Source organism: Helicobacter sp. 13S00401-1 (assembly GCF_002272925.1).
GTDB lineage: Bacteria > Campylobacterota > Campylobacteria > Campylobacterales > Helicobacteraceae > Helicobacter_I.
This window is the reverse complement of sequence record NZ_MLAR01000001.1, coordinates 230686-274365: the sequence shown is the minus strand read 5'-3', so window position 1 is coordinate 274365 and position 43680 is coordinate 230686. Positions and strand designations below refer to the sequence as shown.

At 34.8% G+C, this 43680-nt stretch carries 42 protein-coding genes and 2 pseudogenes (1 of these 44 only partly in view); 22 read left to right on the top strand and 22 right to left on the bottom strand.

Annotated features, from left to right (window positions below; translation table 11 throughout):
- Positions 1-292: 292 nt before the first annotated feature.
- The 3 genes from BKH43_RS01345 to BKH43_RS01335 are packed head-to-tail and all read right to left on the bottom strand — an operon-like array spanning position 293 to position 4149.
- Complete coding sequence (locus BKH43_RS01345) at positions 293-1033, bottom strand: ABC transporter ATP-binding protein (protein ID WP_253248016.1); 741 nt, start codon at positions 1031-1033, stop codon at positions 293-295.
- Positions 1034-1035: 2 nt separating this feature from the next.
- Complete coding sequence (locus BKH43_RS01340) at positions 1036-2010, bottom strand: iron ABC transporter permease (RefSeq protein ID WP_095227718.1); 975 nt, start codon at positions 2008-2010, stop codon at positions 1036-1038.
- 9 nt (positions 2011-2019) lie between these two features.
- Positions 2020-4149 (bottom strand): TonB-dependent receptor, encoded by a 2130-nt coding sequence (locus BKH43_RS01335; protein ID WP_095227716.1) that lies wholly within the window; start codon positions 4147-4149, stop codon positions 2020-2022.
- Positions 4150-4263: 114 nt separating this feature from the next.
- Here BKH43_RS01335 and BKH43_RS01330 point away from each other — a divergent pair, with 114 nt between their 5' ends.
- Genes BKH43_RS01330 through BKH43_RS01320 form a run of 3 tightly spaced genes read left to right on the top strand, consistent with a single transcriptional unit; the run spans position 4264 to position 6613 of the window.
- Entirely contained in the window at positions 4264-4935 is a 672-nt protein-coding gene (locus BKH43_RS01330) for an aspartate/tyrosine/aromatic aminotransferase (RefSeq protein ID WP_095227714.1), read from the top strand.
- The gene (locus BKH43_RS01325; protein ID WP_095227712.1) at positions 4932-5585 is read left to right on the top strand and encodes a hypothetical protein; all 654 of its coding nucleotides are present in this window, start codon (positions 4932-4934) and stop codon (positions 5583-5585) included. Before BKH43_RS01330 ends, BKH43_RS01325 begins: the two co-directional genes overlap by 4 nt.
- Positions 5582-6613 carry an ABC transporter substrate-binding protein gene (locus BKH43_RS01320; RefSeq protein ID WP_095227710.1) on the top strand — a complete coding sequence of 344 codons (1032 nt, stop codon included), beginning with the start codon at positions 5582-5584 and terminating at the stop codon, positions 6611-6613. Before BKH43_RS01325 ends, BKH43_RS01320 begins: the two co-directional genes overlap by 4 nt.
- Positions 6614-6641: 28 nt before the next feature.
- On the opposite strand, the pseudogene BKH43_RS08625 reads toward BKH43_RS01320, so the two are convergent.
- A pseudogene (locus tag BKH43_RS08625) lies at positions 6642-6785 on the bottom strand (site-specific DNA-methyltransferase); the annotation flags it as partial.
- 464 nt (positions 6786-7249) lie between these two features.
- Here BKH43_RS08625 and BKH43_RS01310 point away from each other — a divergent pair.
- Positions 7250-8293, top strand: a complete 1044-nt coding sequence (locus BKH43_RS01310) for an ABC transporter substrate-binding protein (RefSeq protein WP_095227706.1) — start codon at positions 7250-7252, stop codon at positions 8291-8293.
- Between the two features lie 135 nt (positions 8294-8428).
- Here BKH43_RS01310 and BKH43_RS01305 read toward each other — a convergent pair whose 3' ends face one another.
- Both BKH43_RS01305 and BKH43_RS01300 read right to left on the bottom strand, forming a co-directional pair.
- On the bottom strand, positions 8429-9160 hold the full coding sequence (locus tag BKH43_RS01305) for an outer membrane beta-barrel protein (RefSeq protein WP_095227704.1): 732 nt from the start codon (positions 9158-9160) through the stop codon (positions 8429-8431).
- A gap of 137 nt (positions 9161-9297) precedes the next feature.
- The gene (locus tag BKH43_RS01300) at positions 9298-9825 is read right to left on the bottom strand and encodes an RDD family protein (protein WP_095227702.1); all 528 of its coding nucleotides are present in this window, start codon (positions 9823-9825) and stop codon (positions 9298-9300) included.
- Positions 9826-9897: 72 nt separating this feature from the next.
- Here BKH43_RS01300 and BKH43_RS01295 point away from each other — a divergent pair, with 72 nt between their 5' ends.
- The 7 genes from BKH43_RS01295 (at position 9898) to BKH43_RS01265 (ending at position 15309) form a co-directional block, all read left to right on the top strand.
- On the top strand, positions 9898-11118 hold the full coding sequence (locus tag BKH43_RS01295) for an ABC transporter permease (RefSeq protein ID WP_095227700.1): 1221 nt from the start codon (positions 9898-9900) through the stop codon (positions 11116-11118).
- Positions 11119-11124: 6 nt separating this feature from the next.
- Positions 11125-12066, top strand: a complete 942-nt coding sequence (locus BKH43_RS01290) for a hypothetical protein (RefSeq protein WP_095227698.1) — start codon at positions 11125-11127, stop codon at positions 12064-12066.
- A gap of 37 nt (positions 12067-12103) precedes the next feature.
- A complete protein-coding gene (locus BKH43_RS01285) occupies positions 12104-12592 on the top strand; it encodes a histidine phosphatase family protein (RefSeq protein ID WP_095227696.1) in 489 nt (162 codons plus the stop codon).
- A gap of 111 nt (positions 12593-12703) precedes the next feature.
- On the top strand, positions 12704-13147 hold the full coding sequence (locus BKH43_RS01280) for a DNA starvation/stationary phase protection protein (RefSeq protein ID WP_095227694.1): 444 nt from the start codon (positions 12704-12706) through the stop codon (positions 13145-13147).
- 86 nt (positions 13148-13233) lie between these two features.
- Positions 13234-13551, top strand: a complete 318-nt coding sequence (locus tag BKH43_RS01275) for a hypothetical protein (RefSeq protein ID WP_095227692.1) — start codon at positions 13234-13236, stop codon at positions 13549-13551.
- An 11-nt stretch (positions 13552-13562) separates the two neighbouring features.
- Positions 13563-14537 carry an NAD(P)H-dependent glycerol-3-phosphate dehydrogenase gene (locus BKH43_RS01270; protein ID WP_095227745.1) on the top strand — a complete coding sequence of 325 codons (975 nt, stop codon included), beginning with the start codon at positions 13563-13565 and terminating at the stop codon, positions 14535-14537.
- 4 nt (positions 14538-14541) lie between these two features.
- Positions 14542-15309: an RluA family pseudouridine synthase gene (locus BKH43_RS01265; protein WP_095227690.1), complete on the top strand. Its 768-nt coding sequence runs from the start codon at positions 14542-14544 to the stop codon at positions 15307-15309.
- Between the two features lie 525 nt (positions 15310-15834).
- On the opposite strand, the gene hisG is transcribed toward BKH43_RS01265, so the two are convergent.
- The 6 genes from hisG to greA are packed head-to-tail and all read right to left on the bottom strand — an operon-like array spanning position 15835 to position 20019.
- On the bottom strand, positions 15835-16449 hold the full coding sequence (hisG, locus tag BKH43_RS01260) for an ATP phosphoribosyltransferase (protein ID WP_095227689.1): 615 nt from the start codon (positions 16447-16449) through the stop codon (positions 15835-15837).
- A 21-nt stretch (positions 16450-16470) separates the two neighbouring features.
- On the bottom strand, positions 16471-17121 hold the full coding sequence (locus BKH43_RS01255; protein ID WP_095227687.1) for a type III pantothenate kinase: 651 nt from the start codon (positions 17119-17121) through the stop codon (positions 16471-16473).
- Complete coding sequence (locus tag BKH43_RS01250; RefSeq protein WP_095227685.1) at positions 17118-18293, bottom strand: hypothetical protein; 1176 nt, start codon at positions 18291-18293, stop codon at positions 17118-17120. Before BKH43_RS01250 ends, BKH43_RS01255 begins: the two co-directional genes overlap by 4 nt.
- A complete protein-coding gene (locus BKH43_RS01245) occupies positions 18290-19072 on the bottom strand; it encodes a hypothetical protein (protein ID WP_095227683.1) in 783 nt (260 codons plus the stop codon). Before BKH43_RS01245 ends, BKH43_RS01250 begins: the two co-directional genes overlap by 4 nt.
- 1 nt (position 19073) lies before the next feature.
- On the bottom strand, positions 19074-19520 hold the full coding sequence (dut, locus tag BKH43_RS01240; protein ID WP_095227681.1) for a dUTP diphosphatase: 447 nt from the start codon (positions 19518-19520) through the stop codon (positions 19074-19076).
- 10 nt (positions 19521-19530) lie between these two features.
- Positions 19531-20019 carry a transcription elongation factor GreA gene (gene greA / locus BKH43_RS01235; protein ID WP_095227679.1) on the bottom strand — a complete coding sequence of 163 codons (489 nt, stop codon included), beginning with the start codon at positions 20017-20019 and terminating at the stop codon, positions 19531-19533.
- Positions 20020-20123: 104 nt separating this feature from the next.
- Here greA and BKH43_RS01230 point away from each other — a divergent pair, with 104 nt between their 5' ends.
- From BKH43_RS01230 to murF, 3 genes are read left to right on the top strand one after another with little or no spacing between them, the layout of a single operon-like run.
- The gene (locus BKH43_RS01230) at positions 20124-20840 is read left to right on the top strand and encodes an alpha/beta hydrolase (protein WP_095227677.1); all 717 of its coding nucleotides are present in this window, start codon (positions 20124-20126) and stop codon (positions 20838-20840) included.
- Between the two features lie 31 nt (positions 20841-20871).
- On the top strand, positions 20872-21138 hold the full coding sequence (locus BKH43_RS01225; RefSeq protein WP_095227675.1) for an acylphosphatase: 267 nt from the start codon (positions 20872-20874) through the stop codon (positions 21136-21138).
- Positions 21139-21148: 10 nt separating this feature from the next.
- Positions 21149-22645 carry a UDP-N-acetylmuramoyl-tripeptide--D-alanyl-D-alanine ligase gene (gene murF / locus BKH43_RS01220; RefSeq protein ID WP_095227673.1) on the top strand — a complete coding sequence of 499 codons (1497 nt, stop codon included), beginning with the start codon at positions 21149-21151 and terminating at the stop codon, positions 22643-22645.
- Between the two features lie 22 nt (positions 22646-22667).
- On the opposite strand, the gene BKH43_RS01215 is transcribed toward murF, so the two are convergent.
- Complete coding sequence (locus tag BKH43_RS01215) at positions 22668-23360, bottom strand: class I SAM-dependent methyltransferase (protein ID WP_095227671.1); 693 nt, start codon at positions 23358-23360, stop codon at positions 22668-22670.
- A 105-nt stretch (positions 23361-23465) separates the two neighbouring features.
- On the opposite strand from BKH43_RS01215, the pseudogene secG reads away from it, so the two are divergent.
- The 3 genes and pseudogenes from secG to pyrE all read left to right on the top strand — a co-directional run.
- Positions 23466-23837 (top strand): annotated as a pseudogene (secG, locus tag BKH43_RS01210) (preprotein translocase subunit SecG); the annotation flags it as partial.
- A 27-nt stretch (positions 23838-23864) separates the two neighbouring features.
- Positions 23865-24422, top strand: a complete 558-nt coding sequence (frr, locus tag BKH43_RS01205; protein WP_095227667.1) for a ribosome recycling factor — start codon at positions 23865-23867, stop codon at positions 24420-24422.
- A 15-nt stretch (positions 24423-24437) separates the two neighbouring features.
- Positions 24438-25043, top strand: coding sequence for an orotate phosphoribosyltransferase (pyrE, locus tag BKH43_RS01200; protein WP_095227743.1), 606 nt, complete (start codon positions 24438-24440; stop codon positions 25041-25043).
- Between the two features lie 49 nt (positions 25044-25092).
- On the opposite strand, the gene BKH43_RS01195 is transcribed toward pyrE, so the two are convergent.
- Positions 25093-28317 (bottom strand): autotransporter outer membrane beta-barrel domain-containing protein, encoded by a 3225-nt coding sequence (locus BKH43_RS01195; protein WP_095227665.1) that lies wholly within the window; start codon positions 28315-28317, stop codon positions 25093-25095.
- Between the two features lie 256 nt (positions 28318-28573).
- On the opposite strand from BKH43_RS01195, the gene BKH43_RS01190 reads away from it, so the two are divergent.
- The 4 genes from BKH43_RS01190 to BKH43_RS01175 all read left to right on the top strand — a co-directional run bounded on the left by BKH43_RS01190 (position 28574) and on the right by BKH43_RS01175 (position 32396).
- A complete protein-coding gene (locus BKH43_RS01190; protein WP_095227663.1) occupies positions 28574-29206 on the top strand; it encodes a riboflavin synthase in 633 nt (210 codons plus the stop codon).
- Positions 29207-29278: 72 nt separating this feature from the next.
- Positions 29279-31078: a translational GTPase TypA gene (gene typA / locus BKH43_RS01185; protein WP_095227661.1), complete on the top strand. Its 1800-nt coding sequence runs from the start codon at positions 29279-29281 to the stop codon at positions 31076-31078.
- A gap of 45 nt (positions 31079-31123) precedes the next feature.
- Positions 31124-31417 (top strand): hypothetical protein, encoded by a 294-nt coding sequence (locus BKH43_RS01180; protein WP_095227659.1) that lies wholly within the window; start codon positions 31124-31126, stop codon positions 31415-31417.
- Positions 31350-32396 (top strand): glycosyltransferase, encoded by a 1047-nt coding sequence (locus tag BKH43_RS01175; protein ID WP_095227657.1) that lies wholly within the window; start codon positions 31350-31352, stop codon positions 32394-32396. The genes BKH43_RS01180 and BKH43_RS01175 overlap by 68 nt, the downstream gene beginning before the upstream one ends.
- Before the next feature lie 7 nt (positions 32397-32403).
- Here the strand turns inward: BKH43_RS01175 and BKH43_RS01170 are convergent, their stop codons facing one another.
- The 8 genes from BKH43_RS01170 to BKH43_RS01135 all read right to left on the bottom strand — a co-directional run bounded on the left by BKH43_RS01170 (position 32404) and on the right by BKH43_RS01135 (position 42989).
- A complete protein-coding gene (locus tag BKH43_RS01170; RefSeq protein ID WP_172402279.1) occupies positions 32404-33381 on the bottom strand; it encodes a hypothetical protein in 978 nt (325 codons plus the stop codon).
- Between the two features lie 37 nt (positions 33382-33418).
- A complete protein-coding gene (locus BKH43_RS01165) occupies positions 33419-34285 on the bottom strand; it encodes a beta-1,4-N-acetylgalactosamyltransferase (RefSeq protein WP_172402278.1) in 867 nt (288 codons plus the stop codon).
- Positions 34286-34591: 306 nt separating this feature from the next.
- Positions 34592-36535, bottom strand: coding sequence for an RNA polymerase sigma factor RpoD (gene rpoD, locus BKH43_RS01160; RefSeq protein ID WP_095227651.1), 1944 nt, complete (start codon positions 36533-36535; stop codon positions 34592-34594).
- Positions 36536-36618: 83 nt separating this feature from the next.
- Complete coding sequence (locus BKH43_RS01155) at positions 36619-37797, bottom strand: type II secretion system F family protein (RefSeq protein ID WP_095227649.1); 1179 nt, start codon at positions 37795-37797, stop codon at positions 36619-36621.
- A 25-nt stretch (positions 37798-37822) separates the two neighbouring features.
- Positions 37823-38566, bottom strand: coding sequence for a 3-oxoacyl-ACP reductase FabG (gene fabG / locus BKH43_RS01150; RefSeq protein ID WP_095227647.1), 744 nt, complete (start codon positions 38564-38566; stop codon positions 37823-37825).
- Between the two features lie 39 nt (positions 38567-38605).
- The gene (ppk1, locus tag BKH43_RS01145; RefSeq protein ID WP_095227645.1) at positions 38606-40726 is read right to left on the bottom strand and encodes a polyphosphate kinase 1; all 2121 of its coding nucleotides are present in this window, start codon (positions 40724-40726) and stop codon (positions 38606-38608) included.
- Positions 40727-40768: 42 nt separating this feature from the next.
- Positions 40769-42316 (bottom strand): glutamine-hydrolyzing GMP synthase, encoded by a 1548-nt coding sequence (guaA, locus tag BKH43_RS01140; protein ID WP_095227643.1) that lies wholly within the window; start codon positions 42314-42316, stop codon positions 40769-40771.
- 82 nt (positions 42317-42398) lie between these two features.
- On the bottom strand, positions 42399-42989 hold the full coding sequence (locus tag BKH43_RS01135) for a PepSY domain-containing protein (protein ID WP_095227641.1): 591 nt from the start codon (positions 42987-42989) through the stop codon (positions 42399-42401).
- A gap of 160 nt (positions 42990-43149) precedes the next feature.
- Between BKH43_RS01135 and BKH43_RS01130 the strand changes: the two genes are divergently transcribed.
- On the top strand, positions 43150-43680 hold the 5' portion of the coding sequence (locus BKH43_RS01130; protein WP_095227639.1) for a YceI family protein. Its footprint extends 33 nt past the window's final position; only the first 531 of its 564 coding nucleotides appear in the window; its start codon is at positions 43150-43152; its stop codon lies off the right edge, out of view.

Genomic DNA, 43680 nt, shown 5'->3' with positions numbered 1-43680 from the left:
TTATTAAAAAAACTTTAAAAAACTTAAAAAATTAAACTAATCAAAACAAGAAAAGTAAGCCTTAATCGCTTGAGAAATGAAACTATAGTGAAGTGAAGCTTAAGGTTAGCTTAGAGGAAGGGGGGAAATTTAATACTTAGATATTTTTTCACATAAAACTTTATAAAAAAGTAAAAAGCGCTTAATATTTGGCTCTATTTTAGGAGTTTTAAGCAAGCAAAATAGATTTTGCAATCTAGACGTAAAATCTATGGAATCTAACTTACTAACCCTAAAGCTACTAGCCCTACTCTTAAAACCCTATATAGTCTAAGTCCAAAACTTTGCAACGCTTCAAGCTAACTTCATAAATAAAACTAAGATTACTTTCATTTAAGACCTCATCACTAAGACCATAAATATAGCTAGTATCTTTTTTTAGCATTAATGTCTTTCCTTTTAAGATTAAAGCGTGCATTGGAAAGTGGGTATTTAAGATAATACTTACGCCACTATCTTGCAAACGTTTTAGTAGATGCAAGATGATGGAGATATTTTTAAAGTCAAGATTAGATTCTGGCTCATCAAGTATTATTATTTGAGGCTTACAGATAATAGCCCTTGCTAGTAAAACCATCTGAAGTTCTCCACCACTTAAGGCATTACACTTTTTATCTTTTAAGTTTGCTATCTCTAGGCTTTCTAGCGTTTCTAAAGCTAGGGTCTTATGGGCATTACTTGGAGAAAAAGTAGTGTTTAATCCTAACAAAACCATATCTAAGACACTTAAGCCTATGGCGCTATTTTTAGACTGAGGGACATAAGAGATAAGTTTAAAAAGCTCTTTTTGTGAGTAGTGTTTTAAATCTTTGCCCATATAAGTAATGCTTCCTTTAGCTTTTAAAAAGCCCATCAAACATCTTAAAAGCGTAGTTTTTCCAACTCCATTTTGCCCTAGCACACTTAAGATTTCTCCTTTTTCTAAAGTAAAATTAAGACTTTTAAAAAGCTCTCTTTTATCCCTTTTAAAACTTAAGTCACTAACTTCTAGCACCTTCAAAGCCTAGCTCCTTTTAGTTTATAAAGTATGTAGATAAAAAATGGCGCGCCAACTACGCTAGTTACTATAGAGATTGGAATCTCTTCTTCTATGAGACTCCTTGATATATCATCAACTAAAAGCATAAATATCGCTCCTATTATCAAACTTATAGGCACTACTTTTGAGTTATCACTTCCAAAAAGTAGTCTAGATATATGTGGCACTAAGAGGCCAACCCAGCCTACTATCCCGCAAACTGAAACAACTGCAGCACTTATTAATGTACTAGCTACTATAAATATCACTCTATAAAACCTTACATTAACCCCTAAGCTTTTAGCTTCATCATCTTCTAGACTTAAGGCGTTTAGTTTATAGCTTAACAGCAAGATGATGCTTGATCCTACAAACATAACTATCATGCCTGTGATACTTAGAGGGTTAAAGTTAGTATTAAGTGAGCCTAAAAGATAAAAAGTGATGCTTGGGAGTATGTCTTGTGGGTCTGCTACGTATTTGATTAAGGATATAAAGCTTTGCATTAAAGCCCCTATGACTATACCGCTTAAAACTATCATTATAGTTCCATAAAGATTGCTACCTCTTGCTACAAATAAAGTTAAAAGCAAAGTAGCAAAGCCTAAGATAAACCCTAAAAGTCCAACATAAACAAAGCTTAGACCAAAAAGTAGTCCTAGCACACCACCAAATGCGGCCCCACTAGTAACACCTAAAATGTCTGGACTTGCAAGAGCGTTTTTAAAGATAGTTTGAAAGCTAGCCCCTGCTACGCTTAAAGAAGCACCTACAAAAATGGCAAGTAAGATCCTAGGAAGTCTTACTTCAAATAGCACTTTTTTAGCTATCTCATTATCACTATGAGTAAAGATTAGAGCCATCATCTCATCTACACTAATATAATAACGCCCTAGATGCAGGCTAAAGATAGCAACTACAACTAAAAGCATGAGTAATAAAACGTACTTCATAACTTGCTTTTAATACTTACTTGCAAACTTAACACTAAAGCTGCGTCCAGGCTCAACTAGAGGGTTAGTTAAGCTTTCATTAAAGGCTATAGCCTCTACTGTAACTGGGTTTCTACCAACTGCATTAAAGATATTTTCTACACCAAAGATAAGCATGGAATCTTTATCTATAAAAGGAAGATTTATCCCTATATAAATATCACTCATCGCATAAGACTTAGTAGGCCTTTCTTGAGTTATATCTATCCTAGTCTTACCTAAAAATGCCCTTTCAACTAGCTTTATAAAGCCAAACTTATCTTTATAGCCTAGCTCTACTCGACCAAAAAGTGGCGCTATGTAGCTTAAAGGCCTTTTGTTAGTTAAATCTTGCCCATAGGTATAGGTTAGATTGTAGTTAATAGTAAATCTATCATCAAAGAAAAAGAAGCCACCTTCTAGTTCTGCGCCGGCTATAAAGGCTTTGCCTATGTTCGTATACTGATTATTAGGTGTGCCATTGTTTGGTTGAAAAGTCTTTAAAGCTATCATATCTTCATACAAGGTACCATAACCAGCGATATTTAAAAATGCCCAATCTGTGTTAAATCTAAAACCAGATTCTAAAGTTTGAGAGTACTCGGGCTTTAAGTTTGGATTAGCTATAGTTGCTAAAGAGGCATTGCCCGCAGGTGTAGTTTGCATCCTGGTTCCTGGTCCACTAACCCTAAAGTTATGAGAGATATTAAAAAAGTGGCTTATATTATTAGTTATAAAAGTTACTCCTCCTAAGGCGCCAGTTATAGCACCATTATTTAGTACACCATTTTCATCTAGCAATTTGGAGTCTTGCGCACTTTCTGCTGCATACCTTTTTTTACCTATAGTTGTAAGGATGTAGTCTCCCCTTAAAGAAGGCTGCAAGATAAACCTTCCTTCTCCAATCTTCCAGTCATCTTTGATAAAAGCCCCAAAGTCAGTTTGACTACTAGGTCTGTTAGTAAAAGCATTACTTGAAGTTCCATCACTCATAGTGATAGTTCTTAAAACTCTAGTTGGTGAAATACTGGAGTAAAAATCTAGACCATAAATAAGATCGTGGGCTTTAAGATTAGTTTCAAAACTTAGCCTACCTCCTACTATGTAGCTATCATATACCCTTTGATGCACTAAAGTTTTTGGATTAGTAGTAGCATTTCTCCTATCTACATAAATATCTGTATCATACTTTCTAACATAAAGATAAGCATCCATACTTTTTGCAAAGCTTAAATTGTACTTAGTAAAGCCTATCCTTAGATACTTTTCTATTATAGGGTCTTCATACTGAAGCAGTCCATAACTTGAACCTGGACTTGCTCCAAGACCACCTGCACGTTTAGATTCCACATGCTGATATCTAGCTTGCACATAAAATCTTGTGTCAGTGCTATTTGTATAACCTGCGTTTAAATCAAATCCATATGAGTTAAAGCCTGAGTTTAAAACCTTGCCTAGTGGGCTTTGATAGTCACTTCCCCTCCTAGCACTAGCCCCTATTAATACATCAAAGCCATTGCCTCCACCAAGGGCTTCTATCCTTCCTGCTACACCGTTATTAACACTAGTGTACTCTAGAGCTCTAAGCCTTACTTGCATACTAAAGGGCTTTGAGATATCCCCCTTAAAGCGTCTAGTTTTTATATTTATAACGCCATTCATAGCGTCACTTCCCCAGATAGATGATGCTGGTCCTCTTAAAACTTCTATAGAATCTATAGAGTTAGGATCTAGCATATTAAGCTCTAAAGTATTACGCCCACTTAGTCTAACACCATCTATCAAAACTATAGATCTTGAAAGATTGGAGTTCATACCTCTTATGCTTATTTGCCCATTTATACCACCACTTCTTGAGTAAACTACGCCTGGCACGCTTTCTAAAAGGCCCTGCACACCACCTGATCCACTAAAAGATAGCGTATCCTCTTTGTCTATAAGGCTTATAGACTTGCTTTGATTCTCTATGATTAAAGGGGTACTACTAGCTTGCACATTTAGCGCGTCTAGAACTGTTGTTTTTGGGTTGCTTGAGTGCTTGACTTCATTTGCCAATACAAAGCTTAGTAAAAGTGGACTCACCAAACCAAGATAAGGCAGGGAGTGTTTTTTGAATTTCATAGTCAACCTTGAGAATTAATTTAAAAGCTAGCAGAAAACAAAAAGCCAGTGCTATTTATAAAATAAAATATTATAATAATTATTATCATTTTTATATAAAACTTAAGGAAAAATATGAGTTACTACCCCATAGATGAAAAATTTAAATGGGCAACTATCCAATCACAAGGATATATAGCTTATCTAGACTCTTTTGATTTTGATGCTAGCGGACTTTATAATCACTTCTTATACAAACATGGCTTTAAGCGATTAAGCCTATATGAAGACTTGAAACATATAAGGGACTTTAAAGTAGTGCTTGTGCCAAACTCAGTAGATGAAGTATTTTTAGATAGAAACAAAACATATGTGCAAGACTTTTTGCAAGACACCAATAATAAAAGGCTTTTTATTAGCTTTGCTTCTAACTTCTTGCCTTGGCTTCCAGGAAATAGCCTTTATACCCAAAGCAAACAAGCCATAAAGGATAGAAGCATAAAACAAAGCAAACATAGAATCTTTGAAGGGATTAGGGAGTATGACCTAAACTATAGGCGTGGAGTTAAAGGCTTTTTTAATAGAGGCTTTTTTGAGCCGCCACTTGATGCAGAAGTGATATTAAAAGATAATGAAAATAAATGCGTAGCATATATAGATTCTAAAACCACTAATGGCACCATACTTTGCACAGCAGGTGCTGACTTACTAGGCTATGGAATCTTTGATAACAACACGGCAAGAAGACTAGGACTAAATCTCCTAAGCTATATCTCTAACTTTCTAGTTAAGGATATACAGCTATGAAAAATGCAATAATCACAGGTGGACAAAGTTATCATCAAAACTTTTTTACAAACCAAAATGGCAAATATAAAAACTTTTTTAATAAAAGAATCTATATCCTAGACTTAGAAGATGTGGAGTTAAAAGACTTTGACTACTTGGTGCTAAGTAGTAGATTAAACCTAAGCTACCTTTTTAAAAATAAGCATAAATTAGAATCCTATCTTGATAATGGTGGGAATATAGTGAGTTTTGGAGAGATAAAAAAGCCTCTATTTCGCAATATCCACTGGCAAGACTATCCGACTAACTTTTGGTGGTGGGTATTAGAAGGAAGTGACTTACCACTATACGCCAAAGACATGAAACATCAACTTTTTAAATTTTTAGATGTGGATGAGTGTAAGTGGCACTATCATGGAGCCTTTTATCCGCCTACAGGAAGTGAAGAGATACTAGTAAATGAGATAGGAGAAAGTATAATATATAAAGATACGATTAGTTATAAAGGTAGTCTTTATGTAACAAGCCTAGATCCAGACTATCACATAGGGCAAGGCTTTATGCCAAAGACTGTACCTTTTTTTGACAAGTTTATGGCGTGGGTGGAATCTGATATCACTAAAAAATCTCTAGCTAAAAATGAGAAGTCTTTAAAAGAAACTCTATGAAAGCCCTTTTATTGCTACTAAGCCTCTTTAGTTTTATATATGCTTTTCCAGTTACGATAACAGATTCTAAAGGCTACAAAATCACGCTAATTAAAAAACCTGAAAGGATAGTTGTAGCCGGTGGTATGTGGCCTTTCCCTGCCTTGCTTATAGCCTTAGGAAAAGATACTAATAATTTAGTTTATGTGCCAAAGGCTAGCATTAGCGCGCTTAAAAATTCAATATTAGAAAAGTTTTATCCAAACTTAAAAAATATAAAAAGTTCAGACAGTGATAATATAGAAACGCTGCTCAACTTTAACCCAGATCTTTTTATCTGTCATAGTGCAAATGATAAACTATGCACTCTTATGAAACAAACTTCTATACCAACTATTATGCTAGATTCTAATCCTTACCCGCACAATTATGATTCTTTAAATTCTCTCTCGCAATGGCTAGACATAGCAGGCAAGATCTTAGATAAGCAAGCCTTAGCAAGCAAGATATTAAAAGATGCTATGCAAACTAGAGATTTTATAGCCAAAAGATTAGTTGGTATAAAGCCTAAGAAGGCTTTAATAATACATAGATTTAGCAAAAAAAGCGTGGTGGTTGGAGGTCTTTTTGCTAATTACTGGTTAGAAAAAAGTGGTGCTATAAATGTATACAAAAATATAAAAGGAGCCAAAAACATAAATCTTGAAGGCTTATACTCTAAAAATATAGATGTGATATTTATCACTAACTTTAACACCCTAACACCAAAAGAGCTAATGGCTAATAAAGACTTTGCCTTTATAAAAGCCATAAAAACTAAGCAAGTTTATAAGTTCCCTCTTTTTACTTATAGAACTTTTGCGCCAAGTCTTGATTACTCACTTTTACTTTATTTCTTAGCTAAAACTTTGCATCCTGAAGTGTTTAAAGATATAGATTTAAACGCAAAGATAAAAGAACACTTTGAAAAGTTTTATGGTCTAAAAGCTAGTGATAAAGATATAGATTCTATGCTTAGTCCTAGCCCAAAGGCTGGAATCACTAAGTAAAAACTAGAAAGATTGAGAATCTAAAAGACTAAATAGTTTTTAATAAAACTAGATCTTTTATCTTAGATTCTATCTTTGCTTTATTGGCATCTAGCTCTAACTTGCGTTTGATTAATATATCTATAAAACTAGCATCTTTTTCTATGCCTATAAATTTTCGCCCTAACATATTCTGCACCCCGCCAGTGCCGCTATCTTCTAAGATAGATTCCTTATTTATAACACTTATAGATTTGCTTTGTTTTTCTATATCTAATGGAGACATATTAGCTTGCACATTTAGTGCATCTAGTCTAGTGGCAACTGGCTTATGCTCTTCTTTTGTGTCTTTTAGGTCACTAGCAAGAAGCGGTATATTCACAAAACCTAGGCATATTAAAAATATATTTTTTACTTTCACCTATCTCTCCTATGTTTTTAATTTACATAAAATAATTACTTCCCTAATCCTCCTTATTCTTAGAAAAAGAACTATAATAATAATTATTGTAATATAAGATACAAAAAAGTGAAATAAAGTTAACAATTTGTAGTGAATATGAATAAATCTTAGTTTCTATTTAAAACAAAGACTATCTTTTAAGATATTTAAGAGCACATACGTTTATGTAAAAAACCATATCAAAGAGTTTTATTATGAAAATTATCTTTTTATTAGCTAGCTTACTAGGCTTTATCTTTGCTAGTTCTTCTAGCTATCCAGTCACCATAACAGATATCAAAGGCTATAAAGTTACTTTAGATAAAAGACCAGAAAAGATAGTTATAGCCGGAAACATGTGGCCCCTGCCTGCCATGCTTATAGCACTAACTAAAAACTATAAAGATCTACTTTTTATACCTACAGCTAGTTATAACGCCTTGCAAGATTCCATCCTTGAAAAATTTTATCCGGGCATAAAAAACATAAAACATACTAATAGTGAAAACATAGAATTACTATTAAGTTATAAACCTGATTTATTTATCTGCCACACTGCAAATGATAAACTATGCATGCTTATGAAAGCCTCTAAGATTCCAACCATAATGTTAACTACAAATCCACCGCCAGGTAAATATGACCCACTTAACTCGCTAACAAGTTGGTTAAATATACTAGGTCCAGTTTTAGATAAAAAAGACCTAAGTGAGCAACTTTTACAAGATGCAAAACAAACTCAAAAATTTGTAAAAGAAAGACTTATAAATACCAATCCTAAAAGAGTACTTATAATACATAGATTTAGTAAAAATGAACTAGCCGTAGGAGGCCTTTTTGCTAATCACTGGATGGAAAAAGCTAGCGGCATAAATGTTTATCAGAATCTAAAAGGCATAAAAAACATAAATCTTGAAGACTTATACTCTAAAAATATAGATGTGATATTTATCACTAACTTTAACACCCTAACACCAAAAGAGCTAATGGCTAATAAAGACTTTGCCTTTATAAAAGCCATAAAAACTAAGCAAGTTTATAAGTTCCCACTTTTTACTTATAGAAGCTTTGCTACTAGTGCTGATTACTCCTTAACGCTTTACTTTTTAGCTAAGACTTTGCACCCTGAAGTGTTTAAAGATGTAGATTTAAACGCAAAGATAAAAGAGCACTTTGAAAAGTTTTATGGTCTAAAAGTTAGCGATAAAGATATAGATTCTATGCTTAGTCCTAGTCCAAAGGCTGGAAATACTAAGTAAATAGTCTGCATAACCATAAAGCCCACATGTAATTTAAAGATTAAAGATTAAAAAAAGAGTAAAAAACTCTGCTAGCTTTAGTTACAAACTAGCAGTTAGGTTTTATTAAAAAGGATGAAGGTTTTTAAGGTCTAACTAGAAAGTATAGCTATAGCCAAGTTGTACTATATAGTTTCTTAAAGACGCGCGTTGGATGTTGTTTGGTCCACCTTTGACATCTGTTGCAACTATTGGTATCTTAGTGCCTAGGTTTATCCTTTGGCTATCTCCTAGATCAAGACTTACTCCTAGGTTTATAGGTACTGCAAAGCCATCACCACTTATATTTCTTATATCTGCTGGTGCTGCGTGCCCACCTACTGTTAAGTTAGTAGTGTTATTAATGCTATAGGCTGTGTAACCAAGTCCTGCTCCTACATATCCACTAAACATCTTAGTAAAGTTTATAAAGTAGTCTACGTTTAATGCTACTAGGTGGTTAAAATTAACAGCGCTTATCTTGCCACTTGCACCGCCATTAGTTCCTGCTGAAGCAGTGCCATTAGCCATGCCACCATTAGCCTGGGCTAACATACCTACTTGTGCTGCACTTAGATTCTTACTAGCAAAGCTTTGAGAGAAGTTATAGCTTAGGTAGTATCTAAAGCCTACTTTATCATTTATTTGTTGTTGATATCCAACATCAGCTCCTAGCATATAACCTACACCAGTGCTTGGCGCTAAGGCTGCTTGTACATCTGTGCTATAGGTAGGATCAGTTATAGGAAGACCTACATTACCACTTACAAAAACTCCACTTTTTGCATAACTTGCACCGCTAAGTGCGACAACTAGCCCTAGCACTCCTATTAAAGTCTTTTTCCTCATAGTTTATAGTCCTTAGATAATTTTAAGATCTAGCATCCTGTCTTAAAAACAAGCTCAAAATGATAGTATCAAGCCAAGATTGTACTTAAGAAAAAATACTAATTATTTAAGATTTAGTAAATTGTAAAGTTTGTCAACTACTTTTGTGGCTTTTGGGAAAGATTAGGACTTGAAACTACTGTAAGACCAGAAAGTACTTCTCTAAGAAATCTTTTGTCTTTTCTTAGTTTTATGTAAAAAAGTGGGAAGATTAAAGTCATCTCTATCATATAAACTATTTCAAAGATAACTAGCTGGAGTATCTTTGGTTTTTTATACTTTCCTGTCTCATCCTTACTATCTTTGAAAGGAACTAACTTTATACCTGTGTACTTATAGCCTGGTGTTTGTCCAGCAAGTCTAAAAAAGATGATTTCTACAATCAAAAAAAGCAAGGTGCAGATGATATGGGCTAGTGTGCTTGCTTGAAAAGCATCTTTACCATCTAAAACCACATAAGTTGCGATATATAATATAGGCATGGCTATCAAAAACATATCAGTGATAAAAGCCTTTATGCGTAAAAATGCATAAGCACTAAGCTTTTGTCCTGGTAAGCTTTCAGACTGTTTTTGGGTCTTGTTTTGCTGTAATGTCTTTTGCAGCCTTGAAGTTCTAGCTTTCATACCTAGTCGCCTTAAAAATTAGAAAATGTAATAGAAGTTTGATTCTAGCTAGAATCTAAAAAAGGAAAAATAATGAAGCTCACCTTATTCATACTAAAAAAGTATCTACGTTTTGATAAAACACAACCCTTTATATCTATAACTAGCATACTTGCCTTCATAGGTGTATGTGTAGGAGTGATGGTCTTACTTGTAAGCATGGGGATAATGAATGGCATGTCAGAAGAGTTTAAGAAAAAAATCTTCACCATGAACTATCCTCTAACTATCTATAGTCCACAAACTGGCGATATAAACGCTAGCTTAGAATCTAAACTAGCTAAAAAGTTTCCTAACCTTTATTTTAGTCCCTACATCCAAACTCAAGCTGTTATAAAAGTAGGCAGGGATGTTAAGACTGTGCTTATGTATGGTATAGATCCAAAAAAAGAAGTCCATGTTAATGAAGTAGTAAAAGAAGCCGTAAAAGATTCTACTTTTAATAATCCTTTTGAGCTTATAACTGGAGCTACGCTTGCTCAAAACTTACTGCTTAAAAAAGGAGAAAGACTAACTTTAATCTTTATGGACTTAAACCCAACAGGCCTTGCTTTAATCCCCCGCATAAAAGGCTTTGGCTTTTTTGGCACTTTTGATAGTGGGATAAGGGCCTATGATGATAGTTTTTCTTATACAAGTCTAAAAGCCCTAGAGATATTAAAAAACTATCCACAAGGTGTCTATGATGGAATCCACATCTACTCTAATAACGCCATGCATGATATAACTCCTATAAAAGCCTTGCTTGATGAGTACAACCTAACTCATGGCACTAGCCTTTTTGTAGAAGGCTGGTGGCAGCAAAATGGCCACTTTTTCTCAGCCATGGAGTTAGAAAAAAAAGCCCTTTTTGTAGTTTTAATGCTTATCATCCTAATGGCCGCTCTTAATATCATAAGCTCGCTTTTAATGGTAGTTATGAATAGGCGCAAAGAAATAGCCCTTTTAATAAGCCTAGGCACAACCAAAAAAGAAGTAAGAAATATCTTTTTGTCCCTTGGTCTTGTTATAGGCTGTTCTGGCATAGTGTGCGGGGCAATCTTAGGGCTTTTTATAAACTGGCTTTTAAAAACCTTTCCTATCATACATATACCAGCTGATGTTTATGGCATAAGCACTCTTCCTATAAACTTACTAACTAGTGACTTTTTAGCAACTATTATAGGAGCTTTTATCATAGTCTTTTTATCATCTTTATACCCAGCTTATAAAGCTTCTAAAATCAACATCCTAGAAGTTTTAAGAAATGAATAAACAAGCATGGAATCTTTTTCAAAGACTGAGTTAGAAGAGCTTTATAAAGTCTTTTTACTAACTTATGCTGGTAATATCAAGCTAAAAGACTTTAAAGCTAGGATGGATTTAAAAGAAATCTTGGCGCGTGATTATAGAAAAGATACTTTAAGCAAGCTAGATTCTAAGATACCAGTTAGTGGAATGTTTATAGGGATTAAAGATGAAAGCAGAAAATATAAGCTTGATAAAGACTTAAAACCCATAAATCTTTTAAGCCCTCATATAGAATCTTTTTGTGAGCGCTATGAGATTTTAGAGCATATAAATGAGCACAAAAAAACTTATGGTTTTAGGGCAAGTCTCTTTTTTGATAAGCAGACTAAAGAGTACTTTTTAACTATAGCTGGCACTGATATGTGTGAACATGCTTTTTTCAAAGAGCTAGATTTATGGGATATATATGCTGACTTTTGCATATTTAGCTTTTGTCTACCTTACTTGCAGTTTAGCAATATGCTTAAGTTTTATAAAGACTTAAAGCAAAAGTATGTTTTAGATGAAACAAACTTTTATGTACTTGGCCACTCACTTGGAGGCTACTTAGCACAGATACTAAGCCTAGCTTTCTTTGATAAGATAAAAAAAGGCTACTTTTTTCAAAGTCCAGGTGCTAGAGACTTTTATCTTGGGCTTTTTGCTAGATCTAAACTAACTAGCTTTGAAAAAGAAGTACTAAAAAATTATAAAGCTAATAAAAAACGTAAAGACTTAGAATCTAAGTTAGTTGATATCACTACTTTTAAAAATGCAGATTCTAAACACTACTTACAAAAAAACTTCATACAACTTTTTGGGAAAAAGGTAGCTTGCAAACGATATGAACTATACTTGGGTAGATTTGACACACACCATCCAGGATGTGCTTTGCTTCCTGTATATGATTATCTCAAGCTAAGTCACAATTAAACCTCTAAACTTTAAAAACAAATATAAGGTTATAAAAATGGCAGACTTAATATTATGGCGACATGCTAATGCAAGCTATGAAGCACAAAGCGATATGGAAAGAGAGCTTTCTTCAAAAGGTAAAAAAGAAGCCAAAAAGATGGCTGAGTTTTTAGAAAAAAATCTTTCAAAGCAAGGATTTAAAAACTACAAGATTCTAACTAGTGAAGCTACTAGAACTAAGCAAACTGCAAGCATGCTAGATGAAAACTACACCCCATGCAAAGAGCTAAATGTAGGCAGTGAAGCTAGTGATATACTAGAGTTTATAAGATGGAAAGAGCCTTTGAAAGATGGTGCTAGCAAGGTTTTAATCTTAGTTGGGCATGAGCCTTTTTTAAGCGAGATAGTAACCTTAGAGCTTTTAGGGCAAAAAGAGATTCTAAATCAAGCTTTTTCTTTTCACACAGCAGGAGTTTTTTGGCTAAGAAGTGATGAAACAGATGAAGTAAGCTTGCAGCTAGCTTTGATGCCTAACATGTTATAAAGTAACTCTTTGTAGCAAAGAAGTTTACATGGCTACAAGTTATGTCAATGTTTATAAAATGTAACGCTACTTAGTTACAATAACCCATACTAAAATTTTAAGGAGTTCAAGATGACACCAATAGTTAAACAACTAAAAGATTTACAAGCGGACTGTCTTGCATTATTTATGAAAATCCACAACTTTCACTGGAATGTGAAAGGTCACGACTTCCTTCCAACTCATATGGAAACTCAAGCGATGTATGAGCTATTTGCTGATATTTTTGATGACTTAGCAGAAAGAGTAGTTCAACTTGGAGAGATTCCTCTAACAAGTCTAGATGAGATAGCTAAACACACAACAGTTAAAACAGAAACTAGAACTAAGTTCGTATCAAAAGATGTACATACTGCTATGCTAGAAGAGTACAAAAACTTCAGAGCAAAACTAAAACAACTTGCTGATACAGCTGGTGAAGCTGATGACAGAGGCACTCAAAACTACTGCGATGACAAAATAACACATTTTGACAAAGCTATATGGCAACTTAACGCTAGAATAGTAGCTCCATAAGTAACATAGGCTTTATACAAAGCTAGCTTTAAACTAAAATATTCCATAATAAGTAAGGCAACAACTGCCTTACTTGGAATCACAATATGCAAACAAATAAAAATAGAACAACTACTAATGAAAAGTCAGAACTTTTAGACTTTGAAACCAAAGCAAAGACAAAGACTGTAAGGTTTGGCTTAGGCAAAGACATGTTAATAATCGGTCTAGCCATACTAATAATCACACTAATACTTTTTGCACCAAAAGTCTATCTTGCTAACAACATCTACTACGTAAGTAGAGATATCTCAAGACTGCAAGCACAACAACAACTACTAGCTGAAGCAAAACATAAATTACAACTTGAACTTGAACAATTAAAAATAAAACATTTAAATGAAACTTTAGGAGAGACATATTGACAAAGATTTTTATGCTAGGTGGGGGAGCTTGGGGACTAGCACTAGCTCACAGTTTTGCTAAAGGAAGTAATGGCGCAAATGAAGTCTATGTGCTTTCAAGACGAAAGCTTGACTTAAGCACAAACCTGACTGTATCTAGCAGCCTTGAAAGCAAAGATATCAGCACAAAAACCATACCTAGCAAGAATCTTTTTCAGATAACAAAAGAAGAGTTTTTGGAGCGTCTTGATTCTAAGTCTTTATGCGTTATAAGCATAGCTAGTGCTTTTATGAGAGACTACCTTGAAAAAGCAAAGTTTCCAAGAGACTTAAAAGTGCTATGTGTAAGTAAGGGGATAGAACAAGGAAGTGGAGCATTAATGAGTGATATCTTAGAGTGCTACTTTGAAAAAGACAACCTCTGTTTTCTAGCTGGTCCAACCTTTGCAAAAGAAGTATTACAAGGTTTACCTTGCGCAGTCTCCATAAACTCTCATAATAAAGCCCTAGCTGAACGCTATGCTAGATGCCTACCAGACTTTATAAAGCCTTACATAAAACATGACATCATAGGAGCAGAAGTAGCAGGAGCTTATAAAAATGTCATAGCTATAGCCGGTGGTATAAGTGATGGTCTAAGGCTAGGAAGCAACGCAAAAGCTAGCCTTTTAGCACGTGGACTAGTTGAGATGGCACGTTTTGGCAAGGCTTTAGGCGGGAAAAATGAGACCTTTTTAGGGCTTGCAGGAAGTGGAGACTTATTTCTAACATCTAGTTCTACTCTATCAAGAAACTACCGTGTTGGCCTAGCACTAGCAAGAGGAGAAAGTCTAGATTCTATCCTTAAAGACTTAGGTGAGGTAGCAGAAGGCGTTTATAGCACAAAGTCTATATGCGAGATAGCAGCCAAACATAAGCTACATGTGCCTATAGCAACAGAGGTTAATCATATATTAGAAGGAAGAGATGTGCTCTCAAGCCTTAAAAATCTACTAAAAAGAGGCTAAAACCATAGAAAAAGCATACAAGCTCCTGGCTTTAAAGCTAGGCATATCAAACAACAAGGCAAAAGAACTAATAGATAGTGGCTTAGTAAGTGTAGGCGGCAAAAGACTAGAAGTCGCAAGACGTGACTTGCCACTAAACACAGAGTTTAAAGTCATAGAAGATAAAGTAGAAGTACTTTTCAAAGACGATAAAATCCTAGCCATAAACAAGCCTGTTGGCGTAGAATCTTACTCTTTACAAGATAGATTTGAAGGCTATAAGCTACTTCATAGGCTTGATAAGGATACAAGTGGTGTCTTACTTTTAAGTAATGATGAAGCTTTTATGAAGCTTGCTAAGCAAGAGTTTAAAGAAGAAAGAGTTACTAAAAACTATCTTGCCTTAGTTGATGGCAATCTAAAAGAAGCTATAGAAGTTACTAAGCCCATAGGCACTAAAAAGGGCTTTAAGGCACAAAGCTTTATAAAGTCTCATATGAGCCCAAAAGATCTAGAGTATAAAAATGCTATATCAAAATTTAGACCCTTGCAGTTTTTAGATTCTGAGACCTTAGTGCTAGCTGATATCCTAACAGGCAGAACTCACCAGATAAGAGTCCACCTTGCCTCCATCAAACATCCTATAGTTGGGGATATAATCTATGGCAAAACTAAGTCTAATAGGCTAAAGCTTCACGCTTTTAGTATAAAACTACTAGATTATGAGTTTAAAGCACCCATCAACCTACAAGCAGAGTTTCATAAAGATGCCATGAGTAGCTTAAAAATATAAGTGCTTTTTAAAAAGCATGATAAGCTAGTATCTAAAGGCTTTTTTATAGAATCTAGATTCTAGCTTTAGGCCTTATGTGCTAGGCTTGCTTTTCTCTTTTCTTTTAACATAAAATTGGCCATGCTATGCTTTACTTAAAAGTAGCAGTTTTTATTACTATAGTTTTGTTGATATGCATAGCAAAAAGATCTTTTTTAACGAGCAGCTATCTATATACAATAGAGATTTTCAATAATTATAATTTCTTGAGCCAAAATCATTCTCGCTTTGTTTCGTGGTGCAAAAATCACGAAAAAAGTGAGTAGTAGTGCGAATGCGTGATTTTTTGAGGAGACTTACGTTTTCGAGGAAGCTTACGTTTTCGAGGAAACTGGCATTTTCAAAGAAGCTTACGCTTTGGTTAAAAAAATCCATAAACAACAAGCAATATGAAAAAGAAAGTATTAGAATAAAGATTTAGTGAATAGTGTAAAAAGAACGGAGTTGCTTATATAAAAAGATCTAAAAGAGCAAGTTTTAAACACCCTATAAAGCAAGGGCCTTTGCACACTTCTCTCTTAAAGCTAGTATCTCATCTTTATACTCAAAAAAACTATTTTTATTAGCCACTAAGTAAGCACTAGAATCCATTATCACTTCATAAACTTCAAGGTTGTTTTGTTTCATAGTAGTTCCAGTTTCTACTATATCAACTATGGCATCACTTAGCCCTACAAGTGGGGCTAACTCGATAGAACCATAAAGTTTTATAACATCAATTGCTATAGCTTTTTTTGCAAAGTGATGTTTGGTGATGTTAGCTAGTTTTGTAGCTATCTTTAGTCGTGGTTTTTGAAGATCTAAAGGTTTTAAGCACTCAGTGCCAACTACAACCTTGCACTTACCAAAGCCAAGATTAAGCAGCCTTACTACAGGGGCCTTTCCTTCTTCTAATATATCAAGGCCTACTACACCAAGATTTGCAGCGCCATATTGCACATAAGTTGGTACATCTTGATTCCTTACAAGTAAGAATCTAAATCCACCATGTTCAAGTATAAGCTTTCTATCATTGAAGCTAAAGTTTGTATTGAAGATCTTAGAAAAAAGTATAAGCGTATCCTCGCCTATACGTCCTTTTGGCAAAGCTATAGTTAGCAAGTGATTCCTTTTTGTATTATTTTAAGAACTAGCAGGCTTGGAGCGAAGCTGTTTGACTGCAAGCCACATACCCTTGAAAACTAAAGTGTCATCATAGATGCTATTGCTAAAAAGTCTTGAAAAAAACTTCCCATCTCCACCAGTAAAATAGATCATCTTTCCATTAGCACTTTGCTTTATGGTTAGAAATATACTATCTAGTGCACCAAAGCTAAGTGCATCTTTAGTATTTTGTGGCAAGCTTTCTAAATCTACACCCATATTAAAGTACTGTAAGTCTAAAACCTTAGATATGCTGGCATAAAAGATTCTATAACTTTCAAGTCCAGGCAAGATAAAACCTCCAAGATGAACTCCAGCTTCCATAACATCTACTGTTATAGCACTTCCTGCATCCACTATCACTCCAGTTCTTACGCCCATGCAAGCAGCTTTTCTATCTACTCCTAAGCCCTTATACTCACTTTTTAAATCTAGATAAGGCCCTAGGTTAATGCAGTTTTTATGTGAAGATAAAAGACTTTTTTCACCCTCTTCATTCACACTTATATAAAGTATAGTGCTATTTTTATCTTTTTTAGAGATTTTATCTAAAGGCTCTTTCCACATGCTTCCTTTTTTATAAAAGTGAAAGAAAGTATTGCCTATGTCACATAAGATTACTTCACTCATAATCCCATTTTCTCTGTTGCTTCTTTTGGCTGTGATGCCTTTTTAGATTCCATAGATTTTTTAGAATCTTGTTTTATCTTATCTTTTTTAGCCTTTGGCTTAGCAAAAGTTATATTAGGCTTTGCTAGGTTTAAAGAAGATTCTGTGTTATAAAAAACACCATCAGTAAAAAACACCTCTTTGTTTTTATGTAAGCTTGCTTTATAAACCTTGTATGTAAAGTCATTAAGATTAACTTCTATTAAAAAACCACTTCGTTCTAGTGTATAAAGCGTGTTATCTTTAAAACCTATGCCACTAAATTTAGCATAAGGAAGATGTATCTTATTTAGCAATCTTAAAGTTGGATCATACTCTGCTATATCACCCTCTAGATTTAAAACAAAGATATTGCCTTTATAAACTTTTACATATCTTATATCTCCATCTAAAGTGTAGCTTTGTCCTTCTACAAAGCTTACTATCCTTTTTGGTGTAGCAGCGATAACTACGCTATCACTTGCATCTATGAAAGTTATATTGTTTAAAAACTTATCACCACCTATTATGCTACTTCTTATAACTTTTAGCTCTTTTAAGTCTACAAAAACCACCCTTCCATCAAGCATAGGGTAGATGACACTATCGCCTTCAAAGATAGGACTAGTTATCTGGTTAGTAACAGCATAAATTGGGTCGTTTCTATCTATAAAGATTCTATCTTTTTTAGCTAAGTCATATATAACTGCTGTGTTATCTTGCATAACTAAGGCTAGCAAGTTATCTCTTAAAGCCCCACTCACAGCACATGAATCAACTTTAAACTTTATAGCATCTTCTCTTTCAAGCTTTACTTTATCTAGCTTCAAAGAATCTTTTAACATAGTAGTAGATTCCACTTTATAAGGCACTACTTCTAGCTCTTTACAAGTGTTGTTAATCACAAAGTACTTATCGTTACTAAAAACTACATTTTCACCTTTTTCTAGCTTTAGGCTTTTTAAGCCCTCTTTATCTAAGATCATCCCATCTTTTAACTTGGCATGAGTAAGGTTTGAATCTACTATAGGGCTAGGAAGATCTTTATCTAAAGACAACTTGCCATCTATCACACTTGGAGAAAAGCTTTTTTGCCCTGCACAAGCTATAAAAAATAAGACTAAAACTAGGAGTAGATATTTTAGATGTTTCATTTAGAGGTTTCCTTCTTTAAGTCTTGATTACTGCTACTTGCAGAGTTTTTATTAGCATGAGTAAGCTCACTTTCTATAAGCTTTGTTTCATCTATATTAGATCCCTTAGGAGTTGTAGCTTGAGTGTTAGTATCTGGCATCTGCGTAACTCCATAGTGCCTTAAAAGCTGGGCTACTTGATAGATTCTACTATCTGCCCTAGCACCATTTGCTGCTTCTAGTTTTACGTTAGCTAAGGCTTCTTGACCCTTTTTTATATTCCCATTTTGAAAGTAGATAAAGCCAATTTGCAAGTAAGCAAGGTTAGCAAAGTTTAAGTCATTAGTACTTTTAGCATAAGCTTCTAGGCCTTTTAAGTCTTGATTAAAGTTAGCTACTTCATACTTTGCTCTATCTGATAAAAAGCCATCGTTTGAAGACTTGCTAAGTTTGGCAAGGTCTGCATTATCAGTTATGGCTACTGGGTTTTCTTTAGCCACTTTGTTGTATAGATAAAAGTCATAAAGCTTAGGATTTAGCTTTTCTAGTTGGCTGGCAAGACTTGCGTTTGGATGTTCTATTATCTCAGCAAAGAGATCAGAGCTTTTTTGCTCCCTGTTGCTATTAATCGCATAGCTTGTCACAAAGTAAACTACTAGTATTACTATGATGACTGCGATTATTATCAAGCTTATCTTATGCTTTCTTACAAAAGTTTCTAGTCTAAATGCCTGCCAAAGCATATTTTGTTCGCCGACTAGCTCATCTTTTACTTCTTTTAATGCCTTCTCTACCTTCATCTTAATCCTTATTTATAGTTGAAACACCACTAGAACCAAAGCCCTTAGCCCCACGTGTAGAATCTTGCAAAACTTTCACTTCTATAAAGTTTGCCTTTAGTATAGGAGCTAGTATACCTTGGGCTATCCTATCTCCCTTAGTTACTTTAAAGCCTTCACTTCCAAAGTTAGCAAGCAACACTTTTATCTCACCTCTATAGTCGCTATCTACTGTGCCAGGCGTGTTTAAAACAAAGATTCCATGTTTTAGTGCTAGCCCACTTCTTGGTCTAACTTGCACTTCATAGCCTTCAGTTAACTCTATGGCTATGCCTGTGTTAATAAGTGCCATGCCTTTAGATTCTATATAAGCATCTTCACAAGCATATAGATCAAAACCACTAGCACCACTGCTTGCATAAAGTGGAACTTTAGCATCTGGTTGTACAAGCTTAATTTTTACATTCACAAAGTTATCCTTACTTAAAGTCTATAGGTTTATAAAAGATAGACTTTACTTCATAGTCGCACTCACCACGAGGTAAGGTTATACTTACTTGATCACCTACTTCTTTACCTAGCAAGTCTTTAGCTATAGGTGAGTCATAAGATATAAGCCCACTTCTTGGGTTACTTTCTAGCACGCCAACTATAGTGTAAGTTAGCTCTTCTTCTGTGTCTATATCTTCTATAACTACCGTACTGCCATAACTTACGCTTTCATGGCTTAGTGTGCTTGGATCTAGCACTACAGCATTAGCCAGCATAAGACTAAGGGAGTTAATCCTAGATTCTATAACGGCTTGTTTTTCCTTAGCAGCATGGTACTCTGCGTTTTCTTTTAAGTCTCCATGCTCTCTTGCTATGCTTATCTCATTGACGATATTTGGTCTTTCAACCTCTTTTAACTCAGTTAACTCTTTAACTAGCTTATCGTAACCGTACTTGCTCATAGGAACTTGTGCCATATTTATCTTGCCTTATTTAGTATGGATATGTTTAGGTTCGATGATTTTATCCAAGAATTAGATAAAATTAAGCACGCTAAGCGCAAAAACAAAAGGTTACTAACATGGCTTCAAAGCAAATCACTTGCTTAGATCACACTTTTAACATCAGCTATTTAATCATAGATAACAAAGCAGATAAGAATCTTTGCTTCTTGCACGGCTGGGGAAGTAATAAAGAGCTTATGAAGCTAGCCTTTGAAAACTCTTTTAAAGACTATAACCATATCTATGTTGACCTACCTGGCTTTGGTGCTAGCTCTAACCCCATGGTCTTAGATAGTAAAAAATATGCTTTAATCTTAAAAGGCTTCTTTGAAAAGCTTAGCATCAATAACGTACAAGATATAAATCTTCTAGCAGGCCATAGTTTTGGTGGTAAGCTAGCCTTGCTTTTTGACTATGAGATACTTTTACTAAGTAGTGCTGGAATCTTATTAGAAAAAAGCTTTAAAACTAAAAGTAAGATAGCTATAAGTAAACTTTTTAAATCCTTGGGCATAAAAGCAAGCTTTCTTCGCTCAAAAGATGCGGATAATCTACCTCCAAACATGTATGAGACTTTTAAGCTAGTAGTTAATGAAGACTTTAGCCCCTACTATGCAAACTTTAAAAAAAATGCTAGTGTGTTTTGGGGAGAAAGTGATACTGCTACACCTCTAAAAAGCTTTGAGATTATAAAAAGTCTTATGAGTAATGCAAGATTTTTTATGCTAAAAGGTGATCACTACTTTTTCTTAAAGCAAGCAAACACTATAGAAAAACTCTATAAAAACTTATAACAACATCAAACTTAAACTTAAAGGAAGACTTATGACTTATCATATATTAGCTACTGGGAAAGTTCAAGGCGTAGGTTTTAGGAATATGACTGAAAGGCTAGCTAAGCTTTTAAACTTAAAAGGCACAGTGCAAAACTTAGAAAATGGACAAGTTGAGATATACATAAACGCAGATGAAAAAGACTTAGAGTCACTAAAAGCTAGCCTGTTTGAAGGTAACTCTAAAAGCCGCTTAGATAAGCTAGACTGCAAAGTTATAGATGATATAGACTTTGAAGACTTTGTAGTTTTAAGGTAAGGTTAAGTTAATGAGTGTTTATTTCACGCTAAATATCATCTCGCATTTTATAATGATATTTTTACTGACTTACTATCTTACAACCCTGCTTCAGTGGTATAACTATAGCTTTTATAGAATCCTAACTAAACATCATAAAAAGTTATGGCACTTTTACTACTTCGTGCTACCTATCATAGTCTTTTTAGTAACTGATATATTAAGACTTTATATAGTCTTTTATGTATGCTTAATCATATGGATAATAGCTTTTGGAATCTGGCTTTATAGGCTAGATAAAAAGCTAGTTTTTACCAAAAGAGTTATACGCCTTTTTGTAATAGTTTTGCTTTTTACTATCTTAAATGAAGCTATAAACATCATAGATCATCTAGATAAAGATAAAGCTTATATAAGCGCCCTCCTCTATCTAGCCCCACTAGTATTTGGCTTTATAGTTGCTTTTTTATATGAAAGTCTAATCTTTAGAAACTACGCAAAGCTTGCTAAGGCCAAACTTGCAAAGATGCCTAATCTAACCATAGTTGCCATCACTGGAAGCTATGGCAAAACTAGTACTAAAAACTTTTTAGAAGATATATTAAAAGAAAGATATGACGTCTATGCCACGCCAAGAAGCGTAAACACCTATAAAGGCTTAGTTAATGATATAAATTCTAACCTTGACCCAGACACTGAAGTTTATATAGCTGAAGCAGGTGCGCGTGCTAAAAATGATATAAGGCAGATTGCTAATTTATTAAACCCACAATATGCCATCATAGGCAAAGTAGGCCTTGCTCATATAGAGTATTTCAAAAGCCTAGAAAACACACTAAGTGCTAAGTTTGAGCTACTAGATTCTAAAAAGCTACAAAAGGCCTTTGTGCAAAGAGATAACAAAACTCCAGAGATAAAAGAAAGCTATAAAGAAAACATAAACCTTATAACCACCTATCCGCCAGAGCATAAAAATATCACTACTTCACTAGACTTTACTAGCTTTGAGTTAAAGATAAATGGAGTGTATGAAGAGTTTCAAACTAAGGTTTTAGGTAGTTTTAATGTTGATAATATAGCAGCTTGCATACTAGTAGCCCTAGAGTTAAAAGTACCACTTGATACTATCAAAAAAGCAGTCTCTAAACTTGAAAGCATCCCACACAGACTTAATAAAATAGTAACTAATAATAAGCTTATCTTAGATGATAGCTTTAATGGCAACTTAGAAGGAGTAAGTGAAGCCATAAGACTAAGCTCACTTTATAATGGAAGAAAAGTCATAGTTACTCCTGGTCTAGTTGAAAGTAACACAGAAAGCAATATCAAAATCGCTAAGCTTATAGATGAAGTCTTTGATCTAGCCATAATCACAGGCGAGCTAAACTCTAAGATTCTAAATGACAACATACAGCACACTCAAAAAGTGGTTTTAAAAGATAAGTCCAACTTAGAAGGGATACTAAAAAGCTTTGGGCAAGATGGTGATTTAGTACTTTTCGCAAATGATGCTCCAAGCTATATATAAGGCTACAAACAAGTAGCTTTATCTATCTAATAAATATCAAAGCCTCATAGTTTAAGTCCAAAAAAGGCAGTGCTAAAAGCCTTTTAGCCTGCTTGTAGCTTAGAGTTTTATCTAAGGCACCACCTAGCAAACCTAAATCTTGCAAATGACTTAAAAGCTCTTTTTGAGTTTTAAACTGAAGTCTTTTACTAAAAGATTTTAAGATCTTAAAAGTTCCAAAGTGTTTTTTTATAAGAGTAGTTACTTCATCTTTAGATCTTAGGGGAGAGGTTGTATTAAGATGGGCATGAAGCTTACTAAAAGTTTCTGAGGTAAAAAGACTTAAGGCTAACTCGCACTTACTCTTACTTAGCTTAAAAAGCAAACTATCAAGATTGGCACTCCACTGCATAGCAGCATTTGAACATATAAATGTATCTTTATCTAAACTAGAGTAGTTAAACTCATCAAAGCTTTTATGTATAAAAGTTATGTTTGGTGCTTTTGGATGGAGTGCTAAAAGATTACTTGCACTATCAAGGGCGATAAAGTTTTTAAAGTTTTTATCTTTTAAGACTTTATAAACATTACCACTGCCTGCACCTAGATCTAAAAGTGTTTTATTAGTAAGGTCAGATTCTATGTTCTTACATAAAATCTTAGCTAGCTCTAATTGCACATCTGAGTTAGTAGCATAGCTTAAAGCCTTAGCATTAAAAGAGTGCATATTAAGCATTAACCCTCCATCACAAACCCTTGTATGCTTTCAAAGGCATGCTGATGATTTATGTTTTGATATTTTTTAGATATAATCAACCCCTTATAATTCCAAGGAAAGATTATGACCACCATCTTATTAACAATTCAGATTATTTTAGCTGTAATATTGGTAATAGTAGTACTCTTGCAAAAAAGCTCATCCATAGGTCTAGGTGCCTATAGTGGAAGTAATGACAGCGTTTTTGGTGCTAAAGGGCCAGCTAGCTTTATGGCCAAACTTACTATGATCCTAGGAGTGCTATTTCTCATAAATACTGTTGCGCTTGGATACTACTACAATAAAGGAGCAAGCAAAAGTGTAGTTGATAACATGGCTACGCCTGCTCCTATTCAACATCAAACCCTTATCCCAACTCTTCCAAGTGCCCCTTCAAGCTCTAGTGACCTAGCAAACCCTCTTGCTAATCCTTCAGCCAGCCCACTGGCTAATCCATCCACTAAAAATACAAAGGAGTAGTTAATGTTAGAAAACATCTATAAAGACACAAAAGATAGCATGCAAAAGTCTTTAGGTGCCCTAAGCAAAGACTTTAGCACCTTAAGAAGTGGCCGAGTAAGCATAAGCGTGCTAGATAATGTAAGAGTTAACTACTATGACTCTTTAGTGCCTTTAAGCAATGTAGCTAACATCAATCTAACTGATGCTACAACTATAGTTATCTCACCTTGGGAAAAAAACGTTATAAAAGATATAGAAAAAGCCATCCTTGAAGCAAACATAGGTGTTAATCCAAATGCAGATGCTGATGGTATAAAACTTTTCTTCCCCCCTATGACTAGCGAGCAAAGAGTGCAAGTTGCAAAGCAAGCAAGAGCTATGTGTGAAAAAGCAAAAGTTGCTATAAGAAACATAAGACAAAACTCTAATAATCAAATAAAAAAGCTTGAAAAAGATAAAGCCATCACAGCAGATGATGCTAAAAGAGGTGAGGCTGAAGTGCAAAAGATAACAGATGAGTTTATAAAAAAAGCAGATACTTCTTTGAAAAGCAAAGAAGAAGAAGTTATGAAGGTTTAATCTATAATGCAAGCTATAGATGTTAAAAAAGTCTATGAAGACGCCCACGCTCTTTTAAGCGGACACTTTCTTTTAAGTAGCGGAAATCATACTGATCATTATTTACAGTCTGCCAAAGTACTAGAAAATCCAAAAAATGCAGAGATTTTATGCAAAGCTTTAGCCTTGCAGATAAAAGATTCTGAGATAAAAGTAGACTGCGTTTGTTCCCCAGCCCTTGGTGGAATCTTAGCAGGCTATGAGCTAGCTAGGGCTTTAGGGGTAAGATTTATCTTTACTGAAAGAGTAAATGGAATTATGGAGTTAAGGAGGGGCTTTGAAGTTAGCAAGGGTGAAAAGATACTAGTTTGTGAAGACATCATAACAACTGGTGGAAGCGCCTTAGAAAGTGCTAAATGTTTAGAGGCCTTTGGTGCTGATATAGTAGCCTTTGGTGCTTTGGCAAATCGTGGTTTTTGCAAAAGAGTAGGAAGCGAGTTAGAATCTAAAAAAGAGTGCAAGCTACCGCTTAATAAGCCTTTATTTGCACTGGCTGATTTTATCTTTAATATGTATCCGCCAGAAAACTGCCCACTTTGTAAAACTTCAAAGGCTTATAAACCAGGAAGTCGTGGAAACTAGCAAGCTTTAGTCTTTTTAACTCTTTTGTCTTTTGTAAGGCCTTATACTTTTAGAATCTATAGCCATATCTAAGGCTTAGTGTTGTAGCTATAAGGCTAGACTTAAAAGTACCTGCATAACTTAAGGCTAAGTTATTGTTAACATCTAAGCTATAAGTTACTCCAAGATTAAGCATGCCTCCAAAGGGATCACTTCCTAAACTTGCTACATTAAAGTTTATACCATCATCCAAAAAAGCTACATTAAACACCCTAGACTTAGATAAAACATCATAAAAGATAAATCCACTAACCATAACTTTCAAACCTTCAAGTGCTTTAAACTCATAGTTTAGCCCAAAGCTAGGAAGCAAGGAGTTATCATTTTTAGCAGGTACCTTTAAGCCAAACTCACCATTTTCACTATAAGCACTCTGATGCAAGTAGATGTAGCTAAGTCTTAAAGATGACATTAATGCATGCTTGCCTAGCTCAAACTTATAGCCTAAGAGGGCGTAGCTGTTAAACTCATTAGCAAGATAGCTAGCCTTAGCTGAAGTATCTAGCATGCCTTGAGTTCTATTAGTCCCTATAAAGTGTAAAGAGTAGCCTAGGCTTACTTGGTAAGTTAGCCCTGTATCTAGCGAGTAAAGATAAAGTCTAGGACTTAGGCTGTTATAGTTTGCATTAAAGCTAGTAAAAGCTGTACTATAAGTTAGGTTAGCTCCAACTAGCAAGTTACTAAGTCTTTGGTTAAAACCTCCCACAAAGCCAAAAGTATTAAGACTGTAGCCTTGCACACTGCGTCTTTCTCCTTGGATGATGTTTTGGTAGATAGTCTGGGCATAGACTTCTTTAGTGGGTTCTTTTATATACTCAAAGCTATCATTTGGCAAAGGAATATAATCAAGCAAGATAGAAAAAGGTGAGCTTGGGTCGTAGTTTTTAAGTCGACTTTCATTTTTATCATTCATTGCAAAACGTGCCTTACTTAAAAATCTTAATGAGTTAGCAAGACTAGAGTTAGCAACTACCTCATCTACAATCCTAAAAGATGCTAGGTTAGATTCTAAGGCATAGTTTTCTACTGCGTTATTTAAATCACTAGGCATAAGATCTTTTAGCACACTTATGGCTTCTTGTCTTTTTTGAAAACTATTAGTACGTTTCAAAGCATTTAACCTATCATAAATCTTGCTACTAGGAGTATTTCTATGATACCTAGAGATATACTCTCCAACCTTTAAGGCCAAAGATTCTAAGTTAGTCTCTGGTGTTACTTTAAAGTCAGCGCTACTTGTGTGTAAAGGAGTGATGGTAGTTATATCTTTAGAAGATGGGTTAGTGTTAGGTTTAGTTGGTGAAGGGATATCACTTAGCTTTAAGTTAGAACTAGTTATTAGCTTATACAAAGCATCTGAGTGATAAGTAGCTAGCAAGCTAAGTTTAGATGGGCTTAAAGCTTCACTTTGTTTGCTTCCAAGATAGAAGTCTATAAAAGTAAGATTAGATTCTACTTTCATCTTACCTACTATGTACTTGCCAGCATCACTACCTTTCATATCTTTAGTACTAAAAAGCACTCCACTAAAACAGCTAGGATCTACTTTAGCTCCATTGATAGTTATACTTTTCCCTAGAAGAAAGTTTTCTTTTAAAAGGAGGGCATTTGCATCTGTGCTATTTTTACTGAGACCTGCCTTAGCTAAAAAAGATTCCAAACTGCCTTGAAGCATAATGCCACTTCCGTGTAGATATAAAGCTGGCAAACTTAAAGCTCCTTTAGATTCTATAGAGGCTAGATTAAATGTAGTCTCACTTGTTGCATCCTCCCCATAACCTAGTGTTTGAGTGGTAATAGAAAAGTTAAAAAGAGCTTTATTTAAGGCTTTAGAATCTATATTTAATGGTGATTCTAAAGTTCCATTTTCAAGAGTGCTTATACTTAGATCTCCTCCTACGCTTATTTTAGTAAAAGGATTTAGATTAATGCTTGCTAGGCTAGTTGGCTTAGTGCCACGCACTTTTAACTCACTAGGAAAGGTTGGAGGGGCTGCTCCATCTATACTAGTAAAGCTTGGATTACCCTCTAAAATATCAGTTTCTATAAGACCCCTTTGTCCTTGCTCCTTCCCTCCTATAACTATACTTTTTGCGCTTAGTTTTGAGTTTATCCCCTGCAGCTTTATAGTGGCATTATCTAGCTTTATAGTTTCACTTATAAGAGAGTTTCCCTGCAGTATAGAGTTAGTGGCTTCTAAGTCTTTTATGCTAATCTTTGCAGTTGCTGCAAGCACCCTAGCATTGAAGTAATTAACACTCAAACTCTCTACTTTTGCCTTAGATATCTCTATATCATTAGCATTTATATATACACCATTTGAAAAACGCGCAGTGCCTTTTGTGGTGCTAAGATTAGTAACCTTTAGTTTGGAATCTTTACTTTCACTAGCGAGTAATAATATATTTGTATCATTACTACTACCATCAGTCAGTCTTGCATTATTTATAGTTAGATTTTTACTAGTTAAAGAGTTAGCATAAATACTAGTATTAGTAAGATTTAACGTAGTTATATTTATAGTATTACTTTGTGGTGGAGAGCCTTTAGTCTCATCAAACTTTCCTTCATTAACTTCCATAGCACTACTCACATAGACACTTTTTAAAGTAGCACTATTAGCCTTTAGCGTATTTACATAAAGGCTTATCCTCCCTGCAGCAGGTATAGATCTAGATGAAAAAGTCATCTGGTCATAGCCTGTGTTGTCTAGATTTATAGTTGTGGCATCAAGGATGTTTGCAACTATGGTGTTATTACTACTTGGAGAGCTTGGATAAAACTCACTAGATGAAGTGGCACTTCCAGAATTAGCATTAGCAAGACTATGAAGATAAATATCACCTTTGCTATAAAGGAGTGAGTTAATAAGCGTGCTGCCTTGCTTAAATGTGTTATTTAACTCTAAGGAATCTAGTCTTTTTTCACTTGTGCCTATATTTTTAAAACTAGCATTTATGTACTGTGAGGTCGAATTACTACTTGTAGAATCTAATGTAAACTTGCCTGCATTGTTAGTATTAGTTGTGATATTTCCTAGATGAATTAGCTGTGCCTTATTTGGATTCCCACCTACTTTTTCAAGCTCTTCTTTTGTTTTTAGTTTTATGACTAAAGAGTTAGTAGCACTAAGTTCATAGTCTTTAGCCTCACTAGTAGCAGCATCTATAGTTATATTAGCTAGCAGCATGTTAGGGGCAAGCACACCCAGTAAGGTAAGGATTTTATAAAACATCTTACTATCTACTTTTTAGTACTAACTATCTTAAGTGAGATAGTTTAAAAAATCTGCCCCTCCGCATTCCTAGGATTTATAAAAGTTTAAGGTATATGAACTTTAGTATCCTCTCTTATAAGTCTACTAAGCTAACTTTTAAAAAGTCAAGAGATATCATTAAGATATTAATTTTATATTAACTTTATTATGTTAACCCACTCTTATAAGAAATAAAAGTACAATTTCTATAAACCAAACCCAAAGGGCAAAAGATATGTTTAGTGGACTAGTTAGAGATATAGGCGAGGTTATAAGCTTTGATAGCGAGATATTAAGCCTTAAAAGCACGCTAAAAGCAGAAGTCGGAGATAGTATAGCAGTTAATGGAGCTTGCTTAACTGTCATAAAAGTTTTTAGCGGAGGCTTTAATATGCTTTTAAGCACTGAAACTTCTAGCCTCATAGCTAAAGAAAATCTAAAAGGAAAAGTGCACCTTGAGCCTGCTTTAAAGCTAAGTGATGGCCTTCATGGTCACATAGTACAAGGGCATATAGATTTTAGCGGGCGCTTAGATTCCATAACTAAGCACAATAAAGATACTATCTTTAAAATAAGTGTTAGTAAAAAAGCCCTTCCTTTAATCTATCCAAAAGGCAGCATTACTATAGATGGAATCTCGCTTACTATAGGCAGTGTTGAAGATTCTTATTTTAGTCTTATCTTAATCCCCCATACTATGGAAAACACTCTCTTTCACACCTACAAAGTAAGCAGAAAGGTAAACATAGAAACAGACATGATAGCAAGAAGTGTTTATAACGTCATAAAAGGTATGGAATCTAGTAAAAACGCTAAAGCTAGCCAAGATGACTGGCTTATGAAGGATTTAATGACGCTAGGTTACTAACAGCTAACCTCCAAACACAAGATGTAATATGTTAGAATCAACAAAATAATAATCATTTCACAAAGAGAGAATATGCAAAATATCAGAAACATAGCAGTAATAGCCCACGTAGACCACGGAAAAACTACCTTAGTTGATGGTCTTTTAAGCCAGTCAGGCACCTTTAGTGATCATGAGCAAGTAAATGAACGCGCCATGGATAGTAACGACTTAGAAAAAGAAAGAGGTATAACTATCCTTTCTAAAAACACAGCCATTAATTATAAAAACACAAAGATAAACATCATAGACACTCCCGGGCATGCTGACTTTGGCGGCGAGGTAGAGCGTGTATTAAAGATGGTAGATGGGGTTTTATTACTAGTTGATGCCCAAGAAGGCGTTATGCCCCAAACTAAGTTTGTTGTTAAAAAGGCTTTAAGTTTTGGCATAAGACCTATAGTTGTAGTAAATAAGATAGATAAGCCAGCAGCCCAACCAGATCGCGTAGTAGATGAAGTTTTTGATCTCTTTGTTGCTATGGGTGCTAATGATAACCAGCTTGACTTCCCAGTCATCTATGCTGCAGCGCGCGATGGTTACGCTATAAAAAATCTAGGTGATGAAAAAAAGAATCTTGAGCCACTTTTTGATGCCATTTTAGAGTACGTGCCACTTCCTAGTGGTGATGAAGCAAACCCACTTCAAATGCAAGTTTTCACACTTGATTATGATAACTATGTAGGAAAGATCGGTATAGCGCGTGTCTTTAACGGTGTGATAAAAAAAGGCCAAACTGTTATGCTAGCTAAGGGTAATGGCGAAAAAGAAACAGGACGTATAACTAAACTTATAGGATTTTATGGTTTAGCTAGGATGGAGATAGAAGAAGCTAAGGCTGGCGATATAGTGGCAATCGCTGGGTTTGGCACTGTAGATGTTGGAGATAGCCTAGTAGACCCAGCTAATCCTATGCCACTAGATCCTATGCACTTAGAAGAACCTACTATGAGTGTTTACTTCGCAGTTAATGATAGTCCACTAGCAGGTTTAGAGGGCAAGCACGTAACGGCTAATAAGATAAAAGAGCGCTTGCTTAAAGAGATGCAAACTAATATAGCCATGAAGTGTGAAGAGATGGGTGAAGGACGCTTTAAAGTAAGTGGAAGAGGCGAGCTTCAAATAACTATCTTGGCTGAAAATCTTAGACGTGAAGGCTTTGAGTTTAGTATCTCTCGTCCTGAGGTTATAGTCAAAGTTGAAGATGGTAAAAAGTTAGAACCTTTTGAACATCTTGTGATTGACACGCCACAAGATTATAGTGGGGCAGTTATAGAAAAACTTGGCAAGAGAAAGGCTGAGATGAAGTTTATGAACCCTATGAATGATGGCTATACGAGATTAGAGTTTGAAATCCCCGCACGTGGAATCATAGGCTATAGATCTGAGTTTTTAACCGACACTAAAGGCGAAGGGATAATGAACCACAGCTTTTTAGAGTTTAGAGAGTTTAGCGGCAGTGTTGAAAGTCGAAAGAACGGCGCACTTGTAAGTATGGAAAATGGTGATACTACTGCTTTTAGTCTTTTTAACATACAAGAAAGAGGCACTCTTTTTGTAGGGGCTGGCACTAAGGTTTATGTAGGTATGGTTATAGGCGAACATAGCAGGGATAATGACCTTGATGTAAACCCTATAAAAGCAAAACACTTAACTAATATGAGGGCTAGTGGTAGTGATGATGCTGTTAAGCTAACTACTCCTCGTGATGTAAACTTAGAGCGTGCTTTAGAGTGGATAGAAGATGATGAGATACTAGAAGTAACGCCGATAAATATTAGAGTCCGCAAAAAATTCCTAGATCCAAACGAAAGAAAACGTAAGAAAAAGTAAGTAGACACACTAGCCAAGGGATGATACAACATTAGAGTTAAGGCTATGCAAGGAAAAGCAAAACGTGTTGCAATCTTACTCTATGACATCACTACCTTTGGTGGTGTTGAAACAACTAGTCTTAACCTAGCCTATGGCCTTAAGGCTAAGGGCTTAGATATAACCCTTATAACTCTTCAAGCCACTAACAAAAACAAACTAAAAAACATACCTTTTAAAACTTATATCTTAAGCGATGATGAAGTTACTATAAAAACACCACTTTTAGTAAATGCTGCTAATACAACTAGCCAAGCTATCTCTACTACTAGAATCGGGGGGGGGGGGGTTAGCCTATAAGCTAACTAGGATCTTAAAGCCACAAAAACTACTCTATCTTAAAAACTATCCTACAAAAAACTACATATATCCAAGCCTTTATCTTCTTACCTCTAAGATACTAAGCAAACTTCCTTTTTGCTCTAAGCTAGCAAGGCTAGTTAAAACGCATAAAGATGACCTTGATACAGCCTTAGAGCAAGATATGAGGCGAGATAAGATTATAAGTATATGTGAACATGAAAACATAGATGTTTTAATAGATTCTTACTGGGAGAGCTTACTTAAAAAAACACAAAAGAAACTTTTTACTATCAAGTGTATACATGGTCACTTTGAACTTTTATATCACTCTAACATGAAAAACTATGACACTTTAGTCTTGCTGACATATCATGAATATGAGCAATGGAATAAGCATTTAAAATATATAAAAGTCATACCTAACTTTGCAAAAGATCCTAAAACGATAAGCACATATGAAAGTAAAAATCTTATCTTTGTAGGGCGCTTAACCCAACAAAAAGGAATCCTAAGACTACTAGAAGCATTTAGCAAAACCAAACAAGGCTTTCATCTAACTTTAGTTGGAGATGGAGAACAAAAAGAAGAGCTTCAAAACTTTATAACGCAAAATAGTCTAAATGCCAGCATAACTGGCTACACACAAAACACTGGCTACTACTATAAAAACTCAAGCATCTTTGTAATGACATCTTTTTTTGAAGGACTTCCTATGGTCTTACTAGAAGCACTTTCTTATGGACTACCTATAATAGCCTATGATGTTCCTACAGGACCAAGAGACTGCATAGAAGATTCCAAAAATGGCTTTTTGATAAAAAATGGAGATGAAGCAAGTCTTATAAAAGCTATAGATAAGCTAAGTAGTTATATAGCCTTAAGGCGTGCTTTTGGAGCAAGATCTAAAGAGATCTTTTTAGAAAGGTTTGAAGAAAGCAAGATTTTAAAGCTTTGGCTAGAGCTTTTAGGCGCCTAATTCAATTTTAAGGGTTAAACTTAAGCTTTTTTAACACCTCTGGCAGTTTTTCATCAAAAAGCTCTAGGTTTAATAACTCTCCTTTTCTAACTGGCAAATGATTATCTGCGACTATAGAAGCTCTATCATTTTTATATCTATCTTTAAACTCTTCAAGACTTAAAAACCTACTTTTATCGCTAGTAAATCTTTGCTTTTTTAGGAAGGGAAAGTGAAAGGAGTTTATAGTAGACTTTATATAGTTTAACTTAGTGTGGGGCAAGTTTAAAATCTCCATCACAAAATTGCGATCTACAAACTTCTTAAAACTAAGGTTGTGGTTAAAGATAAGCCAGTGGTCATCTACATCACTTAAGGGCACATCTTTACCAACTAAGACTTCATCATCAATCACATGTAAATTCACACGTGGGTAAAAAACTATATCATTTTCATACTCTACATACTTAAAGCTCTCTTCTGTAATATCTTGAAGGTATATCTGGTCAACATCAATTTTCAAAAGCCACTCATCTTTTGGAATCTTGTCTAGTGCAAAGTTATAGTACTCATAAAGTTCTTTATAGTCTTTACCAAAACTCCGTCCTTCTTGCTTGATAGGCTTTACATGGTAGGGATACTCATAAGCTTTAAAGCCTTCATGTTGCTTGCAAAACTCTAATATAACTTCCTTGCTACCATCAGTGCAGTCATTATAAGCAATGATGCCTCTTTCTAAAAAGGCTATGCTTTCTAGGCTTACTTTTAAAGTTGGAATCTCATTACACACTCTTATAAAAGCGTAAGGTTTTATAGGCTTTTTTACTTTTCTAAAGCCTTTTAATCTAAGCTTAAAAGATAGATCATAAGTCCTAGCACAACCCCATATTGCCACCTCTTTTAGCCTATCTTTTAGGACTTTTTTAGCAAAACTTGTTATAAAGAAGTTTTTATAAGAAAAAGAAGGGATAAGGCCACTAAGAAACGCACTTAATTCTAACCGCACAACTTCTTTCCTTTCTACTTTTACATAAGCCCTAACATCAAATATCTTTAGTGTCTTTGTAAGGATAGTCAATTTTTTCTAAAATCTCTGGTAGTTTTTCATCAAAAAGATCTAAATCCAGTATCTCTTCACCCATACTTAAAGGAGTGTATCCCCCACGTATTAATTTGGAGCTATCTTCTTTATACCTAGCTTTAAACTCTTCCCAAGTAAAAAACTTACTTTTATCACTTACAAACCTCTGCTTTTTTAGTACTGGAAAGTGAAAGGAGTTTATAGAGGACTTTTTTACTCTTATGCCAGAGTGTGGGAGGACAAGGACTTCCATAACACCATGGCTATTTGCACACATCTTAAAAGAAAGATTGTGATTAAAGATAAGCCAGTGATCATCTACATCACTTAAAGGTATGTCTTTGCTAACTAAGACTTCACCATCTAATACATGCAAGTTAACACGTGGATAGCAAACTATATCATTTTCATACTCTATAAGCTTAAAGCTTTCTTCTGTTATATCTTGCATGTAGATTTGATCTACATCTATCTTTAAAAGCCACTCATCTTTTGGAATCTTATCTAGTGCAAAGTTATAGTACTCATAAAGTTCTTTATACCCTTCTGGAAATACCTCGCCTGGCGCGTATGGTCTTTTTACCTTGTGGGGATACTTATATGCTTTAAAATCACTATATTTTTTACAAAACTCTAAGATTACTTCTTCACTACCATCAGTGCAGTCATTATAAACTATAACACCACGCTCCAAAAAAACTATAGATTCTAAACTTGCTTTTAAGGTTGGAATCTCATTACACACTCTTATAAAAGCGTAAGGTTTTATAGGCTTTTTTACTTTTCTAAAGCCTTTAACGTTTCTTTGCCAAAAGCCCTTTTTTAACATGAAGTATAAAAAAAGGCTTTTATGATAAAAGTTCCCTACTAGCTTCCTTGTTCTACCCTTTAATACTCTTTTGGCAAGATTTTTCATATATGATAAATTTTGTTGGATAGTGGGGGGGGGGGGGTAATAGAAGGCAAGATAGATAAAGTCAAGCTATAAATTCTATCTAGTCTAAGACTTTTTAAGATATAGCTTTTAGGATTCAAATTAGCCCTCCTTTAAAAGACTTTTGTTCTTTAACATGCCTTCCCTTTTAAATCTTGGCCTTTTTTAAGGCACTGCTTTTAGCTTCTTAGGCTAGTATCCCTAGCCACCTAGGTAAGACTTAAGTTTTCGTCCAACTCTAGGATGCTTTAGCTTTTTGATAGCACTAGATTCTATTTGTCTAACGCGCTCTCTTGTAACCTCTAGTGCTTTTCCTATCTCTTCTAAAGTGCAGTCACTTTCATCAGGCAAAAGGCCAAAACGCATTTTTATAACAGTTTTTTCCCTTTCATTAAGGTTGCTTAAGATGTCTTCAATCTGTGCTTTTAAGTCTTCTTTTAACATCATATCTATTGGACTCATAGATGTTTTATCTTCTACAAAATCACCATACTTACCATCATCATCATTGCCTATAGGGGCTTCTAAAGATATAGGCTCACGGGTGATTTTTACTACATTTTTAACTTTATCTACACTAAGTCCCACTTCTTTTGCTATATCTTCTACATCCATCTCTCTACCATTTTCTTGAGAGTACTTACGCATGATATTTCTTATCTTATTGATAGTATCTATCATATGTATTGGAATCCTAATAGTGCGCGCTTGATCAGCAATGGATCTAGAGATAGCTTGCTTTATCCACCAAGTAGCATAGGTACTAAACTTATACTCTTTTTGATACTCAAACTTATCAACAGCCTTCATAAGACCTATGTTACCTTCTTGGATTAGATCTAAAAACGGTAAGCCTCTATTTGTATAACGTTTTGCGATGCTAACTACAAGGCGAAGATTGCTTTTTGCCATCTGAGTTTTAGCCCTATCAGATATCATCTTTCCACGGTTAATCTGTTCTAAAATCTCTTTTAGCTTTGCAGGGTCTAAGTTAAAGTCTCCTTCACTAGCTTTTTTAGTTTGATAAAGCTTTTTTAAGTCCATATAAACACTAACCATAGTAGTTTCTGGCACGCTTGCCACTATATCTTCCCTACTCATCTCAACTATATTTTCTAGAATCTTTTCGTGGTTTTCTCTCAAAGTATCATTAAAAAGTGGTAGCTTATATTCAAGTCTTTTTTTCTCTTGCTCAAAGCCCTCTTTATCATTTTTAAGGCTGTTTTCCATAGCTTTTGTAAGTTCATTTATAAGCTTAGATGTTGGTCCTAGATCAAGTAAACGCTGCTTTAAGATATGTTTCTTCTTAGCAAGTGTTAAAAAGTGTAAAAGCTGCTTATCTTTATCTTCTTCAACCTCAGCTTCTAAGACTTCTAGCCATTCTAGTTTTGCTTTTTCTAGCGCACTAAAACCTTCTTTTACTTTTTCTACTCTCTCTTTTTCTTTCTTAGATGTTACTTGCTCTTCAGCACCCTCTTCTGCTTCTATATCATCATCGTAGTCATCGCCATCACTCTTACTATCTTCAAAACTTTTAAAAAGCTCTTTTACACGTCTTTCACGTTTTAGCAAAGGGCTTTCATAATCATGGATAAAGTCTATTAGATAAGGGACTGAGCAAATCGCATCTATAATGATGTCTTCTCCAAGCTCAATTTGCTTGCTTAAAACAACTTCTTCTTCCTTGGTTAGTAGTCTTTCAGCACCCATCTCGCGTAGATACATCCTAACTGGACTATCACTTCTACTCCACTCAGAAAGCTCTTTTTCACGCATAAAGTCAAACTCTTCTTGTGCACTTTCGTTTATAAACTTTTGTCTTTCTTTTTCTTGTTTTATCTTATCAGCTGCGTTTTGGTTTTTAGCTAGCTCTGAGCTTGATATAAGCTTTTTTTTGTACTTTTTACAAAGGGAGTTTATCTTTTTTACTAGGGCTTTGTCGGGATTAGATTCTATAGTTTGTGCTATGGCCTCATAAGATATAAACTTATCTTTAGCCTCATTAAATATCTTTTCTAGTCTCTCATCCACACTTAGTTTTGTTTCACTATCTTTAGTTTCTTTTAACTCTTCTTCTTGATCTCTTATCTCATCTAGTAATACATCAACTTCTGCTTTTGATTCTGGTTTGATTCTTTTAGCCATATTAAACCTCTTCTAGGATGAAATTAATCTTACATTTTATCATATAAGATTTAACGATTAAAGCAAATAGAGCTTACAAGCTTTTACACACTGCCCACTAGCTCCCACATAGGAGTTATAACAGCTAAAGCTAAAAACAAGATTATAAGTCCAACTACTATAGTAAGCACAGGTGAAAGACTAGAGACTATCTTAGTTAGCAAACTATAGTGCATGCGTTTGTAATACTTTGCATTAAAGTCCATAGCAAAGTCTAAGTTGCCTGTTTTTTCTCCATTTTGGATTAAAGAGATATTAGCTATATCTAACTTAGTTGCCTTAAAGCCTGTACTTAAAGTTTGGCCAAGCAAAAGCTTATCATGCACTATAGAAAGCCTACCTTTTATATATAAGTTATTACAAAAACCTATAGTTGTAAAAAGCGCTTTATCTATAGGGTAAGAGCTTTTTATAAAGTAAAAAAGCACTAAGGAAAATCTATGCATCTCATAATAAAACATGGCCTTACCAAAAAGTGGGAATCTAAAAACAAGATAGCTAAAAAGATAAACATAACGCCTTTTTAAATAAAACAAAGCCCATGCTACTAGGATGATAAAGCCTAAAAAGTATAGATAGTAACTACTTACCATATCGCTTAAGGCTGTTAAAAGTAGTGTTGGAAGAGGTAAAGTAGCTTCAAAGCTTTCAAAGATACCCACAAACTCAGGTACTACATATAAGCTTATGCCCACAACTGCAATGAATATAGATATAAGCATAAATACTGGGTAGATAAGGCTTTTTTTAAAGGAGTTTTTTAACTCATTTTTAGCTTTTATCTCATTAGCACAGATCTTGCAAACCTCGCTTACATTGCCACTTTTCTCACCTACTTCATAGATAGCACAGATAAAAGGAGAACAAACTTTTGGATGTCTTTTTAAAGCAGAACTTATAGGGTGTCCTTTTTGTATACTTGCTTTTATATCTAAGACTAGGGCTTTTACATCCCTATGATAAAGATTTTCGAAAATAGAATCTAAAAGCAAAAGTAAAGGCATACCAGAGGCTAGACCATGGCTTAACTGCCAAAACATACTTTCACTTTCTTCTATCAAAGACGCACTAAAAAGATCACCCAAAAAAGCTAACTCTTTTATGCCAACTATTAAAAAGCCCTTTTTTTCTAGCCTTAGGCAAATAGTCTTTGCATCTTTACCAAAGAAAGTTTTTTTAAAAGTTTTAGTATCTTTTATATAAGTGCATTCAAAACGCTTCAAGCCTAGCCTTTATTTTATAGAATGCTTACATATACATCCCGCCATTTATCTTTAAGACTTCTCCAGTTATATAACTTGAATAATCACTTAGTAAAAATGCCACGCCATTAGCTATATCACTGCCTTCTCCTAGTCTTTTTAAAGGGATAGCATTTACATAGCTTTCTTTAACTTCTTCACTTAGCTCTTCAGTCATATCTGTTCTTATAAAGCCTGGAGTAATAGTATTAAATCTAACGCCTCTCATAGCTCCTTCATAAGCAAAGCTCTTAGTCATAGCTATCATGCCACCTTTGCTCGCACTATAGTTTACTTGACCAGCATTGCCCCTTTCGCCTACTATGGAAGAGATATTAACTACGCTTCCACTTTTTTGCTTACTCATAACTTTTAAAGCTTCCCTGCATCCTATAAAGCAAGAGTTAAGATTCCCTTTTATGACAGAATCAAAGTCTTCTAGCTTCATACGCAAAGCTAGCTTGTCATTAGTGATACCGGCGTTATTTACTAGGTAAGAAAGCTCGCCATCACACTCAACTATTAACTTTATGGCTTCTATAAACTCAGCCTCACTAGTTGCATCAAATGGCACTACAGCACTTTGGAATCCTTTAGAATCTAGCTCTGCTTTTAGTTTTAAAGCAAGCTCAGCATTACTTCTATAATTTATCCATACTTTTAATCCAAAGCCTGCTAAAGTCCTAGCTATATCTGCGCCTATGCCTTTGCTAGCACCTGTGATTAAAACATTTTTACCTGAAAACTTCATGTGAAAAAACTCCTATTTTGATTTTATTTGTAACTATTTCTAGCTTTCACGAGTGTACCTAGAAAGTAGTTTTTTTATCTTTTGATGATGACGGCTTGTGCCATCATAAAGTTTAGTTATATGGTCTTCATAAAAGATTTGAGAAGACATAGGCTTATCATTATTATGCACCTTTATGTACTCACCATTAGAATCTAAACTATAAAGCTGTACATTATCTTTTAACTGAAGATCTAGCAAAGTAGTAAGCTTAGTTCTTAGAGATTCCACTAGTACTGGAGTTAGTAGCTCTACTCTTCTCTCCAAGTTTCTAGGCATGATATCAGCACTTGAAAAGTAAACTTGATTAACATCATGCTTAAAGTAGTATATCCTTGCGTGCTCTAGATACTTTCCTATCAAAGAAAACACTCTTATATTTTCACTCATGCCTTTTACGCCAGGTCGCAAGCAGCAAATCCCTCTTATTATCATATCTATCTTTACTCCAGCATTTGAAGCTTCATAAAGCGCATTTATCACATCTACATCTACGCAAGCATTAGCTTTTAAGATGATATGACCTTGTTCTTTATGGGCTATCTCACCAGCTATAAGACTTAAAAGCTTAGGCTTTATCTGAGTTGGCGCAGTATAAAGCGTATTTAAATAAGTCTTCGGAGTAGTCCCAGTTGAAAGAGAGTGAAAGAGTTTTATAGCATCTTTTCCAAAATTAGTATTAGCAGTAAAAAGACTTACATCAGTATAAATCTTAGCAGTGGCTGAGTTATAGTTTCCTGTGCTTAAGTGAACATACTCTTTTAGCTTACCTTCATCTTTCCTAACTACTAAGGCTATCTTGGCGTGTACTTTTAGATTTGGGATTCCATAGATTACATGAGCGCCAGCAGATTCTAAAGCTTTAGCCCAGTGGAGGTTGTTTTCTTCATCAAACCTAGCTTTTAACTCAACTAAAACTGTAACTTGCTTGTTTTCAGCTGCTTCTGTTAGAGCTCTAATTATGGAGCTATTTTTCCCCGTCCTATAAAGCGTCATACGTATGGATAAAACCTTATCATCTTTTGAAGCTTGTTGTATAAAGTTAACTACTGGCTCAAAGCTTTCATAAGGGTGAAAAAGCATAATATCGCCATTATCTATATGAGAAAATATAGACGTAGAGCTATCTTCTAGGGGGGGCAAAATCTTTGGGACATAAGTTGGGCTTAGCAAGTTAGCATACTCTTTTAAAGCGATTAACTCCCAAAATGCACCCCCTCCTAGTGGCATAGTGTACTCATATATATCAAGATCACTCATACCAGCTTTTACTTTGATTTGACGTTTTATAAACTGTATAAGATTTTTTTTCTCACCTTCTACATTAGGCTTACCTATCTCTAGTCTTACTATCTCGCCTTTTTTACGCGCCCTTATACCTTCACTCATCAAAGCTATAAAGTCATCTGCTTCTTCTTCTTCTATCTCCATGTCTGCATTTCTTGTAACCCTAAAAGGCACATAAGCTAAGCTTTCATAACCTGTAAAAAGCTCTTCTGCAAACTCTCCAACTACTTCTTCTACTAACGTGTAGTTATAAGGACAAACGCTAATAAATCTCTTCAAAACTCTTGGAATCCTAACTATGCCATATTTGACATTACCACTTTCTATATCTTTTAGCTTTATAGCTATAGCAAAGCTAAGGTTGTTTAAGTGAGGGAAAGGATGGGTTGCATCAACTACTATAGGTACGATGATAGGATAAAGATAGTTTTTAAAATACTCCCTCATCTTTAACTTATCATCTTTACCTAGCTGCTCAAAGCGTTTTAGTATAAGGTTGTTTTTTGCTAGTTCATCTTTAATGTCTTCATACAAAGTTTCTACATAAGACTTTTCTTTATGCAAGTACTCTCTTATATAAGTAAGCTGTTCTAGTGGAGTTAGCTTATCAGCACCACTTTCTATGATGCCATTAGTATAAAGGCTCATAAGACCTGCCACTCTTATCATATAAAACTCATCTAAGTTAGTAAAATATATAGCTATAAATTTCAATCTTTCTAGTACTGGTATATTAGACTTTGCCTCGTTTAAAACACGTGCGTTAAATCTAAGCCAACTTAACTCTCTATTAAAAAATCTTTCATTTTGCTTATCATCATGTTTTGAGTTCATATGTGTCTCCTTATATAGACCTATCAAATACCTCTGATACTTTTACTCCCACTCTATAGTGGCTGGTGGCTTACTAGATATATCATAAACCACTCTATTAATCCCATCTACTTCATTTATAATACGACTTGATACTTTTTCTAAAAGCTCATAAGGAAGATGTGCAAAAACTGCACTCATGCCATCACTTGCCTCAACTACTCTTACACAAGCTGTGTTCTCATAAGTCCTATTATCACCCATAACGCCAACTGACTTCACGTTTAAAAGCACGACAAAGGCCTGCCATACTTTATTATAGAATCCAAAGTTATGCAATTCATCTAAGAGGATATTATCTGCCTTTCTAAGGATGTGTAAACTTTCTTCATCCACACTGCCTATAATCCTAATAGCAAGGCCAGGACCTGGGAAAGGGTGCCTTAAAAGCATAGGCTTTGCCATGCCTAGTTTTAGCCCTAAGTTTCTAACCTCATCTTTAAAAAGCTCTCTTAAAGGCTCAACTAACTCTAGATTCATCTTTTCAGGCAAGCCCCCAACGTTATGGTGAGACTTTATAACTTTTGAAGGTCCTTTTGCACTAGTAGATTCTATAACATCTGGGTATAAAGTACCTTGGGCAAGATACTTTATATCACTGTGATTTGCTGCTTCTTTTTCAAAAAGCTCTATAAAAGTCTCTCCTATGATCTTTCTTTTTTGCTCTGGCTCAACTACGTCTTTTAAGCGCTCTAAAAATATATCCTTAGCATCTATTGTGATAAGTGGTACATTTAGATACTGCTTAAACATCATACAAACTGCATCCCTCTCACCCTCTCTTAAAAGCCCCGTATCTACAAAAACAGGTATAACGCGCTCTCCTAAAGCCTTATATAAAAGGGTAGCTACCACACTAGAATCTACTCCACCACTGACTGCACAAAGCACCTTGCCAGTTTTTATCCTCTTTTGTAAGTTTTCTATCTCATAGCTTAAAAATGTATCCATATTAAACTCTGGCTTAACACCACAAAGCTCTGCAAAGTTAGATAAAAACTTAAAGCCCTCTTCAGAGTGAACTACTTCAGGGTGAAACTGAAAACCATAAACTTTTTGCTTGTCACATAAAAATGCACAATTTGCAGTATTATCACTTGATGCTATAGAGCTAAACCCTTCAGGTAAGCTTTCTACTTTATCTGCATGACTCATCCAAACAATACTATCTTGATTAATACCTTTAAATATAGCTTGCTTAGTGTCTATTTTTAACTTAGCCTTACCGTACTCTTGCTTTTCTGCTCTTGCTACCTTGCCTCCAAAGTAGTCAACCAAAAACTGCATACCATAACAGATGCCTAATATAGGTATGTTTAGATCAAAGATCTCTAAGTTTGGCTTATAAGCATCTTCTTCATAGATACTTGCTGGACCTCCACTAAGTATCAAACCCTTAGGGCTTTTAGCCCTTATAGAATCTATCTTTTCAAAATAGGGAACAATCTCGGCGTAAAATCCATGCTCACGTAAACGCCTTGCGATTAGTTGAGTGTACTGACTACCAAAGTCTAGTATTAAAATATCTGCTTGATTGTTTTGCATGCACATCCTTAAAAAGTTTTGCTTTATGTAAGCTTACTTGAAGATTCCAAAAACTGACTTTAAAGTACTTAATAAAGTACTAAAGAGTTTAAAGAGAAAGCCAAAAAAGACCAAAGAACACAACAAAACCAACAATTAATGTGATGATAGAAGACTTTCTATAGTGTTTACACCATGCAGTATAAATAAACCCAGATAGATATAAAAGCACCATGCTAACAGCAAAGGCAATGGCAAATATATTAACCAACATACCTGCCTTGCTTTTATGCATCATAAGCATAACTCCAAGAAAAGTTCTATCTATGGTGCTTACTGTAGTTTTATTATCTTTTGAGACTATGTTTAAAGCATAGCCTGGAGTTGCTAAGCTAAGCCCAAGTTTTTCGCCTTTAATGCCACTAGGTTTAGAATCTGGTACTCGCAAGCTATTAGCACTAGCGTGATCTTTTAAGGCTTGAAGTAAGTCTTCTTTTTTATCTACATAGCGTTCTAAAATAAAGTTTTGCTTAGTGGCTCCTGCATCTTGATTAAACCCTGATATGTACATAATACCAGTTGCGATATAAGCTAAAACCCAAGGCAAGAAAAATACACTTAGATACATATGCATAGCCCTAAAGAATTTAGACTTAATATTTTTGTATCTTCGATTTTTTTTAGCCACCATGCCATCCATGCTTTCACCTTTATAGTTATAGTTATAAGAGTAAATATTATCTTACTTTCATATTTTTTGTAAAGAAAAGTTAAAAATGATGTATTTTTGTTTCTCTTTAGCAGTCAAAATGAGAAATATTAGGTAGTCTATACGGATATAAAAAATAAGGAGCATTATCATGAAAAAGATCGTATTAGCACTAGCTGCTATAAGTGCATTTGGTGCTATGGCCATGGCAACAACTATAGATACAAGCAAGTTTCAAAGCAGTTTTGAAGGTTTTAAAACTGTTGAAAAAGTAGGCACATCAGGCACTTTTAAAGATGCCCACTATACTTTTGGAAAAGATAGCAGCAGCATAAAAGGTCAACTTACTGGTGCAAAAGCGACTTTTAATCCTATGAGCGTTTTAATGCCAGCTGAGCCTATAACTAACAATATGAAGCATGCCTTCTTTGAGACTTTCCAAAAAAAAGGCAAGATAGAAGTTGTCTTTGAAAAAGTGACAGTTGGTGATAAGCAAGGAACCATAACTGCAAAAGTTAAGATGAATGGTAAAAGTGCCATAGTGCCATTAAAATATGAACTAGATGATGGAAAGATAGAAGGTAAAGGTGTACTAGATCTAAATGCCTTTGGACTTGAAAAATCAGTACTTTCTCTTACAAAAGCAGCAGCAGGTCATAAAGGCTTAACTTGGCCTCAAGTA

Excerpts from the sequence above, each read along its gene's own strand:
- BKH43_RS01340 (WP_095227718.1), bottom strand. The coding sequence starts at position 2,010 with ATGAAGTACGTTTTATTACTCATGCTTTTAGTTGTAGTTGCTATCTTT.
- BKH43_RS01335 (WP_095227716.1), bottom strand. The coding sequence starts at position 4,149 with ATGAAATTCAAAAAACACTCCCTGCCTTATCTTGGTTTGGTGAGTCCA.
- BKH43_RS01330 (WP_095227714.1), top strand. The coding sequence starts at position 4,264 with ATGAGTTACTACCCCATAGATGAAAAATTTAAATGGGCAACTATCCAA.
- BKH43_RS01325 (WP_095227712.1), top strand. The coding sequence starts at position 4,932 with ATGAAAAATGCAATAATCACAGGTGGACAAAGTTATCATCAAAACTTT.
- BKH43_RS01320 (WP_095227710.1), top strand. The coding sequence starts at position 5,582 with ATGAAAGCCCTTTTATTGCTACTAAGCCTCTTTAGTTTTATATATGCT.
- BKH43_RS01310 (WP_095227706.1), top strand. The coding sequence starts at position 7,250 with ATGAAAATTATCTTTTTATTAGCTAGCTTACTAGGCTTTATCTTTGCT.
- BKH43_RS01305 (WP_095227704.1), bottom strand. The coding sequence starts at position 9,160 with ATGAGGAAAAAGACTTTAATAGGAGTGCTAGGGCTAGTTGTCGCACTT.
- BKH43_RS01300 (WP_095227702.1), bottom strand. The coding sequence starts at position 9,825 with ATGAAAGCTAGAACTTCAAGGCTGCAAAAGACATTACAGCAAAACAAG.
- BKH43_RS01295 (WP_095227700.1), top strand. The coding sequence starts at position 9,898 with ATGAAGCTCACCTTATTCATACTAAAAAAGTATCTACGTTTTGATAAA.
- BKH43_RS01290 (WP_095227698.1), top strand. The coding sequence starts at position 11,125 with ATGGAATCTTTTTCAAAGACTGAGTTAGAAGAGCTTTATAAAGTCTTT.
- BKH43_RS01285 (WP_095227696.1), top strand. The coding sequence starts at position 12,104 with ATGGCAGACTTAATATTATGGCGACATGCTAATGCAAGCTATGAAGCA.
- BKH43_RS01280 (WP_095227694.1), top strand. The coding sequence starts at position 12,704 with ATGACACCAATAGTTAAACAACTAAAAGATTTACAAGCGGACTGTCTT.
- BKH43_RS01275 (WP_095227692.1), top strand. The coding sequence starts at position 13,234 with ATGCAAACAAATAAAAATAGAACAACTACTAATGAAAAGTCAGAACTT.
- BKH43_RS01270 (WP_095227745.1), top strand. The coding sequence starts at position 13,563 with ATGCTAGGTGGGGGAGCTTGGGGACTAGCACTAGCTCACAGTTTTGCT.
- BKH43_RS01255 (WP_095227687.1), bottom strand. The coding sequence starts at position 17,121 with ATGAGTGAAGTAATCTTATGTGACATAGGCAATACTTTCTTTCACTTT.
- BKH43_RS01250 (WP_095227685.1), bottom strand. The coding sequence starts at position 18,293 with ATGAAACATCTAAAATATCTACTCCTAGTTTTAGTCTTATTTTTTATA.
- BKH43_RS01245 (WP_095227683.1), bottom strand. The coding sequence starts at position 19,072 with ATGAAGGTAGAGAAGGCATTAAAAGAAGTAAAAGATGAGCTAGTCGGC.
- greA (WP_095227679.1), bottom strand. The coding sequence starts at position 20,019 with ATGGCACAAGTTCCTATGAGCAAGTACGGTTACGATAAGCTAGTTAAA.
- BKH43_RS01230 (WP_095227677.1), top strand. The coding sequence starts at position 20,124 with ATGGCTTCAAAGCAAATCACTTGCTTAGATCACACTTTTAACATCAGC.
- BKH43_RS01225 (WP_095227675.1), top strand. The coding sequence starts at position 20,872 with ATGACTTATCATATATTAGCTACTGGGAAAGTTCAAGGCGTAGGTTTT.
- murF (WP_095227673.1), top strand. The coding sequence starts at position 21,149 with ATGAGTGTTTATTTCACGCTAAATATCATCTCGCATTTTATAATGATA.
- BKH43_RS01215 (WP_095227671.1), bottom strand. The coding sequence starts at position 23,360 with ATGCTTAATATGCACTCTTTTAATGCTAAGGCTTTAAGCTATGCTACT.
- frr (WP_095227667.1), top strand. The coding sequence starts at position 23,865 with ATGTTAGAAAACATCTATAAAGACACAAAAGATAGCATGCAAAAGTCT.
- BKH43_RS01195 (WP_095227665.1), bottom strand. The coding sequence starts at position 28,317 with ATGTTTTATAAAATCCTTACCTTACTGGGTGTGCTTGCCCCTAACATG.
- BKH43_RS01190 (WP_095227663.1), top strand. The coding sequence starts at position 28,574 with ATGTTTAGTGGACTAGTTAGAGATATAGGCGAGGTTATAAGCTTTGAT.
- typA (WP_095227661.1), top strand. The coding sequence starts at position 29,279 with ATGCAAAATATCAGAAACATAGCAGTAATAGCCCACGTAGACCACGGA.
- BKH43_RS01180 (WP_095227659.1), top strand. The coding sequence starts at position 31,124 with ATGCAAGGAAAAGCAAAACGTGTTGCAATCTTACTCTATGACATCACT.
- BKH43_RS01175 (WP_095227657.1), top strand. The coding sequence starts at position 31,350 with ATGCTGCTAATACAACTAGCCAAGCTATCTCTACTACTAGAATCGGGG.
- BKH43_RS01165 (WP_172402278.1), bottom strand. The coding sequence starts at position 34,285 with ATGTTAAAAAAGGGCTTTTGGCAAAGAAACGTTAAAGGCTTTAGAAAA.
- rpoD (WP_095227651.1), bottom strand. The coding sequence starts at position 36,535 with ATGGCTAAAAGAATCAAACCAGAATCAAAAGCAGAAGTTGATGTATTA.
- fabG (WP_095227647.1), bottom strand. The coding sequence starts at position 38,566 with ATGAAGTTTTCAGGTAAAAATGTTTTAATCACAGGTGCTAGCAAAGGC.
- ppk1 (WP_095227645.1), bottom strand. The coding sequence starts at position 40,726 with ATGAACTCAAAACATGATGATAAGCAAAATGAAAGATTTTTTAATAGA.
- guaA (WP_095227643.1), bottom strand. The coding sequence starts at position 42,316 with ATGTGCATGCAAAACAATCAAGCAGATATTTTAATACTAGACTTTGGT.
- BKH43_RS01135 (WP_095227641.1), bottom strand. The coding sequence starts at position 42,989 with ATGGATGGCATGGTGGCTAAAAAAAATCGAAGATACAAAAATATTAAG.